52 protein-coding genes (2 of these 52 running past the window's edge) are annotated in these 55,559 nt (G+C 75.3%); 22 read left to right on the forward strand and 30 right to left on the reverse strand.

What is annotated here, in order from left to right:
- Positions 1–53: the 3' portion of an aspartate/glutamate racemase family protein gene (locus AB0Q99_RS18730; protein WP_363573236.1), read on the forward strand. It extends 727 nt beyond the left edge of the window; 53 of the gene's 780 nt are visible here — the last part of the coding sequence; its start codon lies off the left edge, out of view; its stop codon occupies positions 51–53.
- 55 nt (positions 54–108) lie between these two features.
- Here the strand turns inward: AB0Q99_RS18730 and AB0Q99_RS18735 are convergent, their stop codons facing one another.
- The 6 genes from AB0Q99_RS18735 to AB0Q99_RS18760 all read right to left on the reverse strand — a co-directional run bounded on the left by AB0Q99_RS18735 (position 109) and on the right by AB0Q99_RS18760 (position 4,744).
- Complete coding sequence (locus tag AB0Q99_RS18735; protein WP_363573091.1) at positions 109–513, reverse strand: hypothetical protein; 405 nt, start codon at positions 511–513, stop codon at positions 109–111.
- 157 nt (positions 514–670) lie between these two features.
- Entirely contained in the window at positions 671–1,096 is a 426-nt protein-coding gene (locus AB0Q99_RS18740; protein ID WP_363573093.1) for a roadblock/LC7 domain-containing protein, read from the reverse strand.
- A gap of 98 nt (positions 1,097–1,194) precedes the next feature.
- Complete coding sequence (locus AB0Q99_RS18745) at positions 1,195–2,088, reverse strand: MarR family transcriptional regulator (protein WP_363573095.1); 894 nt, start codon at positions 2,086–2,088, stop codon at positions 1,195–1,197.
- Between the two features lie 388 nt (positions 2,089–2,476).
- Positions 2,477–2,878, reverse strand: a complete 402-nt coding sequence (locus AB0Q99_RS18750) for a TIGR03618 family F420-dependent PPOX class oxidoreductase (protein ID WP_363573097.1) — start codon at positions 2,876–2,878, stop codon at positions 2,477–2,479.
- A 148-nt stretch (positions 2,879–3,026) separates the two neighbouring features.
- The gene (locus AB0Q99_RS18755) at positions 3,027–3,662 is read right to left on the reverse strand and encodes an MBL fold metallo-hydrolase (RefSeq protein WP_363573099.1); all 636 of its coding nucleotides are present in this window, start codon (positions 3,660–3,662) and stop codon (positions 3,027–3,029) included.
- Positions 3,659–4,744: an S-(hydroxymethyl)mycothiol dehydrogenase gene (locus AB0Q99_RS18760; RefSeq protein ID WP_363573101.1), complete on the reverse strand. Its 1,086-nt coding sequence runs from the start codon at positions 4,742–4,744 to the stop codon at positions 3,659–3,661. Before AB0Q99_RS18760 ends, AB0Q99_RS18755 begins: the two co-directional genes overlap by 4 nt.
- 662 nt (positions 4,745–5,406) lie before the next feature.
- Here AB0Q99_RS18760 and AB0Q99_RS18765 point away from each other — a divergent pair.
- The gene (locus AB0Q99_RS18765) at positions 5,407–6,627 is read left to right on the forward strand and encodes a cytochrome P450 (protein ID WP_363573103.1); all 1,221 of its coding nucleotides are present in this window, start codon (positions 5,407–5,409) and stop codon (positions 6,625–6,627) included.
- Positions 6,624–6,881, forward strand: a complete 258-nt coding sequence (locus AB0Q99_RS18770; RefSeq protein ID WP_363573105.1) for a ferredoxin — start codon at positions 6,624–6,626, stop codon at positions 6,879–6,881. Before AB0Q99_RS18765 ends, AB0Q99_RS18770 begins: the two co-directional genes overlap by 4 nt.
- 94 nt (positions 6,882–6,975) lie before the next feature.
- Here the strand turns inward: AB0Q99_RS18770 and AB0Q99_RS18775 are convergent, their stop codons facing one another.
- The gene (locus AB0Q99_RS18775; protein WP_363573106.1) at positions 6,976–7,887 is read right to left on the reverse strand and encodes a PhzF family phenazine biosynthesis isomerase; all 912 of its coding nucleotides are present in this window, start codon (positions 7,885–7,887) and stop codon (positions 6,976–6,978) included.
- A 125-nt stretch (positions 7,888–8,012) separates the two neighbouring features.
- Positions 8,013–9,110, reverse strand: a complete 1,098-nt coding sequence (locus AB0Q99_RS18780) for a DUF5937 family protein (RefSeq protein ID WP_363573108.1) — start codon at positions 9,108–9,110, stop codon at positions 8,013–8,015.
- A 186-nt stretch (positions 9,111–9,296) separates the two neighbouring features.
- Here AB0Q99_RS18780 and AB0Q99_RS18785 point away from each other — a divergent pair, with 186 nt between their 5' ends.
- The 4 genes from AB0Q99_RS18785 (at position 9,297) to AB0Q99_RS18800 (ending at position 13,433) form a co-directional block, all read left to right on the forward strand.
- Positions 9,297–10,583: an MFS transporter gene (locus AB0Q99_RS18785; protein ID WP_363573110.1), complete on the forward strand. Its 1,287-nt coding sequence runs from the start codon at positions 9,297–9,299 to the stop codon at positions 10,581–10,583.
- Positions 10,584–10,788: 205 nt separating this feature from the next.
- Positions 10,789–11,592, forward strand: coding sequence for an MBL fold metallo-hydrolase (locus AB0Q99_RS18790; protein WP_363573112.1), 804 nt, complete (start codon positions 10,789–10,791; stop codon positions 11,590–11,592).
- A 7-nt stretch (positions 11,593–11,599) separates the two neighbouring features.
- Positions 11,600–12,031 carry a nuclear transport factor 2 family protein gene (locus AB0Q99_RS18795; protein WP_363573114.1) on the forward strand — a complete coding sequence of 144 codons (432 nt, stop codon included), beginning with the start codon at positions 11,600–11,602 and terminating at the stop codon, positions 12,029–12,031.
- A 136-nt stretch (positions 12,032–12,167) separates the two neighbouring features.
- The gene (locus AB0Q99_RS18800) at positions 12,168–13,433 is read left to right on the forward strand and encodes an FAD-dependent oxidoreductase (protein ID WP_363573116.1); all 1,266 of its coding nucleotides are present in this window, start codon (positions 12,168–12,170) and stop codon (positions 13,431–13,433) included.
- A gap of 56 nt (positions 13,434–13,489) precedes the next feature.
- Here AB0Q99_RS18800 and AB0Q99_RS18805 read toward each other — a convergent pair whose 3' ends face one another.
- Positions 13,490–14,479: a right-handed parallel beta-helix repeat-containing protein gene (locus AB0Q99_RS18805; RefSeq protein WP_363573238.1), complete on the reverse strand. Its 990-nt coding sequence runs from the start codon at positions 14,477–14,479 to the stop codon at positions 13,490–13,492.
- Positions 14,480–14,661: 182 nt separating this feature from the next.
- On the opposite strand from AB0Q99_RS18805, the gene AB0Q99_RS18810 reads away from it, so the two are divergent.
- Positions 14,662–15,078, forward strand: a complete 417-nt coding sequence (locus AB0Q99_RS18810) for a DUF3592 domain-containing protein (RefSeq protein WP_363573118.1) — start codon at positions 14,662–14,664, stop codon at positions 15,076–15,078.
- Here AB0Q99_RS18810 and AB0Q99_RS18815 read toward each other — a convergent pair.
- Positions 15,065–16,210, reverse strand: coding sequence for a Clp protease N-terminal domain-containing protein (locus AB0Q99_RS18815; RefSeq protein ID WP_363573120.1), 1,146 nt, complete (start codon positions 16,208–16,210; stop codon positions 15,065–15,067). The two genes, AB0Q99_RS18810 and AB0Q99_RS18815, sit on opposite strands and share 14 nt — an antisense overlap.
- Positions 16,211–16,424: 214 nt before the next feature.
- Here AB0Q99_RS18815 and AB0Q99_RS18820 point away from each other — a divergent pair, with 214 nt between their 5' ends.
- The gene (locus tag AB0Q99_RS18820) at positions 16,425–17,435 is read left to right on the forward strand and encodes a trypsin-like peptidase domain-containing protein (RefSeq protein ID WP_363573122.1); all 1,011 of its coding nucleotides are present in this window, start codon (positions 16,425–16,427) and stop codon (positions 17,433–17,435) included.
- Between the two features lie 283 nt (positions 17,436–17,718).
- On the opposite strand, the gene AB0Q99_RS18825 is transcribed toward AB0Q99_RS18820, so the two are convergent.
- Positions 17,719–18,135, reverse strand: a complete 417-nt coding sequence (locus AB0Q99_RS18825; protein WP_363573124.1) for a hypothetical protein — start codon at positions 18,133–18,135, stop codon at positions 17,719–17,721.
- 6 nt (positions 18,136–18,141) lie between these two features.
- Positions 18,142–18,690, reverse strand: a complete 549-nt coding sequence (locus AB0Q99_RS18830; RefSeq protein ID WP_363573126.1) for a universal stress protein — start codon at positions 18,688–18,690, stop codon at positions 18,142–18,144.
- Positions 18,691–18,943: 253 nt separating this feature from the next.
- On the opposite strand from AB0Q99_RS18830, the gene AB0Q99_RS18835 reads away from it, so the two are divergent.
- The 4 genes from AB0Q99_RS18835 to AB0Q99_RS18850 all read left to right on the forward strand — a co-directional run bounded on the left by AB0Q99_RS18835 (position 18,944) and on the right by AB0Q99_RS18850 (position 22,342).
- Positions 18,944–19,291, forward strand: coding sequence for a GntR family transcriptional regulator (locus tag AB0Q99_RS18835; RefSeq protein WP_363573128.1), 348 nt, complete (start codon positions 18,944–18,946; stop codon positions 19,289–19,291).
- On the forward strand, positions 19,288–20,286 hold the full coding sequence (locus tag AB0Q99_RS18840; protein ID WP_363573130.1) for a DUF1648 domain-containing protein: 999 nt from the start codon (positions 19,288–19,290) through the stop codon (positions 20,284–20,286). Before AB0Q99_RS18835 ends, AB0Q99_RS18840 begins: the two co-directional genes overlap by 4 nt.
- Positions 20,287–20,592: 306 nt before the next feature.
- Positions 20,593–21,342, forward strand: a complete 750-nt coding sequence (locus AB0Q99_RS18845; RefSeq protein WP_363573132.1) for a hypothetical protein — start codon at positions 20,593–20,595, stop codon at positions 21,340–21,342.
- A gap of 160 nt (positions 21,343–21,502) precedes the next feature.
- Complete coding sequence (locus AB0Q99_RS18850; RefSeq protein WP_363573134.1) at positions 21,503–22,342, forward strand: SAM-dependent methyltransferase; 840 nt, start codon at positions 21,503–21,505, stop codon at positions 22,340–22,342.
- 138 nt (positions 22,343–22,480) lie between these two features.
- Here AB0Q99_RS18850 and AB0Q99_RS18855 read toward each other — a convergent pair whose 3' ends face one another.
- The 5 genes from AB0Q99_RS18855 to AB0Q99_RS18875 all read right to left on the reverse strand — a co-directional run bounded on the left by AB0Q99_RS18855 (position 22,481) and on the right by AB0Q99_RS18875 (position 29,330).
- Positions 22,481–23,122, reverse strand: coding sequence for a maleylpyruvate isomerase N-terminal domain-containing protein (locus AB0Q99_RS18855; RefSeq protein WP_363573135.1), 642 nt, complete (start codon positions 23,120–23,122; stop codon positions 22,481–22,483).
- Positions 23,119–24,618, reverse strand: a complete 1,500-nt coding sequence (locus AB0Q99_RS18860; protein ID WP_363573137.1) for an MFS transporter — start codon at positions 24,616–24,618, stop codon at positions 23,119–23,121. Before AB0Q99_RS18860 ends, AB0Q99_RS18855 begins: the two co-directional genes overlap by 4 nt.
- A 231-nt stretch (positions 24,619–24,849) precedes the next feature.
- Positions 24,850–25,419, reverse strand: coding sequence for a Uma2 family endonuclease (locus AB0Q99_RS18865; RefSeq protein ID WP_363573139.1), 570 nt, complete (start codon positions 25,417–25,419; stop codon positions 24,850–24,852).
- A 211-nt stretch (positions 25,420–25,630) separates the two neighbouring features.
- The gene (locus tag AB0Q99_RS18870) at positions 25,631–26,425 is read right to left on the reverse strand and encodes a hypothetical protein (RefSeq protein ID WP_363573141.1); all 795 of its coding nucleotides are present in this window, start codon (positions 26,423–26,425) and stop codon (positions 25,631–25,633) included.
- A gap of 139 nt (positions 26,426–26,564) precedes the next feature.
- Complete coding sequence (locus tag AB0Q99_RS18875; RefSeq protein WP_363573143.1) at positions 26,565–29,330, reverse strand: SdrD B-like domain-containing protein; 2,766 nt, start codon at positions 29,328–29,330, stop codon at positions 26,565–26,567.
- Between the two features lie 395 nt (positions 29,331–29,725).
- On the opposite strand from AB0Q99_RS18875, the gene AB0Q99_RS18880 reads away from it, so the two are divergent.
- Complete coding sequence (locus AB0Q99_RS18880) at positions 29,726–30,694, forward strand: NAD-dependent epimerase/dehydratase family protein (protein ID WP_363573145.1); 969 nt, start codon at positions 29,726–29,728, stop codon at positions 30,692–30,694.
- A gap of 513 nt (positions 30,695–31,207) precedes the next feature.
- On the opposite strand, the gene AB0Q99_RS18885 is transcribed toward AB0Q99_RS18880, so the two are convergent.
- Positions 31,208–32,290 (reverse strand): TerD family protein, encoded by a 1,083-nt coding sequence (locus tag AB0Q99_RS18885; RefSeq protein ID WP_363573147.1) that lies wholly within the window; start codon positions 32,288–32,290, stop codon positions 31,208–31,210.
- Positions 32,291–32,519: 229 nt separating this feature from the next.
- Here AB0Q99_RS18885 and AB0Q99_RS18890 point away from each other — a divergent pair, with 229 nt between their 5' ends.
- Entirely contained in the window at positions 32,520–33,779 is a 1,260-nt protein-coding gene (locus AB0Q99_RS18890; protein ID WP_363573149.1) for a pyroglutamyl peptidase, read from the forward strand.
- A 100-nt stretch (positions 33,780–33,879) separates the two neighbouring features.
- Here the strand turns inward: AB0Q99_RS18890 and AB0Q99_RS18895 are convergent, their stop codons facing one another.
- Entirely contained in the window at positions 33,880–34,380 is a 501-nt protein-coding gene (locus tag AB0Q99_RS18895) for an inorganic diphosphatase (RefSeq protein WP_363573151.1), read from the reverse strand.
- Between the two features lie 118 nt (positions 34,381–34,498).
- Between AB0Q99_RS18895 and AB0Q99_RS18900 the strand changes: the two genes are divergently transcribed.
- Both AB0Q99_RS18900 and AB0Q99_RS18905 read left to right on the forward strand, forming a co-directional pair.
- Complete coding sequence (locus AB0Q99_RS18900) at positions 34,499–35,443, forward strand: hypothetical protein (protein ID WP_363573153.1); 945 nt, start codon at positions 34,499–34,501, stop codon at positions 35,441–35,443.
- Between the two features lie 90 nt (positions 35,444–35,533).
- Positions 35,534–36,610 carry a restriction endonuclease gene (locus AB0Q99_RS18905; protein ID WP_363573155.1) on the forward strand — a complete coding sequence of 359 codons (1,077 nt, stop codon included), beginning with the start codon at positions 35,534–35,536 and terminating at the stop codon, positions 36,608–36,610.
- A 140-nt stretch (positions 36,611–36,750) separates the two neighbouring features.
- Here the strand turns inward: AB0Q99_RS18905 and AB0Q99_RS18910 are convergent, their stop codons facing one another.
- The 4 genes from AB0Q99_RS18910 to AB0Q99_RS18925 form a co-directional block, all read right to left on the reverse strand.
- Entirely contained in the window at positions 36,751–38,673 is a 1,923-nt protein-coding gene (locus tag AB0Q99_RS18910; protein WP_363573157.1) for a CocE/NonD family hydrolase, read from the reverse strand.
- Positions 38,674–38,693: 20 nt separating this feature from the next.
- Positions 38,694–39,119: a hypothetical protein gene (locus AB0Q99_RS18915; RefSeq protein WP_363573159.1), complete on the reverse strand. Its 426-nt coding sequence runs from the start codon at positions 39,117–39,119 to the stop codon at positions 38,694–38,696.
- Positions 39,120–39,213: 94 nt separating this feature from the next.
- Positions 39,214–39,966, reverse strand: a complete 753-nt coding sequence (locus AB0Q99_RS18920; protein WP_363573160.1) for a Mut7-C RNAse domain-containing protein — start codon at positions 39,964–39,966, stop codon at positions 39,214–39,216.
- A 152-nt stretch (positions 39,967–40,118) separates the two neighbouring features.
- Entirely contained in the window at positions 40,119–41,468 is a 1,350-nt protein-coding gene (locus AB0Q99_RS18925; RefSeq protein ID WP_363573162.1) for an MFS transporter, read from the reverse strand.
- Positions 41,469–41,888: 420 nt separating this feature from the next.
- On the opposite strand from AB0Q99_RS18925, the gene AB0Q99_RS18930 reads away from it, so the two are divergent.
- Entirely contained in the window at positions 41,889–44,357 is a 2,469-nt protein-coding gene (locus AB0Q99_RS18930; protein ID WP_363573164.1) for a molybdopterin cofactor-binding domain-containing protein, read from the forward strand.
- A gap of 88 nt (positions 44,358–44,445) precedes the next feature.
- Positions 44,446–44,913 (forward strand): (2Fe-2S)-binding protein, encoded by a 468-nt coding sequence (locus AB0Q99_RS18935; RefSeq protein ID WP_363573166.1) that lies wholly within the window; start codon positions 44,446–44,448, stop codon positions 44,911–44,913.
- A gap of 79 nt (positions 44,914–44,992) precedes the next feature.
- Here the strand turns inward: AB0Q99_RS18935 and AB0Q99_RS18940 are convergent, their stop codons facing one another.
- The 4 genes from AB0Q99_RS18940 to AB0Q99_RS18955 form a co-directional block, all read right to left on the reverse strand.
- On the reverse strand, positions 44,993–45,598 hold the full coding sequence (locus AB0Q99_RS18940; protein WP_363573168.1) for a TIGR03086 family metal-binding protein: 606 nt from the start codon (positions 45,596–45,598) through the stop codon (positions 44,993–44,995).
- A gap of 182 nt (positions 45,599–45,780) precedes the next feature.
- Positions 45,781–46,536 (reverse strand): SDR family oxidoreductase, encoded by a 756-nt coding sequence (locus tag AB0Q99_RS18945; protein WP_363573170.1) that lies wholly within the window; start codon positions 46,534–46,536, stop codon positions 45,781–45,783.
- A gap of 140 nt (positions 46,537–46,676) precedes the next feature.
- Complete coding sequence (locus tag AB0Q99_RS18950) at positions 46,677–47,348, reverse strand: class I SAM-dependent methyltransferase (RefSeq protein ID WP_363573172.1); 672 nt, start codon at positions 47,346–47,348, stop codon at positions 46,677–46,679.
- Positions 47,349–47,595: 247 nt separating this feature from the next.
- Positions 47,596–48,348, reverse strand: coding sequence for a transglycosylase family protein (locus tag AB0Q99_RS18955; protein ID WP_363573174.1), 753 nt, complete (start codon positions 48,346–48,348; stop codon positions 47,596–47,598).
- A 224-nt stretch (positions 48,349–48,572) separates the two neighbouring features.
- Between AB0Q99_RS18955 and AB0Q99_RS18960 the strand changes: the two genes are divergently transcribed.
- A complete protein-coding gene (locus tag AB0Q99_RS18960; protein ID WP_363573176.1) occupies positions 48,573–48,806 on the forward strand; it encodes a hypothetical protein in 234 nt (77 codons plus the stop codon).
- Positions 48,807–48,901: 95 nt separating this feature from the next.
- Here AB0Q99_RS18960 and AB0Q99_RS18965 read toward each other — a convergent pair whose 3' ends face one another.
- From AB0Q99_RS18965 to AB0Q99_RS18975, 3 genes are all read right to left on the reverse strand, one after another.
- Positions 48,902–49,570, reverse strand: coding sequence for a response regulator transcription factor (locus AB0Q99_RS18965; protein WP_363573240.1), 669 nt, complete (start codon positions 49,568–49,570; stop codon positions 48,902–48,904).
- Between the two features lie 123 nt (positions 49,571–49,693).
- The gene (locus AB0Q99_RS18970; RefSeq protein WP_363573178.1) at positions 49,694–51,415 is read right to left on the reverse strand and encodes a histidine kinase; all 1,722 of its coding nucleotides are present in this window, start codon (positions 51,413–51,415) and stop codon (positions 49,694–49,696) included.
- Positions 51,416–51,491: 76 nt separating this feature from the next.
- Positions 51,492–54,053: a SpoIIE family protein phosphatase gene (locus AB0Q99_RS18975; protein ID WP_363573180.1), complete on the reverse strand. Its 2,562-nt coding sequence runs from the start codon at positions 54,051–54,053 to the stop codon at positions 51,492–51,494.
- A gap of 93 nt (positions 54,054–54,146) precedes the next feature.
- On the opposite strand from AB0Q99_RS18975, the gene AB0Q99_RS18980 reads away from it, so the two are divergent.
- Together AB0Q99_RS18980 and AB0Q99_RS18985 are read left to right on the forward strand one after the other, a co-directional pair.
- Positions 54,147–54,491 carry a DUF4326 domain-containing protein gene (locus tag AB0Q99_RS18980; protein ID WP_363573182.1) on the forward strand — a complete coding sequence of 115 codons (345 nt, stop codon included), beginning with the start codon at positions 54,147–54,149 and terminating at the stop codon, positions 54,489–54,491.
- 157 nt (positions 54,492–54,648) lie between these two features.
- A protein-coding gene (locus AB0Q99_RS18985; protein ID WP_363573183.1) for a PQQ-binding-like beta-propeller repeat protein crosses the window boundary here: on the forward strand, positions 54,649–55,559 show its 5' portion. The gene runs 409 nt beyond the window's last position; the window shows 911 of its 1,320 coding nt (coding positions 1–911); the start codon lies at positions 54,649–54,651; the stop codon falls past the right edge of the window.

Raw genomic sequence — 55,559 nt, forward strand, 5'->3', positions numbered from 1 at the left:
CCCTCGACCCGCTGACGGTCGTGGCCCACCGGATCACGACCGGGGAGTTGTGAGCCGGGCCGGCCCCGGCACGCACCCCGCGTGCCGGGGCCGGCCCGGGTACGGCGGTCAGAGCCTGCCGTGGTCCTTGAGCACCCGCCGGGCCTGGGCGAACAGCATGCCCACGTTCACCGTCTTGCGGCAGACGACCACGGCCACGATCTCGTCGGTGCTGTCGATCCGCAGGAAGAGGTGGGTCAGGTTGTCGCTGTTGACCAGGATCTCCTGGAAGTAGTGCCGGTCGCTGACCACCCCGCGCCGTTCCTTGAAGATGCCCTCGATCATCACCACGTTGCGGCCCTGGAACAGGTCCAGGGTCGCGGCCGCCAGCATGTCGAGGACCTCCGGCGGGTGCGAGTCGACGGTCTCCACCGACAGCAGCATGCCGGTCGACATGTCGATGACGCCGGTGGCGACGCAGTCCGGCACCTCGGCGCGCAGCGATTTGACCAGCCCGGCGACCCGTTCGGCCATGGTCTGGGTTCCTCGGACTTCCGACCCGCTCACTGGTACTCCTTCTCCGTTGTTCATCAATTCATCACTTCATCAATTCGTCGGGGCCGAGCAGCACCGACCAGTTCAGGTCCGTTCGGTGTCGACCCCGCCGCCGGCGACTCGGTCGCCGGTACGGTCAGTCGGCCTTCGCCTGGTCGGGCCCCGCGGTCAGCAGGCAGCCGATCCGCTCCACCGAGCCCTGTGCCTCGGCGTGCAGGCGCTGCACGTCCAGGCCCGCGTCCCCGAGCACCCCGATCAGCGCCATCTCGCCGACCGGCCGGGCCACCAGGCAGCCGTCGGTGAACCGCGACACGACGTGGTGCAGCCGGCCCTTGCCGGTCAGGCCGCCGACCCGGCCGGCGATGCTGAAGGAGGCCGCGGTGAGGGCGGCCAGGGTCTCGGCCGCCGCGGTCCCGTCGGTCCCGTCGACCGCGCCGGCGTCGTCGGTCTCCGCCGTGATCAGCAGCCCGTCGACGGACGCCACCACGACGTCGGTGACGCCGACGACCCGGTCCCGGAGCACCCGCACCTCTGCGGTCAGCTGGTCATGCCTGTCAGTCACGCTTCTCCCGTCGCTTCGTTCCCGGCACCCGGCGCGAGCCGTGCCGCCCCGGTGCCTTCCGTCCACCCGGCGCCTGCCGGGCACGTGCGCGTCGTCCGCTACGGCGCGCCGGCGGACCCGCGCTCCCGCTCGGCGGGGGCGGGTGCGGGCCGCCGCCAGGGGGCGGCCACCGGGCGCAGCGGAAGGACGTCGTTGATCCCGCTCGCGCCCGGCCGGCGACGCGGCAGTCGCGCCGCGCCCTCCGCGGCCGGGGCGGCGGCGGGGCGTTCGGCCTCCTCCAGAGCGGACAGCGCCACCTGGAGCAGCCCTTCGTTCAGCAGCCGCGAGGCCTCGACCGTGACGGCGTAGAGGCCCCGCCCGAGCAGGAAGGCGATGTCCCGGGAGCTGCGCCGGCCGTTGGCCCGTTGCAGGATCTCCCGCCGCTCGCCGGCGGCTCCGCCGTCCAGCAGCCCGTTCCCGGCGCCGGTCCTGGCCAGCCGGTCGCGGAACGGGGAGATCGGCTGCCCGCTCAGGGCCCTGATCCGTCGTTCGGTCTCGTGGCCCAGCCATTCCGGCTCGATTCCCTCCGGCGCGGGAAAGCCGGAGACCGGCGGTTCGGGGTCGAGCGCGATCCGGTCGATCCGGCCCATCCCCATCGCCAGCGCTCCGTCCAGGGCCGCCATCACGCAGATCAGCTGCAGCTCCGCCGAACCGACCAGTTCCCGGGCGACGAGCTCCGTGCCGACCCGCCGCCCGGCGGGCCCGGACCGGAGCACCGAGGCCCAGTCGGACTCGCTCACCCGGCCGGAGCGCAGCAGCAGGGTCTCGATCCCCGGCGCGCCGGGCGAGGTGACCTCGACGATGGCACCGTCCCTGAGATGGAAGCGGCCGCCCGGATCGCCGCTCACCAGAAGGGTTCCGGAGAGGCGGCCGTGGGGGACGTCCATCAGCATCCCGGGGAAGTCCGGGCTCGCGCCGCCCGGCCGGAAGGTCGGCATTCCGATTTCTGACATGTCTCCGCTATCAGCCGTGTTCTCATGGTCCTGGTGGTTCTCATGGGCGACTGCCGCCGGCGCCCCCATGCCGACTCAGGAAATCGGACAGTAGTCGCAGCGGTCGGATTTTCGACCGGTCGGGCGCAAATTGCTCACTTGCCCGTATCGAGCGACCGCTTTCGCTTCGCCGATGAAATCCCGCATTCAGGCTTGCCCGATTTTGCACAGGTCGGCGTCATGGACGAACCGGGCCCACGCGTTCGAGACGGGCGCCACCCCGAGGACCGAACCCGCACGGAGACCGCCCGGCCGAGTGGACCGAGGTCGGCCGAGGTCGGCGCCGGGCAAACGGAACGGCCGCTCTCGCTTGCGAGAACGGCCGTTCCGATGACGGTGGGTGGAGCGCTCAGCCGCGGCCGAGGACGCGGTCCACGGTGATCTCGATGACCACCCGGTCCGGGTTGACCCGCGGCTGGCGGTAGCGCTCGGCGTAGCGCCGCTCGGCCTCGGCGACCTGCTCGGGCTCGTCGCGGACGACGGCCACGCCCTCCAGGGTCGCCCAGCGCGCCCGGTCCACCTGGCAGACCGCGACCCGCAGGCCCGCCGGCCCGGCCTCCGCGACGTTGCGCGCCTTGCGGCTGGTACGGCTGGTGATCACCCGCGCGGTCGCCGTCTCCGGCTGGAAGGTCACGCCGACCGGCACCACGTGCGGCGTGCCGTCCGGGCGGGTGGTGGTCAGGGTGGAGATGTGCCGCTCACGCCAGAAGGCGAGCATGGCGTCGTCGAGGTCGCGCGGGTCATGGGCCATGATCGCGATCGTACGGCCCCCGGGGAACGATCAAGCCCCCGGGGGCCGTTCGGGCACTGGCGAATCAGCACGCGCGGCGGATCAGCACGCCCGACGGCCGACACGCCCGACGGGCCGGCACGCCCGACGGGCCGGCACGCGCGACGGGTCAGTGCCCGCGGGCGATCCACTCCGGCAGGGCCGGGGCCTCGGCACCGATGGTGGTCGGGTCGCCGTGGCCGGTGCGCACCACCGTGTCGGCCGGGAGCGTCAGCAGGCGCTCGCGGATCGAGTCGATGATGTCCGGGAAGTGCGAGAACGACCGGCCGGTCGCGCCCGGACCGCCCTGGAACAGGGTGTCGCCGGTGAAGACGGTGCCCAGCTCGGGCGCGTACAGGCAGACCGCGCCCGGGGCGTGGCCCGGGGTGTGCAGGACGGTCAGCTCGGTGCCGGCCACCTCGATCCGCTGACCGTCCTGCAGCTCGCCGTCCGGGAGGCGGTCGGGGTGGGTGAGCTTCCACAGCGGGAGGTCGTCCGGGTGCAGCAGGATCGGCGCGCCGGTCCGGGCCGCGAGGGCCGGCGCCGCGTCGATGTGGTCGTTGTGCGCGTGCGTGGAGACGATCGCCCGCAGTCGGCGCCCGCCGAGCGCGGCCTCGATGGTCCCGGCGTCGTGCGCGGCGTCGATCACCACCGCCTCCTCGTCGTCGCCGACGATCCAGACGTTGTTCTCCACCTCCCAGCTGCCGCCGTCGAGTTCGAAGGTCCCGGCGGTCACCAGCCGGTCGATCCGGGCGCGGGACGTCACAGGACCACCACCGAGCGGAGGACGTCGCCCTGGTGCATGCGCTCGAACGCCTGCTCCACCGCGTCGAGTTCGATCGTCTCGGTGACGAAGGCGCTCAGGTCCAGGCGCCCCTGGAGGTAGAGGTCGATCAGCATCGGGAAGTCCCGCGAGGGCAGGCAGTCGCCGTACCAGGAGGACTTCAGGGCGCCGCCGCGGCCGAAGACGTCGAGCAGCGGCAGCTCCAACTGCATCTCCGGGGTCGGCACGCCGACCAGGACGACGGTGCCGGCCAGGTCGCGGGCGTAGAAGGCCTGCCGGTAGGTCTCGGGCCGGCCGACGGCCTCGACCACCACGTCCGCGCCGTTGCCGTCGGTCAGCTCGCGGATGGCATCGACCGGGTCGGTGGTGCGGGAGTTGACGGTGTGGGTGGCGCCGAGCGTGCGGGCGGTCGCCAGCTTGCGGTCGTCGATGTCGACGGCGATGATCTTCGACGCGCCCGCCAGCCGGGAGCCCATCACGGCCGCGCCGCCGACGCCGCCGCAGCCGATCACGGCGACCGAGTCGCCGCGCCCGACGTTGCCGGTGTTGATCGCGGCGCCGAGGCCCGCCATCACGCCGCAGCCCAGCAGACCGGCGACGGCCGGCTCGGCGGCCGGGTCGACCTTGGTGCACTGGCCGGCCGCGACCAGGGTCTTCTCGGCGAACGCGCCGATGCCCAGCGCCGGGGAGAGCTCGGTGCCGTCCAGCAGCGTCATCTTCTGCTTCGCGTTGTGGGTGGCGAAGCAGTACTGCGGGCGCCCGCGCCGACAGGCCCGGCACTGGCCGCACACCGCACGCCAGTTGAGCACCACGAAGTCACCGGGCGCGACCTCGGTGACGCCCTCGCCGACCGACTCCACGATGCCCGCGGCCTCGTGGCCGAGCAGGAACGGGAACTCGTCGTTGATGCCGCCCTCGCGGTAGTGGAGGTCGGTGTGGCAGACGCCGCAAGCCTGGATCCGGACCACCGCCTCACCCGGACCGGGGTCCGGGACCACGATCGTGGTCACCTCCACGGGCGCGCCCTTGGCGCGCGCGATCACTGCCTTGACCTGTTGGGCCATCCGATTCCACCTCCGACGGCCGGTGCCGCTCTGCACCGGTGTGACCTGCGACGACAGTCCGCAGCCGAGCTGCGGACGCACTGCCCACGAAGCGTAGCGCCCGCTCCCCCGGCCGCCGCCGGAACGGGTGGGGTGATCCGGCGCGATCCCGCGTGATCCCGCGCGATCCGGCGTGATCCGGCTCACGGCGGCCTCCGGAGGCCGGTCCGCCGACCTTCCGACACCTCACGGCCCCTCAACCTGGCACATGCCGGCGGCCTACGCCGCAGGCCATCGGCACGGCCCCGGAGCCAGGGGCGCACGGACGGCGCTGAGCGCTCGTCAGCGCGCCTCGAACCGCCCTGAAAGCACCGGTGTTGGCTGGAAGTGCCGCAGACGGGCGCCCCGCGCCCCACGTACGGTCGTAGCAGAGACGGTCCACGCGACCACGCTCAGCACACCCGCCCCACCCGACGGCGCGCCACCGCGCGCCGTCCGTGCCCGGCGCGTACCGACCGTACGCCCGCGCACATTTCGCGCCACCCCCGCAGCAGATGCCCGGCCCAGCCCCGGTCCGGGTCGAGCCGCCGGCCGGCCGCACCACCCGTCCCCCGTGTCATCCTCGGATCCACCCCCCGTCGGACCGCCCCGCGCGGCCCATCGCCCTGGAGTCTGGAGTTCGGATGTCCACCGAGAACAGTGCGATCGGTGCCGGAACCGGCACCGCCCCGCTGCCCCCGCTGCACTGCCTGCGCCACCTGGAACCCGGGCCGCCCCGACTCGCCGCGCTGCCCACCGGCACGCCGGTCTGGCTGGTCAGCCGGCACGCCGACGTACGGCAGGTGCTCACGGACCCGCGCCTGGGCCGCGCCCCGCTCTACGCGCCGGACGCGCCGCCGGTCACGGTCACGCCCAACATCCTGGACAATCCGCAGAGCATGCTGAACATCGACGGCACCGAGCACCAGCGGCTGCGCCGCACCGTGCAGCGGGCCTTCACCCCGCGCGCGATCGCCCGCTGGAAGCCGTGGGTGGCCTCGGTGGTCGAGTCGCTCATCGACGAGCTGATCGACCACGGCTCCCCCGCCGACATCGTCGCCGCCTACACCCGCCCGCTGCCGGTCGCGGTGATCAGCCGGCTGATGGGCCTGGACAACCTGGACACCAAGCGGCTCGCCCACTGGAGCGACCACGCGCTCTCCACCACCGCCCACTCCGCCGAGGCGATCACCACCGCGATGGACGAGTTCGCCGCCTTCGGCGCCGGGGTGATCGCCGAGCGCCGCGCCCGGCCCGGCGACGACCTGGTCAGCAGCCTGCTGGCGGCCGCCGCCGAGGACGGTTCGATCATCGAGGCGCAGCTGGTCGCGCTGGTCATCGGCCTGGTCGTGGCCGGCCACGAGACCACCATGACCAGCCTCGGCAACGCCCTGGTCTACCTGCTCGACGACGGGCGCGCGGCCTGGCAGCAGCTCGCCTCCGACGAGGCCAGCGCCGCCGCCGCGACCGAGCAGCTGCTGCGCGCCGTCCCGCTCGGCGACACCCACGAGCACATGCCCGGACTGATGCGCCGCACCGTCGAGGACGTGGAGATCGGCGGGGTGTCCATCCCGGCCGGGAGCGTGGTCGCCGCCGACACCGCCGCCGCCAACCAGGACCCGGAGGTCTTCACCGGGGACCTGCGCACCGAGCTGTTCTCCCCGCTGGCCGCGCCGATGCTGACCTTCGGCGCCGGGCCGCACCACTGCCTGGGCGCCTGGCTGGCCCGGATGGAGCTGGAGCTGGCCCTGCACCGGCTGGCCCGCCGGCTGCCCGCCCTGCGGATGGCCGAGGCGGCCGAGCGGATCGACTGGCGGCGCGGCCTGCTCACGCGCAGCCCGAACTCCCTGCAGGTGGCCTGGTGACCGGCCGGTCGGACACCGAGCCGGTGGTCGTCCGGGTCGACCGGGACCGCTGCATCGGCTCCGGGATGTGCGCGCTCAGCGCCCCCGAATCGCTGGCCCTCGGCGCGGACGGACTGGCCGCCCCGCTGGCCGAATTCGCCGACGGCGGAGCGGAGTTGACGGACGAGCTGGCCGACGCGGTGGACCTCTGCCCGGTCGAGGCGCTCACCCTCCACTCGGCCCGCGGCGGCTACCGGATCGACCCGGCGGAGTGACCCGCGCCGGTGGTGCCCGCCCCGACCCGCCGACGGCACCGGGGCGGGCGGGCACCACCGGGACCGGGGCGCAGCACGATCGCCGGCCCCGGCCTCAGCCGATCGCCACCGCCGTCCCCGAGACCCGCACCCGGGTGTCCTCCGCCCGCAGGTCGACCCGCAGCACGCCCGGGCGGCCGAGGTCCTCGCCCTGGTGCAGCGTCAGCGCCGCCGGAGCGGCCACCGCGCCCAGCTCCCGCAGGTAGGCGCCGAAGGCTGCCGCGGCGGCGCCGGTCGCCGGGTCCTCGACCACGCCGCCGACCGGGAAGGGGTCACGGACGTGGAAGACCTCCGGCGCCTCGCGCCACACCAGCTGGAGGGTGACGAGGTCGCGGGCCCGCATGTAGGCGGCCAGGCCGTCGAAGTCGTAGTCGAGGCGGGCCAGTCGCGCACGGGTGCCGGCGGCCAGGACGAGGTGCCGGGCACCGGCGTAGGCGATCCGCGGCGGCAGGGCCGGGTCCAGGTCGGCGGCGGACCAGCCGAGCAGGGCGAGCGCCTCCTCGACCTCGGCCGCGGTGATCTCCTCGACCTTCGGTTCGACGCTGGTGAGGGTCGCCCGCAGCAGCCCGTCCGCGCCGCGCTCGACCTCGACCGGGACGTCCCCGGCCGCCGTCGCGAAGACGTACCGCCCGGGGCCGGTGCGCTCGGCGAGCGCGACGGCGGCGGCGACCGTCGCGTGCCCGCAGAACGGGACCTCCGTGAGCGGGCTGAAGTACCGCACGCGGTAGGCCCCTTCGGCCGGGCCCGCGGTCAGGAAGGCGGTCTCGGAGTAGCCGACCTCGGCGGCGACGGCGAGCATCCGCCGGTCGGTCAGCCCGGTGGCGTCGAGCACCACGCCCGCCGGGTTGCCGCCCTCGGGGCGGGTGGCGAAGGCGGCGTAGCGCAGGATCTCGAGCGCGGGCGCGGGCGCGGTGGCGGTGGCGGTGGCGGTGGCGGTGGCAGGGGTGGCGGCAGCGTCGTCGGTCATGCCCGGACGAACGCGTTCCGCCCGGCCGCTGTTCCCGTCCGCCCGCCCCGAACGGACGCTGTTTCCGCCCCGGCCGCCCCGGCCGCCCCGGCCGCCGGGCCACCGCGGCACCGCGGCACCGCCCGTCACCGCAGCACCGCCTCCAGGAAGTCCGACCCGAGCCGGGCGCTGCCCGCCAGGTCCAGCTGGTAGAGCATGTACCGCCCGCGCCGCTCCGTCCGCAGCAGCCCGGCCTTGCGCAGCACGGCCAGGTGGCGGGAGACCTCGGGCGCGCTGAGCTGCCAGGCGGAGGCGAGTTCGCCGGTGGTGTGCGGGCCGCGGGCCATGGTGCGGGCGAGGCGCAGCCGGACGGGGTGGGCCAGCGCCTCCAGGCGCTGCTGGACGAGGGCGAGCGAGACCGGCTCGGTCAGGCCGGCCTCGGCGACCGGGTACTGGAGGACGGGCCGCCAACCGGGGGCGTGGACCACCAGGAGGTGCGGGCGGCCGAAGGCGGTGGGGATGAAGGTGACGCCGCCGCGCTCGACGGCGCTGGTGGTGTTGTCCTGCAGCTTGTCGATGACGATCCGTCGCCGTCCGTCGCCGCCCTGGTCGAGGGTGACGGACGGGGAGACGGCGGCCAGCGTCTCGCCGAGGCCGCGGCGGGCCAGCAGGTCGCTCTTGTGCCGGGCGTCGGCGGCGAGGGCGGGCAGCACGCGCTGCCAGGCGTCGGTGAAGAACGCGGCCGCGCAGTCCTCCAGCATCCGCCGCACCAGTGCCCGTACCGCGGGCGGGTCGGCGAGCAGCCGGTCGGCGAACTCGGCCTGCCGGGGGCCGCGGGCGAGCGCGAGTTCGCGGGCGTGCTCGTTGGCCGCGGGGTCGGTGAGCGGGGAGGCCGTCCGGAGCGCGAGCCGGGAGGAGCCGCAGGTGGTGACGAGGGCGCCGGCCACGTACAGCTCGTCGTCGATCCGGTCGACGGCGTCCAGTTCCTCGGCGAGGGTGGCGCCGGGCAGCCCGGGCACGAGGAAGTCGGCGCGCGAGGAGCGCCAGAGGAAGTCGGCCTCCAGCAGCCGCTCGGCCAGCTCGGGCGGGATCGACGCCGTGGTGGCGTTCGCCCAGCCGTGCAGCGCGGGGTGGTGCGCCGGCTCGGCGAGGACGTGCAGCATGGCGTTCAGCTCGGCCAGCGGGGAGGGCGTGAAGACCAGGCGCTCGTCGGGCAGGCCGGTGATGTCGATGGTCACGCTCATGCGCCCGCCTCACCGCCCTCGGTGGAGGCCTTCGCCCGCCCGCCGCTCCCGGTGGTCCGCCCGCTCCGCTCACTTCGCTCGTTCACACCGCAGATCCTGTCATCCGCGCCGCCGGGGACTCCGTCGATTGACGGGAACCGTCAATCGACGTGCCAGGCGGCCCGGCCAGGACGGACGGTACCGGCCATGAGCCTGATCCAGGAGAAGTCCGTCCATGACCACGCCGCCGTCCGCGACGGCCAACCGCCCGCCCCGCCGATCGGCGCGGGCCGCCGGGGCCCGTCCGCGCTGCTGAGCCTGCTGACCGCCGCCGGCGGGCCCCGGTACGCCGTCGCGCTCGCGGTGGACGCGGTGGGCGGCGGCATGCTGCGGCCGTTCCTGCTGCTGTACGGGGTCGGCATGCTGCACCTGGGGGCGGGGTCGGTCGGGCTGGCGCTGTCGGCCGGGATGGTCGCGGGCCTGCTGGTGGTGCCGCTGACCGGCCGCTGGATCGACCGCGGCGCCCGGACGCTCCCCGCGGCCGTCACCCTCCTGCTGCGGGCGGCGGGCGCGCTGACGCTGCTGCTCGCCGACGGCCTGCCGGGGTTCACGGCGGCGGCGGTGCTGTTCGGGGTGGGCAGCCAGTCCTGGCCGACCACGCACGCGGCGCTGGTGAGCACGCTGACCGAGGGACGGCTGCGGGACGCGGCGCTCGCCGCCGGGCGGTCGCTGCGCAACGCCGGGCTTGGCCTGGGCGCGCTGCTGGCCACGGTGGCGGTGAGCGGCGGCGCGGGCGCGATCCGGCTGCTGGCCGGGGTGACCGGCGCGGCCTGCCTGGTCGCCGCCGCGCTGGTGGCCTCGCTGCGGGTGCGGGCCCGGCAGGAGGCGCCGCGGCAGGCGGCGCAGGACGACCCGGCTGAGCGGCGGGCGCCGCTGCGCCGGATCAGCCTGCTGAGCCTCGCCAACCTGCCGTACGCGTTCTGCTTCGACGTGCTGGAGGTGGCGCTGCCCGCGCTGCTGGTGCTGCAACTGCACGCTTCCCCGGCCTGGTCCTCGGGCCTGTTCGTGGGCAACACGGTGCTGGTGATCGCCCTGCAGCTGGCGCTGGTGCTGCGGCTGGCGGACCGCTCGCGGCGGGCCGTGCTGGCGGCCTCGGGGGCGCTGCTGACGGTCTCGTACCTCGGTTTCTGGGCGGCCGGGGCGCTCGGCGGCGCGCCGGGGGCGGCGGGCATCGCGGTGGTCTCGGTGCTGTACACGCTGGGCGAGATCCTCTACACCGGCTCGGGTACGGCGCTGGTGGCGGCCGTCGCCCCGCCACACCTGCTCGGGCGGGCGCTGGCGCGCTGGGAGCTGTCGATGGGCGTGGGCCGGGCGGCCGCGCCGGCCGTGCTGACGGCGCTGCTCGCGGCCGGTCCGGGCGCGCTGTGGGTGCCGCTCGCCGCCGCCACCGCGCTGGGGGCGCTGGCGGTGCTGCGGCTGGGCCCGGCGCAGTAGCCGCGGGCGGATGGGACGATCGGCCCCGTGGCCCTGGTCCCCGCCCGGAGCGACCGCACCACCGGGTGCTGTTCGCGACCGGCCGGGGGCCGTGGCCGGGCGAGGTCCGACCACGGGCCCGGAGCCCGTCCTCCGGATGCGCGCGCCGCGCCCAGCGCCGATGCTGGCGGCGAGGCACGCCCGGCCCCGCGGAAGGAAACCCGACGTGAGCGCACTCGACTTCGAGATCGTCGACGGCCCCGACAGCTCGCTCAACAAGACCTCCGTCCTGGTCACCGGCCCGCAGGACGCGCTGCTGGTCGACGCGGGGTTCACCCGCTCCGACGGCCGCCGCCTGGTCGAGCGGATCAGGGCCGGCGGCAAACGGCTGACCACCGTGTTCGTCAGCCACGGCGACCCGGACTTCTACTTCGGCGCCCAGGAGGTCCAGGACGCCTTCCCGCAGGCCCGCTTCCTGGCCACCGCCTCCACCGTCGAGCACATCCAGGAGACCTTCGAGGACAAGCTGCGGGCCTGGTCCCACCTGGGCCCCGAGCTGCCCACCCGACTGGTCCGGCCCGAGGTGCTGACCGGGGACGAACTCGTCTTCGAGGGCCACCGGTTCGAGCTGCGCGGCGCCGACTTCCACCTGCCGGACCGGCACTACCTCTGGCAGCACCACCACCGCGCCGTGCTCGGCGGGGTGCTGCTCTTCGAGGGCCTGCACGTGTGGACGGCCGACACCCCGAGCGCCGCCGAACGGGCCGCCTGGATCGACCTGCTGGACGGCATCGAGGCGCTCCACCCGATCTGGGTGGCGGCCGGCCACCGGGTCGCCGGCGCGCCCACCGACCTGAACGCCGTCGACCACACCCGCGCCTACCTGCGCGCCTTCGAGACCGAGATCGGCCGGGCCGCGGACGCCTCCGCCGCCAAGGAGTCGCTGGAGCGCCGCTTCCCGGAGCTGGGGCTGCGGATCGCGGTGGACATCGGCACCAAGGTCGCCATGGGCGAGATGGCCTGGGGGTGAGCGAGCGATGATCGAGATCCCCCGGGACGTCGCCACCTTCGCCGAGTCCACCGCCCCCGCCGACGTGGTCCGCCGCCAGTACCTGGCCTCCGCCCGGGGCGACCTGGCCGCGCTGCGCGCCACGCTCGCCGAGGACGTCGAGTGGACCGAGATGGCCGGCTTCCCGCTGGCCGGCACCTACCGCACCCCCAAGGGCGTCACCGCCCACGTGATGGAACGGCTGGCCGCCGAGTGGGACGACTGGACGGCGCACGACGACACCTACGTGGTGGACGGCGAGGACGTCGTGGTCCTGGGCCGCTACACGGCCGTCCACAAGATCACCGGAAAACCGCTCGCGGTCCGGGTCGCCCACCACTTCACCGTGCGCGGCGGCCGGATCGTGCGCTTCGAGCAGTTCACCGACACCGCGCTGGTCAGGAACGCGACGACCGCGTAGCGCCGGGCGTCCGCCGCGCACCCCGCGTTCACCCGTACGGGCGAGCGTGGCACGGCGCGCCCGGTACGGCCTCGACACACCACCCGGACGGCGGCAGGCTGGCCCCGATCCACGGCCGGACAACGAGGAGTCGAGCATGACGGGCACGGACAACGGCACCACCGGATCGGGCGGCGGGCAGGAGCGCCCGATCGTGATCGTCGGCGCCTCCCTGGGCGGCGCGAAGGCGGCCGAGGCACTGCGCGGGGCCGGGTACCAGGGCGGCATCGTCCTGATCGGCGAGGAGCACGAGCGCCCCTACGAGCGGCCGCCGCTGTCCAAGGGCTACCTGCTCGGCAAGGACTCCCGGGAGAAGATCTACGTCCACCCCCCGCAGTGGTACGCCGAGCACGACGTCACGCTGCGCATGGGCACGGCGGTGGCCTCGATCGACCTGGCCGGGCACACCGTGACGCTCGCCGACGACGGCCGGGTGGAGTACGCCAAGCTGCTGCTGACCACCGGCTCGGTGCCGCGCCGCCTGCCGGTGCCGGGCGCGGACCAGGACGGCGTGCTCTACCTGCGCACGGCCGAGGACAGTGACCGGATCAGGGCGGCGCTGCGGCCGGGCGCCCGGATCGTGGTGATCGGCGCGGGCTGGATCGGCCTGGAGGTGGCGGCCGCGGCCCGGACCTCGGGCGCCGAGGTGACGGTGCTGGAGGCGCTCGAACTGCCGCTGCTGCGAGTGCTCGGCCGGGAGGTCGCCGAGGTCTTCGCCGAGCTGCACCGGGAGCACGGCGTGGACCTGCGCTTCGGCGTGAAGGTGGCCGAACTGACCGGCGACGGCGGCACGGTGACCGGGGTGACGCTCGCCGACGGAACGACGCTGGCGGCCGACGCGGTCGTCGTGGGCATCGGCATCGCCCCCGCCACCGGGCTGGCCGAGGCGGCCGGGCTGGAGGTCGACAACGGCATCACGACCGACCAGCACCTGCGCACCTCCGACCCGGACGTCTACGCGGCCGGCGACGTCGCCAACGCCTTCCACCCGCTGTTCGGCAAGCACATCCGCGTCGAGCACTGGGCCAACGCCCTCAACCAGCCGCAGACCGCCGCCCGCGCCCTGCTCGGGCAGCCGGACGCGGTCTACGACCGGGTGCCGTACTTCTTCTCGGACCAGTACGACCTCGGCCTGGAGTACGTCGGCTACGTCGAGCCCGACGGCTACGACCAGGTGGTCTTCCGCGGTGACCGGGCCGGCCGCGAGTTCATCGCGTTCTGGCTGTCCGGCGGCCGGGTGCTCGCGGGGATGAACGTCAACGTCTGGGACGTCACCGACCCGATCCGCGAACTGGTGCGCTCCGGGCGGGTGGTGGACACCAAGGCGCTGGCCGACCCGAACGTTCCGCTGCAGGAGCTCTGACCGTGCCGCCGCGGGAGCCGTGACCGCAGCACCGACCGCACCGGAGTCGTCGCGGGTCAGCGGACGGGGATGCCGGGGTTCACCAGGCCCCGGCCCCCGGTGACGGTGTTGCCCGCGCCGATCGTCACCCTGCACCGCGCGGCGTCGTAGTTCGTCACGTCGATCGCGTACCGGTCCGCTCCGGTGGCGCCGGTGAGGTCGGAGCGGTTGCCCCGGAAGACCGTGCCGCAGCCCCAGCCCGGCTGCACGCTGTGGGTCTGGTAGCCGTCGTCGGTGGTGCGCCGGCCGGTGTTGTTCTCGATGACGTAGCCGTTCCCCTTCACGTCGACCCAGGAGTCGTCGTGGTTGCGGCCGGTGAGGCCGTCGCCGTCGAAGGAGTTGCCGGAGACCAGGCCGCCGGTGGTGCCCTCCTTGAGGTCGACGTTCTCGGCGCCGATGTTCGGGCCGAAGGTGTTGCCGACGATCTGCACGTAGTCGCTGCGGTCGGCGAGGGTGTTGGCGGTGCCGACGTAGACGCCCTCGCCCAGGCCGTCCCGGTTCAGGCCGGTGTCGTGGATGCGCGAGCCGCGCAGCGTGCCGTGGGCACTGGAGTTGCGGAAGTGCACTCCCTCCATGGTGGTGTGATGGACCGTCACGTCGTCGATCACCACGTAGTTCGCGGCGTCCGCCATGATGCCCTTCTGGGCGCCGGTGACGGTCAGACCCCGGACGGTCCAGTAGCTCGCGCCGTCGAGATGCAGGCCGTAGCCGCCGCCGCTCGGGGTGGTCAGCACGGCCTTGGCGGAGCCGGTGAGGGTGATCCGGGCGGCGGCGGTACCGGGCACGGTGGCCGTGAAGGTGCCCGAGTAGGTGCCGTCGGCGAGCTGGATGGTCTGGCCGGGCGCGGCGGCGGCGAGCGCGGCCTGGAGCTGCTTGGCGGTGCCGACCTTGACGACGGCCCCGGCCGTCGCGGCCTGAGCGACCGGGGCGGCCGTCGCGACGGGGGCGGCGCCGAGGGCGAGGGCGGCGAGGGCCGCGCCGAGCACCAGGGGGGACGGCGGCTTCACGGGCAGCGGGTTCACGGGCAGCGGGTTCACGGACGGCAGCTTCACGGACGGTGCTCCCTGGGCGGTCGAGGGTGGCAGGAACATGCCGTCCATCACAGTGGACTGGACCATTCCGAAGCGTCAAGAGCGCCTGCGGTGGGCGATACTGGTACGCGGGGGAACGCTTCGGGCAGGGAGGCGCGGTGGGCGGGACGGCCGGTTTCGCCGTGGTGGTGTTCGGCGCGCTGGGCGGCGTGGTCGCCTACCTCGCCGGGGTGGTCGGGCTGCGCGAGCTGCACCGGCTGCGCCGGGTCGGCGTCCCCGCCTCGGCACTGGTCCGGGCCCGCGCCCAGCGGCCGGAGGACCACGCGCTGCCGCCGCGGCCGCTGCTGCAGTTCGAGACCGCGGACGGCCGGGTGGTCGAGATCTTCTCCCCCGTCCCGTCCACCGCCCGCCACCCGCTGCCGGACGGCCGCTACGTGCCGGTCCGCTACGACCCGGCCGATCCCCGGCAGGTCCTGGTGGACGGGCGGGAACGGGCCGGGCTGGAGTACGGCTTCCTCGCGCTCGGGGTGCTGGCGGTGCTGGGCGCGGTCGGCCTGGCGGTCACCCTGCTCTGACCGGCCCGGCGTCGTCGGCACCCCCGACGCTCTCGACGTCCCCGATGCCCCCGCCGTCCCCGCGCAGGGCCTCGACCAGCCGCCGGGCCCGGGTGTCCTCGTCGAGCAGCACCCGCACCAGCGGGCCGGGGGCCGCGCCGGCCAAGTAGGCCTCGACGGACCGCGGATCGGCGGGCAGCGCGATCGTCCCGGCGGTGACGGCGGCGTACGCCCGGGCGTAGTCGACCCCGAGTCGCGCCAGCAGCTCGCCGCCGGCATCGTCCACGTCCGGCCGCGGCTGGTGGCGCAGGACTTCGTGGACGGCCAGCAGGGCGAGCAGGACGTGCTCGGTGCCGGGCGTCCGACGGCCGAGGCGCTGGGCCTGCGCGTCCGCCTCAGGCCGGATCCAGTCCGACGACGGGGCCGCGGAACCGGCCGCGCCCGGCTGCCAGAGCCGCTTCCAGCGCGGCAGCCGGGGCGTGCGGCGGCCGAGCAGCGCCTCCCGGGTGGGGATCAGCAGCGGGTCCAAGGAGTCCGACGACTCCGGCGCGGCGGGCACGGCTGCCCCCTCGACCGGTCCGCCGTCCACCACGGCGGGTACGCCGTGCGGTACACCGTCCGGGGCGCCGGACGGTTCGCTGTCCAGCACGGCAGGCACACCGTCCAGGCGCTCCAGGACCGCCCGCGGTGCGACGCCCGCCGCGCGCAGCAGTTCGGCGGCGCGGCTGCGGTCGTCGGCGAGCAGCGCGCGCAGCACGTGCTCGGCCGTGAGCCTCCGCTCGCCGCCGCGCCGGGCCTCCGCCACGGCGGCGGACAACGCGCGGGCGGCGGCTCCGGTCAGGACCAGGTCCGGGGCCCCGGTCGGGCCGAGGACCTCCCGGGCGGGCACGGCGGCGTCCGCCCCGTCGTCCGCGCCCCAGCCCCCGCCGTGCTCGCGGTCGCCGTCACGGCCGCCGCCAGCACCGCCGCCGCCACCGTCGCGGTCGCGCAGCAGGCGACGCAGGCCCTCCTCGGCGGCCCCGGCGGCGGCGAGGGCCGCACCGGCCGGGCCGCTCGACCCCGCCACCGCGGTCAGCAGGTGCTCCGTCCCGAGCCGGCCGCCGTCGCCCGTGGCCTCGAGCGCGTACCGGTCCGCTTCCAGCGTGGTCTCCATCAGGCCCTCCCCGCACACCCGGCTTTGCCCACACCGTACGCCTGCTTTGCCTGTTCTTTGTAGTCGGCCGCACGTCAAGGCGGCGTAAGGAGCCGGCGGCGGCAGGAGCCGGCGGCGGCAGGAGCCGGCGGCGGCAGGAGCCGGCGGCGGAAGCATCGGCGCCGCAGCGTTGTTGGCACCGGGAGAACCCGCGCCGGTGAAAGGGGTGAGCACCGTGGCCGGCACGCTCCCCGGGCCCGAACCCGCCCCCGGCGGCGAGCCGCACGCCCCCGACGACGGAACGGCGGACGCGCTGGACGCCTACTCGCGGATCGTCACGACCGTGGCCGCCGCGGTGACGGCGCGGGTCGCCTCGCTCCAGGTGCCGCGACGCGGCCGGGGCGGCTGGTTCAGCACCGCGCTCGGCTCGGCGGTGGTCTTCACCGAGGACGGCTTCCTGCTCACCAACGCCCACGTCGTCGGCCACGCCGACGCCGGGACGCTGGCGTTCGCCGACGGCAGCACCAGCCCCTTCCACACCATCGGCGCCGATCCGCTCTCCGACCTGGCTGTCCTGCGCGCCGACGGCACGACCCCCACGCCGGTGCGGCTCGGCGAGGCCACCGCCCTGAAGGTCGGCCAACTGGTCGTCGCCGTCGGCAATCCGCTCGGACTGGCCGGGACGGTCACGGCGGGCGTGGTCAGCGCGCTCGGCCGCTCGCTCCCGGCCCGCTCCGGCAGCGCCGTGCGCGTCATCGACAACGTCATCCAGACCGACGCCGCTCTCAACCCCGGGAACTCCGGCGGCGCGCTGGTCACCGCGAACGGCGAGGTCGTCGGCATCACCACGGCGGTGGCCGGGAACGGGCTCGGCCTGGCCGTCCCGATCGACGCCACCAGCCGGCAGATCATCGCCACCCTGCTCGCCGACGGCCGGATCCGCCGCGCCTACCTGGGCCTCGCCGGGGTGCCCGCCCCGCTGCCGCCCGAGCTGCGCCACCGCACCGGGCAGCGCACCGGCCTGCGGATCGTCGAGGTGCTCCCCGACGCACCCGCCGACCGCGCCGGCCTGCACGACGGCGACCTGCTGCTCACCGCCGCCGGAGAGCCGATGAGCAGCGCCCGCGCCTTGCAGCACCTGATGCTGGCCGACGCGATCGGCCGCCCGCTGGCCCTCACGGTGCTGCGCGGCCAGGCCCTGGTCGACGTCATCGCCGTCCCGGCCGAACTGCCGTCGGACGACTGACCCCTCGCATGCCCGAGCGCCGAAAGCCCGACCGCCGGAAGCGTCACCGCCGGACGACCCCGACCGACCCACCTCCGCTCGACCGGTTCACCCGACGGGGCGCGCGGAGCGGTTCGCGGCGGGTCCGTCCGCTCGGACGGACCCCGCTGTCCGAACCCGCGACCGCTCCGCGCGCCCGTCACCTTCCTGCCACCGGTTCGCCGCGGGCTCCGGAGTACCGGCCGGAGCCCCGGGTCCTCGGTGCGGTCCACCGCCGGGTGCGGCGGGCGACCGTCCGGGGGCCTCAACGCGGGTGGTCGAGGCGCAACAGGGAGACTCGTACGGTGCGTCGCGGCAGCGCTGCGGGCAGGGCGACCAGCAGGGCGGCGGCGGTGAACACCGCGTAGTGCCCGCCCTCCGACCAGGGCCCGGACCAGCCGAGCGCGGCACGGTGGTGCTCGGCGAAGGCGTTGCAGCACAGCCACCCGGCCAGGCCGACCAGCGGCGCGGCGCGCGGCCGGGAGAAGGCGCCGAGCAGGCCGCACAGCGCCACGTAGGCGAGGAAGGCCGGGCGGCCGGAGTGCAGTTCGCCGAGCCCGCCGAGTCCGAGCGCCAGCGCGCCGCCCGCGAGCAGGGCGAGGGTGCCCGAGGTGCCGGCCGACGGCCGGGTCGGTACGGGGCGGTAGCGGGTGGCCCCCGGGCGGGCCGAGTACATCCGCATCGCGGACTACCCCTTCGCCGGGAGGAGTTCGGGCAGCGGCCAGGCCGCACGACCCGGGTGGGCCTCCAACTGGCGCAGCTCGACGAGCAGTTCGGGCACCGGCACGGTCAGCACCGGGCAGCCGGCGGTCCGCGCGCAGTACCCGGACACCGAGCGCCGCAGCCGTCGGCGCAGCAGGCCACCGCTCCGGCCGAGGACCAGCAGGTCGTCGGGCCGGTCGGCGACGTGGACCAGCGCGGGCCCGGTCTCGCCGCGGATCACCACCGGGCGCAGCGGCACCCCGGGGTCGGCGCCGCCGAAGGCCGCGTCGAGGGCCGCGTGCAGGCGCTGTTCGGCGGCTTCCCGGACGGCCGCGAGCAGCGGCGGGCAGGGCGAGCGCCGGTAGCCGAGTTCACCGCCCGGCGGCTCCCAGGCCAGGACCGGCAGCAGCTCCGCACCCCGCTCGCGCGCCTCGGCCACGCCCTGGTGCAAGGCCGCCAGACTCCCCAGCGACCCGCTGACCCCGACCACCACCCTGGGTGCCGCGCCGCCCTGGTGCCGCCCGCTGCCCTGCATGGTCCGTCCTCGTGTCGTGGTTGCCCGCGCCGCACGTCCTGTGCCACGCGTCCCGCGCCGGACGCCGTGGTGCCGTGCGTCCCGCGCCCTCCACCCAACCGCCGGTCCGGGCGCCCGCCGGCACTCCTTGACGCCTCCCTGACGGCGCGGGGGGCGATCCGAACGCGCTCCATACGGCGTGGACGGGAGCGGCCCGCCGGACCGGGCTCGCACCCCGACCCGCGTTTTGAATGGTGCTATCGTCAGTAGCACCATGTTGCTGAAGCTGGACATCGGGGACACCCGACCACTGCACGAGCAGGTCGCCGGAGCGATCAGACGGGCCGTCGCCGAGGGCGAGTGCGCCCCCGGGGACAAGCTGCCGCCCGCCCGGGAGCTGTCCCTCGCGCTCGGGGTGAACACCAACACCGTGCTGCGCGGGCTGCGGACGCTGCGCGACGAGGGGGTGCTGGAGTTCCGCCGGGGCCGCGGCATCACGATCGCGGCGGGCGCCGACACCCGGTCCGAACTGGTCGATCGGGTAAGGAAGTTGATCGAGGACGCGGCCCGGTCCGGCTACAGCAGGAACGATCTCGTGGACATGATCAGGGGGATGTCGTGACGGACGAAGGATCACGGCCGGCGAGGCCGGCCCACCGGGGCGCGCTGTGGGGGGCGGCGGCCTGGTCGCTCGGCGTGCTGGCGCTGCTGGTCGCGCTGCCGCTGGTGGCGCGCCACCGGCTGCCGGACCCGATGGCCACCCACTGGGACGGCCGGGAACCCGACGGTTCGATGCCGGTGACGGCGTCCGCGCTGCTCCTGGCGGGCATCTGGCTGGTCCTGGCGCTGACTTCCGTGCTGCTGCAGCGGTACTACGCCGTGCGCTCGCCCGGCGGCGGAGCGGCGACGCTGGTGGCCGGCGGGGTGCTGCTGACGGGGGCGCAGGCCGCCGTCGTGCACGCCAACCTGGACCGCGCCCGCTGGCAGGACGCCGCGCCGATGGACGTCGACGTGCTCCTGGTCCTGGTGGCCGCGGCCGCCGCCGGCGGGCTGGCCTGGCTGGCGGGCCGCCGGTTCGGGGGCCGGGTCGAGGAGGATCCGGCCGCGGACGCGCCGGTGCTGGACGCGCCGGAGGGCGAGCGGTTCGTCTGGCTCTCACGGGTCGCGAACCCGTGGCTGCAGGTGCTGGCCGTCGTGCTCGGGCTGGTCGCGGCGGCGGGTGTGCTGGCGGCCGTGAGCGGACTGGCCGAGCTGGACTGGTCGTTCGTCCTGCCGTTCGCGGTCCCGGCCGGCGCCGTCCTCGCCTGCTCCTCGGTGCAGGCGCGGGTGACCACCCGGGGCCTGACCGTCGGCTTCGGCCCGTTCGGCCGGCCCGCCCGGCACTGGTCCCCCGCCGAGCTCGTCTCGGCCCGGGCCGAGCTGCGCACCGTCGCGCAGGCGGGCGGCTGGGGCTACCGGATCAACGGGCTCGGCACCACGGTGATGCTGCGCGGCGGCGTCTGCCTGGTGGTGCGCACCCGCCGGGGCACCGACTTCGCGGTCAGCATCGACGACGCCGAGCGGGGCGCCGCCCTGCTCAACGCCCTGATCGCGCGCAGCGGGCAGCCGACCGGGTAGTCCCGCCCGGCCGTCACCACCATGGTCCCGACGCACGGCACCCAACGGGCGCCCCCCGAGGGGCAGTTCCCGTCCGGCGGTCACCGCCGGGCGGACGGCCCCATCGACGCTGGTCACCGGGGGAACCCCGGCGGCCGGCCCGGGCGGTAAACCACCCGATTCGGTGGTGCTTCGAACGCCGTTACGGGTACACAAGCTGACGGCCGTTCAGGTGCGGCGGCGCCCGTCGATACCGCCCCGCCCTGTCCCCCCACGGCCCGAGAAGTCCGCGGGCGCTCGCGCCCGTACGCATGCAAGGAGGCGTCCGTGACTCACGACTCACGCGCGCAGAACTCCCCGGACGCCCGGCGGGGCGTCCAGGACGAACGGACCGTCACGTTCCTGCGGCTCGGCGTCGGCCTGATCGGCATCCTGCTGCCGCCGGCCCTGCCGTTCGGCAACTGGCTGACCACCGAGCTGACGGGGCGCAGTACGGACGGCTTCTGGCCGGGCTCGATGAGCGCCTCGTACTACACCGACACGCGGAACGTCTTCGTCGGCGCCCTGTGCGCGCTCGGGGTGTTCCTGGTCTGCTACCGCTTCGACCGCCGGGACGACCGGTGGAGTTCGGCGGCCGGAGTCTTCGCGGTCGGGGTGGCGCTGTGCCCGGCGGCCCCGACGGGCGCGTCGGAGGTCCAGCGCACCATCGGGGTGCTCCACCTGGTCTTCGCCGGCCTGCTGTTCGTCATGCTGGCGCTGTTCTGCCTCTACTCGTTCCGCAACCCCCGGTCCACCCAACCGGCCAGGGTCGGCGCGGCCTACCTGGCGGCGGGGGTGCTGATCCTGGTCGCCCTGCTGCTCTCCGTCGCCGCCGGGGCGACGGGCGTCGGTGACGACTGGCCGGTGCGGCCGTTGTACCTGTGCGAGTGGCTGGCGACGTGGTCGTTCGGTGCGGCCTGGATCGGGGCCGCGTACGAGCTGGCCGCGCACCACCGGGGCGACTCCGACCGGGCCGCCGTGCCCCGGCAGCCGGTCGGCGCGGTGGTGGAGGCGAGGCACCCGGAGGCGCAGACCTGAGCCCCGCACCCGACACCCGAGCCCGAGGCCCCAATCCGAGGACCGTGCCCGAGACCTGATACCGAGAACCCGTCATCTTGTCGTACCGGGCGACCGTTACCATGCGCACCAAGGACCGCCACCACGGCGGCCGGTGACGGTTCCCCAACGGGAGGACGAGATGGCGAACGAGGTCCGGGCCGAGCACGGTCCGCAGGAGGATTACCCGTCGGTGGACCTGCGGATGGACGTCCCGCACTCCGCCCGGGTCTACGACTACCTCATCGGCGGCAAGACCAACTTCGAGGCGGACCGGGTCGCCGCGCACGCCTCGGTGCAGGCCTGGCCGTCGCTGCCGATCTCGATGCGCACCACCCGCGACTTCATGCAGCGCTCGGTGCGTCACCTCACCGAGCAGTACGGGGTGCGGCAGTTCCTGGACATCGGCACCGGCATCCCGACCTCGCCGAACGTGCACGAGATCGCCCAGGCGATCGCCCCCGGGGCCCGGGTCGCGTACGTGGACAACGACCCGATCGTGCTGACCCACGCGCGGGCGCTGATGGACAGCACGCCCGAGGGCCGGACCTGTTACGTGGACGCCGACTTCCGCGACCCGGAGTCGATCATCGAGAACGCCCGGCTGCGCGAGGTGCTCGACCTCTCGCAGCCGGTGGCGCTGTCGCTGATCGCGATCGTCCACTTCGTGCTCGACCAGGACGACCCGCAGGGCATCGTGCGCCGCTTCATGGACGCCCTGGCGCCGGGCAGCTTCCTCGCGCTGACCGTCTTCACCGGCGACACCGACCCGGTGGGCGTGGGCGGCGTCGGCCGGGAGTACAACGCGCGCGGCATCCCGCTGCAGATCCGCGACAAGGCCGAGACCGAGGCCTTCTTCGACGGCTACGACCTGCTCGACCCGGGCGTCACGCTGGTCCACCACTGGCGCCCGGACGCCGACGCCGCGCCCGTCCGCGACCAGGACATCGCGATGTACGCGGGCGTGGCGATCAAGCGCTGAGCGGTACCGAGGGGGCGGGACCGGACACCCGCGACTCCCTGACCGGCACCGCCCTGGTGCCGGTCTCGGCCCCCGTCCCCGCCCCGCCCCTACCGAACGCCACCGCCGGACGCCACCGCCGGACGGCCGACGAACTGTTCAGAACGCCGCGATGCTCCCCGGCGCCCGCTCGGCCCGGCTGAGCGCCCGCAGCACGCCCACCCAGCCGTGGCGCCGCACGGCCAGCCGGGCCAGCAGCCCGGCCACCGCGTCGGCGGTCTCCGGCGGGAGTCCGGGGGTCGGAACGCCGACGCTGACCGCCAGGTCGTCGGCGTGGACGGCCAGTTCCATCGTCCGGGTCGCCAGCAGGTCGTCGAGGGCCAGCGACCACGGCCCCCAGATCGGCAACCGGACCGGCCGGTCGCCGTCCGCCGTCGCCAGGGCGGTGGTCAGGTCCGCGACCGCGCCGGCGACCCGGCGGTGCAGCGCCGTCGGCCCGGCGGCCGCGACCGCCTCGCTGCCCTGCCGGATCCGCACGTTGACGTCCGCGTCGGGCGCCGCGCCGATCCACGCCACCCGGGCGTAGTGGTCCAGCAGACCGACCGTCTCCTCGGTCGGCGCGGCGGTGGCCAGCGCTTCCGGCACGCAGAGCACCTGATAGGCCAGGTGCCCGGCCAGCCCGCCGACGCTCCACTGCGCCAGCGCGCTCGGCCGACGCCACGCCCCGGCCACCTCGGGCCGGCGCAGCAGCCGCTCGGCCGCGCCGGCCGCCGCCAGGAAGTCCGCCCGGGCATCCGTCACGACCGGTTCCCCCTGCTGTCCCGCCCGCGCGGAAGCCGGCCCGACACCGTGTCCTCCACCGCCACCAGCAGTGCCACCAGCACCAGCCCCGCCGCGACCCACACGCCCAGCTGGAAGGCCGTCGCCCAGTCCGGGTGGCGGCCCTGGGCGTGGGCGAAGAACACCGAGCCGACGACGGCGATGCCCACCGCCGAGCCGACCCGCTGCGCGGTCTGCAGCACACCGCCCGCGCTGCCCGCCCGGGCGACCGGCACCTGCTGGAGGGTCAGCGTCTGGTTCGGGGCGATCACCAACCCGCTGCCGACCCCGGCGACCAGCAGCGGCAGCACCGTCGTCCACCCCACCCGGGGGCCCGACCACAGCTGCACCGCGAGCGCCGAGGCCAGCAGGCCGGCCAGCACCAGCAGCAGCCCGACCACCACCAGCCGTCGGCCGAGCCGGCTCACCAGCCGCCCGCCCACCATCGCGGCCACGCCCGAGCCGACCGCGAACGGGGTGATCGCCAGGCCCGCCGCCAACGCCGAGTAGTGCAGTCCGGCCTGCAGGTACAGCGTGAAGATGAAGAAGATCGCGGTGAACCCGGCGAAGTACACCAGCGACAACAGCACCCCCGCCGCGTACGGGCGCACCGCGAACAGCGCCATGCTCACCAGCGGCTCGCGCCGCCGCCCGTAGTGCACCTCCCAGCCGACGAAGGCCGCGAACAGCGCCGCCGCCACCGGCAGCAGCAGCCAGCGGGCCGGGCTGTGCCACTGCTGCGACTGGACGAACGGCAGCAGCAGCGCGACCGTGCCCGCGCCGAGCAGCAGCACGCCGACCGGGTCGAAGTCGCGGTGCCCGGCCCGCTCGGCGGCGGGCCGGGGCGGCGGGAGCAGCCGGCGGGCGATCGGGAAGGCGACGACCCCGATCGGCAGGTTGACCAGGAACACCCAGCGCCAGCCGTCCTGCGGGCCGAAGAGGTGGATCAGCAGCCCGCCGAGCAGCGGGCCGACGGCGGTGGACAGGCCGATGGTGGCCCCGAGCGCACCGAACGCCCGGCCGCGCTCGGCGCCCTGGAAGAGGGTCTGGATGAAGCCGGACACCTGCGGGACGAGCACGCCGCCCGCCGCGCCCTGGAACAGCCGGGCCAGCACCAGCCACTCCTGGTTCTGCGCCGCCCCGGCCAGCGCGCTGGCCACGGTGAACAGGGCGAGCCCGGTCAGGAAGACGGCCCGCCGGCTGCGCGCGTCGCCGAGCCGCCCGGACGGGACGAGCACCAGGCCGAAGGCCAGCGCGTAGCCGCTGAGCACCCACTGCAGTCCGCTCTCCGACATGTGCAGCCCGACCCGCACGGTCGGCAGGGCGACGTTCACGATGCTGACGTCCAGCAGGGTCATGAACCCGGCGACCAGGCAGACCGCGAGCGCCCGCCAGCGCCGCGCCTCGGCCGGCCCGGCCACGGCGGGGGCGCCGGGCTGGTCCGGGTGCGCGGTGGTGCGCGGGGGTTCGGGGTTCATGGGGTGCCTCTTCCCGGTGTCCGGGGGCGGCCTGCTGCCCGGGAGTGTCGACGGGCCCGGTCCGGCCCATCGTCGCCCGGCCCACCCCGCCCCGCCACCCGGGCCGGGCCCCCCGGGCGCACCGCCCCGGCCCCCGCCTCGCACCCCCGCCGTATCACTCGAACGGCGGAACCGGATCGCGGGCACCCTCCACCCCCGCAGATCGGGCCGTCCACGGCGGGCGGTTCGCAGCTACAGCCGACCGGTGTCGAGGTCGAGGTCGAAGGGCTCCGGGAGGTGGACGGGCGTGCCGAAGGGGTGCGGGCCGCTCTCCCGGGCGTAACCGAGGCGGGTCGGCTCGCTGAACAGCGTGCAGCTGCGCTCCTGCCGGTCGATGAGGAGGTACAGCGGCGCACCGTACTGGCCGTAGCGGCGGCGCTTGACGACCCGGTCCGTCTCCGCGTTCGACGGGGAACCGACCTCGACGATCAGAAGGGTCTGGTCCGGCAGCAGCGCACCCTCGGTCTTCTCGGCGAGTCCCACGGGCACCACGGCCAGGTCCGGGATGTACCAGTTCTGGCTGCCGGGCAGGTCGAGGCTGCCGGATCCCGAGACGAGGTCGAGCTGTTCCAGTCGGGGGGTGATCTGACGGCGGACGACCTCGGCAGCGGACTCGTGCGCCCACGACGGCGACATGGGGGTGATGACTCCCTCGATGATCTCGGCGCGGTCGCCCGCGATGTGCCGGATCGCGTACTTCAAGGCCCGCTCGGGGTCGCTGACGGTGGTGTAGTCGCCAGGGACGTGGGGTGCCGTACTCACAACGGGTCTCCCTTCCAGGTCGGATCCTCCCCCAGACCACCCGGCTGCGCGGCCGCGCCCGGCCGAGCTGACGGATCCTGGCCGTTCTGGATGTGGGTCACGACCGGATCGGCCCGCTCCCCGACCATCGCGGGACCAGGCCTGGCCCGGCCTGTCCTGGTCGGCTCCCCGCAGGCCCTCGGGCGCCGGGCGCCGCCACAGCCGGGTGTCGTCAGCCGGCGAGCCACGGGGCCTCGGGGAGCCTGGCGACGCTGCCGTCGCGGCCGGAGAAGTCGGCCGTGGTCGGGGTGCCCAGGCCGGTCATCCGCATCGTCACCCGCCGGAGCGCGCCCTCGCCGTCGACCCAGTACGTCAGCGGCGAGCGTCCGGCGTCGGGCGCGGCGCCCTGGGCACGTGGTCCGGCGAAGCGGTCGTAGCCGCGGCCGTCGATCCGGTCCCGGCCCAGCCAGCGGGCGCCGGACTGGGCGAGCAGCAGCGGGTTGTCCGGGCGGTCCGCGCCGAGCTGGACCACCAGGCGCAGCCCGGCGTCCAGCGGGTCGGCGGTGTAGGAGCGCGGCGACCAGCCCTGTCGCGGCACGTGCTCGGCCTGCTGCCACGCCGGGCCGTCGACGCCGGCCGGTTCGGGGGCCAGGCCGAGGCCGCCGGTGTCCCAGACGACCAGACCGTGGTCGCGCGGCCCGCTCGCCCCGGTGGTCCGGTAGCGGCCGACCCCCCGGTGGGTCCGGTAGTCCACGACGCCCTCGACCCGGATGCCGACGCCCCCGCCCTCGTCGGCCGTGAGCGTCACCGCCACCGGGCTGGCCTGGTAGAGGTTCAGCCGCGACAGGGCCAGCCGGGAGGCCTCGTCCGTGGTCACCGGGCGTTCGGTGGCCTCGTCGGAGACCGTCCGGTAGACGACCAGGCCACCCGCCGCGGTGCCGCACACCGCGACCGCGATCGCGATCAGGGTCGGGAGCCCGCGGCGCCGACGGGGCCTGCGGGTGTCGGTCTTCGCCTTCCGGGTCATGCGGGCGCCTTCTCTCGGGGGTCGGTCGTCGGTGAACGGTGCGAACGCCCGGACGGGTCCGGCACCGGCACCGGCACGCTCTCGTGCCAGTGCCGGTGCCAGTGCCGGTGCCCGTGCCGGTGTGCCCGCTCAGGGCCTGCTAGTCCTGCCGGACGGCCCTGCGCCTACGGGCCAGCAGCACCAGCGCCGCGCCGAGGGCGAGCAACACCGCCGCGCCCGCCACGGCGAACGGGATCGCCGTGCCCGCACCGGTGTTGGGCAGGTGCCCGGGCGCGGGAGCCGGCGGGGCCGGGGGCTCCGGGGGCGCCGGGACCGGGGTCGACGTCGGCGGCGGCGTCGGGGCTCCGGTCGGTGTGGGCGTGGCCGTCGGCGTCGGGGTCGGGATCAGCCGGTTGACCGCCGTCACCGAGACCCCGTCGTCGAGGTTGCCCGCGCTGAGCACGAGCGGCCCGAACACCGTGACCTCCGGGGCCGAGTACCCCTCCGGCGGGCTCAGTTCCTGCCAGTAGTACGTGCCCGGCACGCCCCTGCCCTGGCAGAGCCCGTCGGCCCCGGTCGTGCACGGTTCGCCCACCTTGGTGTCGGGCTTGTCGCCGGTCGGCTGCAGCCCGTCCGTGCCGTTCGTCTCGTGCCACAGCTGGAACGTGGCGCCCGCCAGCGGTTTGCCGTCCTGGTCGTGCTTGACCAGGCGCAGCGCGCCCTCCTGTTGGCGGAAGCCGAAGTCGTAGGTGTGGTCGTTCTCCCCGGGCCCGCCGGTGGTGAGCGCCCGTTCGGGGTACTTGCCGCCCGCGGGGACGATGCCCTTGGAGTCGATGAAGTGGTTGTCACCGACGTCGTGTTCGGTGGCCACCCACTGGTACAGCGGGCCGTCCTTGGCGTAGTCGGCCGGCTCGTCCAGCTTGATCGTGTACTTCGTCCTCGGCTTGAGGCCGCCCTCGACGTTGCTGTCGTCGAAGTAGTACTCGCCGCGCGCCGTCGTCTTCGCCGTGCCGACCAGCTTCCCCGCCTCGTCGTACAGGTGGACGGTGACGCCCGGCACCGGGCGCTGGCCCGGCAGTTGGAGTCCGCTGCGCTCGGGGTCGTACCAGACCCGGTTGCCGATCTGCAGCGGCGCCTGGTCGCAGAGCACTTCGAGGTCGCCCATCGCGGCGCCCTTGCCGAACGGCGGGACCGACCCGGCCGGGTTGAGCCGCAGGCCTCCGTCGGCCTTGCCGTCGCGCTTGTCGAAGGCCGGGCCGTAGCCGAAGGCCATGCCGTTGGTGTCGTAGCCCGAGGTCGCGATGGAGTCCTCGGCCTTGGAGAACGCCATTCCGGCGTTCAGGGCGTTGTTGTGGCCGATGCGGTTGTTGTCGAAGAACCGGGTGCCCCGGGTGGTGGCCCCGCAGCCGTTGTCGGTGTCCAGCAGGTAGACGCCGTTCACCGGGCAGGCCTTGTTCAGGTCACCGCCGGGCAGGACGTTGGCCGTCGTGCCGGCCGTCGGTCCGGCCGCCGACTGGTCGCCGAAGCGGTCCCGGAAGGCGATCAGCATCGAGCCGTCGGTCTCGAACGCGATCTCGGCCAGGGCCGGCTCGGGGTTGGCCAGGTAGCCGGTGCAGGTCTGTCCGTTCTGGGTGGCCGGGAAGGTGTCCTGCCACGGGAACCAGGCGGCGCCGGGGCACGGCCCGCCGACCGTGCTGCCGCGCGGGTAGTCGAGCGGCTGGTCCAGCACGGCCTTCTTGAACGCGCCGGTGGCCGGGTCGAAGGGCAGCACCACGGCCCGCAGGTCCGAGGCCCTGCCGGTCGACTCGCCGGAGCAGACGCCGCCGAGGTAGCCGGTGCCGTCCTGCAGGCCGAGGCCGTACGGCCGCCAGTCCCCGGCCGCCGGGCAACCCGGGTCCGGGATCGGGTACGCGGCCTTCGGCTCCGCCGCCGTCGGCGCGGTGGCGTCGTAGCGGTAGAGCTTGCGGTCGTGGAGGTTGACGACGAACAGGTCCTTGCCGTCGTCGGTGATCTTGACGGCGCCGAGGCTCTCCTTCCCCACCGCGGGCAGGAAGGCGTCGTCGTTGCCCGGGCCGTGCGGCGTCGTGCCGGCGTCCGGGACGGTCGCGAAGAGCGTGGTGGTCTTCTTCGCCGGGTCGGTCACGTAGATCGCGCCCGGGCCGCCGGGGCCGTACGCCGTGGTGCGCTTGGCCGAGGCCGCGGCGAAGAGCCGCTTGTCGGCCCGGTTCCACGCGACGCCGTAGAGGTTGCCGGTCTGGTCGGCCGTGGCCAGGTCGGTCACGGTCGCGTCGGTGCCGGCCACGCCCCGGGCGCTGTACGGGAAGGAGACCAGCGTGTGCGCCGATCCGCCTTCCCTGGGCGCGGGTTGACAGGTCGAGACCAGCGGCGCGTTCTTCTGGCAGTAGTCACCCGGGCTCCACAGCCCCGTGGTGAGTTCCACCTTCTTGCCGCCGGTGAGGTCGACGAACTCCTCGTTGCTGCTGAGCTGGTTCGGCGCGCCCGTCAGTCCCTGGCGCGAGGCGAAGGCCGGAAACAGCACTCCGGGCTTCGGATTCACCACCTGCACGCGGTACTTGCCGCCGGCCGCCTTGCTCGCGGCCGGGGCCAGCGTCACCGTGCCGTCGGCCGCCGTGGTGCCCTCGATGCCGGCCCCGGCGTCGTCCGTGAGCGTCACCTTCACGCCCGCGATCCCGGGTTCCAGCACGGGCGTCCACACCCCGCTGGTGTCCACGGCCCGGATCACCCGGACCGTCACCGTGCCGTCCCCCGTCTGCGGAAACGCCGACGGGGCCGCGGCCAACGAGCAGGCGCCGATCACGACGGCGAATGCCGCCGCGCCGCCCGCGGTCCGGCGGCCGAGCCCGCCCGGTCGCCACCGGTCCGGGCCGCGTGCGGCTCCGGCTGTTCGTTCACTGGTCGTCGTCATCCCTGCTCTCATCGTCACGTTGGGCATTCCGGTGGGGCCTGCCGCCCGACCTCGCGAGGGAGTTCGCGTGTGGCGAAAAGCCGCCATTGTTAACGGGAGCTTAAAGCGGCCTCCCGGAAGTTCGCAGGAAAACAAGGAACTTTGACGAAGCATCAGGCGTTTCGACGGCCGTCGCAGCACGGCACCTCCGACCTCGGCCCACCGCTCCGACCTGCGACGGAACGCCACCCATCGCCCGGCGCGGCCGCCGGACACCGCATGAACCTGTCGACAATCGAACACAGGTCCCGCCCGGTCTGCGCACACCGCACCCCATCTCACCCACCCCCGCGACGACTTCCGCACCGGCACCGCCACCCCGGCGCGGCCGAAACCCGCTCTGGCACGATGGTCCGATGCGCATACTGATCATGGGCGGTACCAGATTCGTCGGCCTCCACCTCGCCGAGGCGGCCCTCGCCGCCGGGCACGACGTCACGGTGCTGCACCGGGGCAGGTCCGGCGCCCACCTGCTCCCCGACGCCACCCACCTGATCGCCGACCGCGACGCCGACCTGTCCGTCCTGCGCGGCCTCGACTGGGACGCCACCGTCGACGTCAGCGCCTACTACCCGCGCCAGATCCGGGACTTGGCCGCCGCGATCGACCCGGGCGCCGCCGGGCGCTACCTCCTGGTCTCGTCCATGGCGGTGTACGACACCCCGGCCGCCCCGGGCTTCACCGAGGACTCCCCGCTGCGCCCCGCCGACGGCCCGGAGCCCGACACCGTCACCGTCGAGACCTACGGCGTCCTCAAGGTGCAGTGCGAGCGCGCGGCCCGGCAGGCCTTCGGCCCCGGGACGCTACTGGTCCGCCCGACGTACGTGATCGGCCCCCAGGACTACACCCACCGCTTCGACTACTGGGTGCAGCGCCTCGCAAGGGGTGGCGAGGTCCTGGCCCCGGGCCGGCCCGACGCGCCGATCCAGGTGGTCGACGCCCGCGACCTCGCCGTCTGGATGCTGGCCCTGCTGGAACGGAACGCCTCCGGAGCCCACCACGCCGCCACACCACCGCCGTTCACCTTCGGCGACCTCCTCGACGCCGTCGCCTCGGCGGTCGCCCCGGCCGGCACCACGGTCACCTGGGTCGCCGAGGACTTCCTGCGCGCGGCCGGCGTCCCGGACCAGGCGCTCCCGCTGTGGCCCGGCAGCCCGCAGCTCCGGGCCACCAACACCGCCGACCCGGCCGCCGCCCTCGCCAGTGGCCTCCGGCTCCGCCCGGTGGCCGACACCGCCCGGGACGTCCTCGCGTTCGAGCCGCTGCCGGAGACCCTGACGCCCGAACAGGAGGCCGACCTCCTCGCCGCCTGGCACCGGCGGTAGGCGGCCCGTGGCCCGTGGCCCGTGGCCCGTGGCCCGTGGCCCGTGGCCCGTGGCCCGTGGCCCGTGGCCCGTGGCCCGTGGCCCGTGGCCCGTGGCCCGTGGATCCGCACCCTCCGGGAGCGGTACGACCGGGTCCGAATCGCGCTAGGGTGTCCGTCCGTGGGCGCGGCGCCCTGTTCGGTGCGCGGCGCTGCGGGCCGCGCCGGTGCGCAGGACCACCCCGCCCGGCGTGCCATCCCGGTCGCCTCGACCGCGCCCACCGGAGCCGCCCCCTCCCCCGGAACTGCTGTGCGCCACCGCCGTACAGCAGCCGCTGCGGCCCCGGCCCGGACATCTCCCGGGCCGGGGCCGCAGTGCGTCGGGGCGCAGGCGGAGCGCACCCGGGGCGCCGGCGGCGCCGGGGCTGCCGGGGCTGCCGGGCAGGCGAACGGCCTTACCGCGCAGTCGCGTTGTACGGCCGTCGGATCCGGCCGGGGCCTCGCCCCCCGTAGCGCAGGTGCGCCACCCGACCGCTCAGAAGAGGCCGTCGTCCTCGTAGTAGTTGTTGACCACGACCTCCGGTCCGTCGTCGAACGCCTCGTTCAGCAGCGCGCCGCCGACCAGGCCCGCCGCGCCCGCGCCGATCAGCGCGCCGGCGCCGAAGCGCCGGCCGCCGCCCTGGCCCTGCTGGACCTGCTGGCCGGGTGCCTGCGGGTACCCCTGCTGCGGGACGGGCTGCGGGTACCCCTGCTGCGGGGTGTAGAACGGCGGGACGGTGGTCTGCACCCGCTGGGCGCAGGCGACACAGGTCTCGATCTGGCGCGGCACGCCCCACTGCGGCGACCACAGCACCGCCGTCGTACCGGCGCCGTGCGAGGGGTCGAAGAAACACGTCACGGGGGAACTCCCTGGTGCTGTCGGGGTCTGCGGTACGGGGGGCGCTGCTGCGGGAACCACCGGCGCGGGCGGTGCGGGCGGTCCCGCCGACCCGGCCGGCTTCGCCGCAGCCGAGACCGGAGCCGCAGCCGAGACCGGAGCCGGCGGGGCCGCCGGAGCGGGCTGCAGGACGTCCACGCCGAAGTCCGCGGCGATGCCCGCGAGCCCCGCGGCGTACCCCTGCCCGACCGCCCGGAACTTCCAGTCCGCGCCGTGCCGGTAGAGCTCGCCGAACACCATCGCCGTCTCGCTGCCCGCCTCGGGCGCCACGTCGTAGCGGGCCACCTCGGTGCCGCCGTCCGGATCGATGACCCTGACGTACGCGCCGCGGACCTGCCCGAAGCTCTGGCGCCGCTGCGCCGCGTCGTAGATCGCCACCGCGAAGACGATCCTCTCCACGTCGGCGGAGACCTCGGCGAGCCGGACCTCGATCTGCTCGCGGTCGGCCCCGCCGCCGGAGCCGCCCTGGTGGCGGACCGAGCCGTCCGGGCTCCGCAGGTTGTTGAAGAAGACGAAGTTCCGGTCCGCGCCGACCTTCCCGTCCGCCCCGCACAGCAACGCGCTGGCGTCCAGGTCGTACCCGGCTCCGACCGTCCAGCCGAGGCCGATCCGGGCCACCCTCAGCCCGGGGGCCTGCCTGCTCAGGGAGACGTTGCCGCCCTTCGTCAGGGCCACACTCATGGGACTTCCTCCACGACCGTACGAGTACCGCTGTTCGACTACGACAACGCTGTAGAACTCGTACCGGTTCCCGGCCCGCCGGCACGAGCACGCCGGTACGGCGAGGCGCCGCCGCACAGGTCGGCGATCAGGGTCTCGAGGGTGAGGTCGGGCGCTGTCACCCGCCCAGCCCGCGGGCCGTGCGGCGGCACCCTGGCGGGGCGTCAGGTCCGAACCTATTGTCAGGGACATGACACTTCTTCGCCGTACCGCCGGGCTGGCCGCCGCCCTCACCGGAACGCTCGCCGCCCTGCTGGCCCCGGCCGCCGCCCACGCCGATCCGGGCGGCTGCCGCACCACCACCACGGCCTCGCCCGACGCCGAGCAGGCCCGCCTCCAGGACACCCGCACGGCCGCCTTCACCGAGCGCTCCGGCCTGCGCGACCTGCTCCGCGGCTTCCCGGCGGCCTTGTGCGCCACCCACGACGCCCGCCGGGCGGAGCGGGTGGTGGACGCCTGGGGCCGGGCGCTCTGGCAGGCCGGCGTGGACCGCGCCCAGGGCCGGCGGCCGAGCGGCGAACTGCCCGCCCGCGACGACCGCCCGCTGTACTGGACCCGGCTCGCCATGACCGTCCGACTGGCGAACTGGCAGCCCGGTTTCGCCGTCGACCACGCCGGGTTGCGGGCCCGCTTCGAGGACGCCTCGCGCGGCCTGGGCGACCGTTTCAGTGCCGCGCCCGGCCTGCGCCGGATCTTCGTCAGCGGTTTCGACCCGTACGGCCTGGACAGCGAGCCGCGCCGCGCCAACCCCTCCGGCGCGGCCGTCCTGCAGCTGAACGGACGGCGGATCACCCTCGCCGACGGCAGCACCGCCGAGGTACGGGCCGTCGTCCTGCCGGTCCGCTACGGCGACTTCGACCGGGGGATGGTGGAACGCGCCTTCGGTCCGCACCTGGTGGCCGGCCCGCAGTCCGCCGACCTGATCACCAGCATCAGCCAGGGCTACCCCGGCACGTTCACCCTGGAGGCCTGGGCCGGGCGGGCCCGCTCCGCCGACCCGGCCACCGACAACGTCGGCGCCCTCTCCGGCGGGACCACCCGGCACCCGGTCGACGCCCCCGGCCTGGCCGCCGGGCCCCAGTTCATCCGCACCAGCCTGCCCACCGACGCCATGACGACCGTCCAGCAGCCCTACCCGGTCCTGCTCAACACCCCCGTCACCGAGATCCCGGCCGGCGCCACCGATCCGGTCGTGCGCCCCGACGGCCCCACCGCCGGCTCCCGCGCGGTCGCCGGAGGCGGCGGCGGGTACCTCTCCAACGAGGTCGCCTACCGCTCCAACCGGCTGCGCCTCGACCTCGCCCCCGGCCTGCCCGGCGGTCACCTGCACACCCCGGTCCTCACCGGCCTCCCCGCCGACCGGAACCGCCTCACCGCACCGGAGTTCGAGCAGAACGAGGCCGCGATCGCCGACCAGGTCCGCGCCGTCCTGAGCAGTGCCCGCCTCTGAACCACACCCCGCGGCGCGGGCGGTGGGCGGCCTGCAGGCACACGGCGGGCGGCGGCGGGCTGTCACCCCGGGCACGATCGCACGCCCCCGCTCCGCCCCTTCACACCGGACCGGCGAAGCGCGTCCCCAGGGCCCGGACCCGCGACGCGGCGATCTCCGCGTGGGCCGCCTCGCGGTCCGCCCAGTGCGAGCCCTCGACGGACTTGCCGCGCTCCAGGTCCTTGTACACCCGGAAGAAGTGGGTGATCTCCAGCAGGTCGAACTCGGGCAGGTCGCCGATGTCCTGCAGGGCCTCGTAGCGCGGGTCCCGGGCCGGGACGCAGAGCACCTTCTGGTCCGGGCCGCGCTCGTCGCGCATCACCCACATGCCCACCGTCCGGCAGGTCAGCACGCAGCCGGGGACGGCCGGTTCGCCACCGAGCACCAGGGCGTCCAGCGGCTCGCCGTCACCACCGAGGGTGCCCTCGACGTAGCCGTAGTCCGCGGGGTACCGGGTGGCCGTGAACAGGGTGCGGTCCAGGCGGATCCGGCCCGCCGCGAAGTCCATCACGTACTTGTTCCGCGACCCCTGCGGGATCTCGATCATCACCTGGAACTCCACCGCGGCCTCCTCCTCGGCTCCTGGGGAGAGCTCACGGACTCCCGGAGAGATTGTCGGCCGTTCGGGCGCTATCCGAAACCGCCTCCGCCGTTCAGCCGAGTCCACTACCATCCGCGCCATGGGGAGCTGGCAGGTCACCGTCACGGACCACCAACGCAGGAGCGGCGGACGGCCGCAGGGACGCCCGGAGGGGCCGCTGGCCCGCCGGGACGGGCTGGAGGTGCACGGCCGCGACGGCGAACTCCGCTGCGTCGACGCCACCGGCCGGGTCCGCTGGCGCCGGCCCTGCCCGGGGCGGCCGAACGCGGCCCACCTCTCCGCCGACCGCGCGCTGGTCACCACCGACTCCTTCGACTACACCGCCTGGGGCCACCTCGGCCCGGCCCTGCTGCTCGACCTCGCCGACGGCAGCACAGTCGCCGAACTGCGCGGCGAGCGCGCGGCGGCCCTGGACGGCGGCCGCTTCGCGCTCGGACTGGAGGGCTACGACACCTTCCGCACCTGGGCGTACGACCGGGACGGCACCCCGGTCGACTCCTGGCCCAGCTACGGGCACTACGTCGTCGGCGACGGCCTGCGGGTGGTCGAGACGGACCGCCGCCGCCCGACCCGGAGCCGGGTGGTGCGGCTGCTGCCCGGCGGGCGGATCGAACGCGGCCCGCTGCTCGCCGACCCGCAGGCCCCCGAGCCGCTGGTGCTGCCGGACGGCACCCTCCTGGTCCTCGACGCCGGGACGCTGCGGGCCGTCGGGCACGACCTGGACGACGCCGTCCTCGCCGAACTGCACCCGCTGGCCGCCGACCGGCAGCACCGCTTCACCGGCTCGCTGCGCCGCACCGCCGACCGCCCGGACGTGACCCTGCCGGCCGGGTCCCGGCCGGACGCGACCCGGCCCGACGCAACTCCGCCAGACGCGACCCTGCCGGACGTGACGCTGCTGGACGCGACCCTGGTCGAACGCCACCCGACCCGGATGGGCGCGTACACCACCCACGCCTGGCGCCTCGAACTGCACCCGCCGCGCCGGATCCGGGCCCACCCCGTCGGCCCAGGTCTCGATTGAGCGGCGGAACTGACGGGGCGGCAGTACTTCGCCCACGATTCCCCTACGGTGACGCCTGCAACAATCGTCACCTGCAAGAGGGGGCACTCCATGTCCCGGAGCCGGAAACTCCACCGCCTCGGCAACCCCGACGCCGACGAACGCCGCGCCCAGCGCGTGCTGTTCCGCCACCTCCGCGACGACACCACCGCCGAGCGCGGCCGGATGGCCAAACGGGTGCGCGAGCTCCAGCTCCTGCTGTCGATGGACCCGGTCGAGTTCGAGCGGCTCGTCGCCCGGCTGATGGAGGCGATGGGCCTGAAGGTCGAGCTCACCGCGCGGTCCCGGGACGGCGGGGTGGACGTCCGCGGCATCGACACCGATCCGTTCCGCGGCGGCAACGTGATCGTGCAGGTGAAGCGGTACCGCGACACGGTGCCGCCCTCGGCCGTGCGCGACCTCTACGGAACGCTGCGGCACGACGAGGCCGCGACGAAGGCCGTCCTCGTCACGACCAGCCGGTTCGGCCCCAGCTCGCACCAGTTCGTCACCGGCAAGGCCGTCACCCTGATCAACGGCTCCGAGCTGGTCGGACTGCTCAAGCACCACGGCTTCCACGAGGTGTTCACCGCCGCCCAGGAGGAGTCCGCCGCCGAGGCGGCCGGTCTGGCCGAACTGCCCGCGATCGAGGTCGCCGCCGAGCCCGCCCGGCTGCTCCTGCACTGGACCGGGGAGGAGGAGTACGACATCGCCGCCCTGGTCTGCCGGGGGAACGTCGCGGTCTCCGACGACCACCTGGTGTTCTACAACAACGGCTCCACGCCCGACGGTTCGGTCCGGCTGGTGAGCGGCTACCAGGACGCCGACGCCTGCCTGCTGGTCGACTTCGACGCGCTGCCCGCCGACGTCGACCGGCTCGTCGTCATCGCCGCGGCCGACACCGAGAACCACCCGGACGCCACCATGGCCGGATTCGCCGGACCGGCGCTGATCCTGGAGACCGGTGTCGACCAGGACGCCGCCGTGATGCACCTGGCGGACGGCGCCGAGACCAACACCGCGATGCGGCTCGGCCGGTTCGACCGCGACGCCTCCGGCGACTGGGAGTTCACCCCGGCCCTCGCCGGCTACCCGGGCGGGCTGCGGCAGGCGGTGGTCGCGTACGGCCTGGAGGTCGAGGAGGCGTAGCGCCGGGGCCGCCCGGCCACGGGGGCTCCGCGGCCGGGCACCGCACGCCGAGGCACCCGCCCCGGGGGCCCGAGGCCCCGGACCTCAGGCCCCGGACCTCACACCGTGGGCCTCACACCGCGGGTCTCGCGCCGTCGGCCTCACCGCACGACCGGCAGTTCCAGTACCGACGCCCGGTCCCCGCCCCACCCGATCCGGTAGCTCGCCCGGCCGTCGGCCGGGAGCAGCTGGAAGGAGTCCGGGTTGGCGGCCGCCACGGTGAGCCGGATCCGCTCACCGGCCCGGAACAGCACCGAGACCGGCTGGAGGTCGATGGTGACGCGCTGCGCCTCGCCCTGCGGGAAGTCCTCGGCGTCCTCCGCCGCGTAGCTGCGCGGCGTGCGCAGCCGGCGCCAGTCGGGATTGTCGTCCCGATCGGCCACGGCCCGGTTGGCCAGGGAGAGTTGACCCTCCGTCAGATACGTCACCCGGCCGTCCGGGGCGACGTCCTCCAGGTACACGTGCAGGGCGCCCCGGGCCGAGCCGGCCAGGCCGGTCACGTCGAGGGTGACCTTCCCGTTCCCGGTGACCCGGGTGTCGGCGGTGAGCGGCGCGCTGGTGTAGCCGAGCAGTTTGGCGTCGACGGCGGCCCGGTCGGGGTAACTGACCTCGTCGCCGCTGAGGTTGGTGTTCCAGCGGTCCAGCGGGCCGGTGCCGGCGGTCGGGTCGAGGCGCAGCAGGTCGGTACCGGTGCGGCGGTCGGCCGGCCGGCGGCCGAGCGTGTTGCCGGCCCCGAGGTAGAACGCCTGGGTGCGGGTGCCGGGCACCGGCCAGCGGGTGGTGGTGCGCCAGACGCCCTCGTTGAAGGTGTAGTAGTGCACCTGGCGGGTGCCGTCGGGGCGGGCGTCGCCCCGGACGTAGCGGTCGAAGAAGTCGAAGGTGCGCTGGTCGAGTTGGGCGTGTTCCGGCCGGGTGAGCGGGCGGGCCGGCTGGAAGGGGTCGGCGAGCCAGCCGGCGCCGTGGTTCCAGGGGCCGATCCAGTCGTCCTGGGTGTTGCCGAGGCCGGTGAACTGGGAGAGCACGCCGTTCGCGGTGCCCGCGTCGAGCCAGCCGGCCCGGGTCAGGATCGGTACCCCGCCCGCCTCGACGGCGTCGGTGTGCTCGCCGACGCTGCCGACCGTCCAGCTCTTCGGGCCGTCCCGGTAGTCGCGGAACACGCCGGAGGCCGCCATCTCGACCAGGTTGGCGTTGCCGGCGTGCTCGGCGCGGGCGGCGGCGAGCAGGGCGGGGCCGTCCGGGCCGTCGACCGGGCGGGGCTGGAGGCCGGTGAGACCGATGTGCGCGCAGAGCTCCCGGGTCCGCTGGTCGGTGTCGCAGGTGGTGCCGCCGGCCTGGTCGAGGATGCGCAGCAGCAGCGCGTACGGGGCGAGCCGGGGCTCGATGAGCGCGCCGCCCGGGCGCACCAGGTCCTCGTAGGGGTCGAAGTCGTAGGAGATCGGGGCGGCGGCGGTGATGTGGTGGTTGCCGAGGGCGGTGGCGAGCATCGCGGTGTCGCCGCTGTAGGAGATGCCGGTGGTGCCGACCCGGCCGTTGGACCAGGGCTGGGCGGCGATCCAGTCGCTGAGCGGCCCGCTGTCGGCGACGACGGCGGCGCCGAGTTCGGAGGTGAGGGTGCCGAAGGAGGCGCCGGTGCCGCGCAGGTCGGCGACCACATAGGCGTAGCCGCGGGCGGTCCACAGCTCGGCCTCGCCGCTCACACCGGCGGTTTCGCCGACGCGGACCCTGGCTCGCCAGTAGCGCTGGGTGACCAGCACGGTGGGCAGGTCGGCACCGGCCCGGGTGCCCTCGGGCAGGTAGACGTCGACGGCGAGGCGGACCCCGTCCGGCATGGTCACGTAGCGCGACTGCAGCTGCGGTTGGCCGGACCCGGCGACGGTGCGGACGGGCTCCGCGACGGGCGCCGGGGACGCGGCGGGCGCGGCGGCCGCCGGGGCGACCGTGAGCCCGAGCACCGCCGCGGTCGCGGCCGCGGCCGCGACCAGCGCCGCCAGCGGGCGGCGCGACAGCGCGCGGTGAGGCGTCACGCGGCGCGACAGCGTGCGCCTCATCGGGCGGTCGCCTTCCAGGGACCTTCCTCCGGGCGGGCCTCGCCGTCCGTCCCGGGCCAGGGCGGCATGGTCACGGCGGTGATCCGCAGCGGCCCGTCGGAGTCCTCGTCCGCCCGGAACTGGAAGGCGGTGCCGAGCGGCACCGACGCGGCGGTGCCGGGAGCGAGCCGTACGGCCTCCTCCCGCCCGTCCTGGCGGCGCCAGAGCTCGCCGCTGCCCGCGGTGACCAGCCACAGCTCCTCGACGGTGGCGTGCGAGACCGCATGGGTCACCCGTCCGGGAGCGAGCGCGAACACCGCGAGGCTCCCCCGCCCTTCCAGGACCAGCAGCGGGTGCACTTCGGCGCCGTCCGGGGCGGTGACCACGGGGGTGTCCCCGAGGTCCGCGGTGCCGAAGGGCGGGTGGTCTGCTTGATGGTTCATCCGACGACCTGGCCTCTCTCGTGTGACCGAGTAGCGTGGTCTCGTCCCCCACCGCCGATGGGACCACGGTCACCCGCCCGCCCGCCAGAGCGCGCTACCCGGAGACGACCCCGAGTTGCCCCCGACCCGGCCCGAAGTCCCGGACGGCCTCGGTGACGATCGCCTCCAACCGGGCGTGGTGGGCGCCGCGCCAGTAGGCCTGGCCGCACTCGGTGCACTGGGCGAAGGCGTCGTAGGAACGTTCGGTGCCGTCCCGCAACTGCTCGCGCACCGAGGTCTTGGTGGCCGTGCGCAGGGTGCCGTTGCAGGTGGTGCAGCGGCTCCAGGGAACGAGCGGCGGGGCGAACCGGGAGAGCACGTCGCGCAGTTGCTCGGCGGGGCGGTGGCTGTAGACGTAGGCACCGGCCCAGAGCTCGCGGCGGCGCAGCAGGCCGCGGTCGCGCGACAGCATGATGCGCTGCTCGGCCGCGGAACGGGCGGCCAGCGCGGCGTCGCCGATGTCGGGGTTCTCGTACGCGGCGTCCACGCCGAGCAGGCGCAGTCGGCGGGCGAGGGTGCCGAGGTGGACGTCGAGCAGGAAGCGCGGCGGGGCCGCCGAGGGCTGTGGCCTGGTCACGGCCCGGACCTCGATGTGCTCGCCGTCGGCCGGGACGTGCGCGTCGGGGACGGCCCGGCCGTCCACCAGCAGGGCGCCGACCTCGGTGAGCGGGACGCCCAGGGACTCGACCACGTGGCCGAGGGTGGAGACGCCGTCGGTGCGCAGCGCGGTGCGGCCCGCCCGCCGGGGCGAGGAGACGAAGAGGTGCAGCTCAGGGGCGAAGTCGAGCCAGATCTGGGGTCGGTCCACGCGGCCAGCATGCCAGCGCGCGGCGGGTGGGGGCCAGCAGTTTCCGGCTCCCGCTTCCGGCGGCTGCGGCCCGGAGGCCCCCAGCCGCCCGGTCGTGCCCGCCACCTCGGCTGTCCCGGCAGCCCCTGCGCGCCCGGCGTCCCCGCGCACCGCTACGCCTCCTCCGCCGCGGCGCCCGTCACGACCGGTGACGCCGGTGACGCCGCGTGGTCCCGTTCCGCACCGTCCCACTCCGCACGGACCCGCTCCGCACGGACCCGCTCCGCACGGCCCTGATCCGCCCGGTCCCGCTCCGCCCAGCGAGCGACCGGCCCCATCGCGTAGCCCGCCGCGAGGAACACCGCGCCCAGGACCAGCCAGCCCGCGAGGCCCCCGTCCAGCAGCAGTGCGGTGAGCAGCAGCGGCCCGAGGGTGCGGGCGACGGCGACGCCGGTGCCGAAGAAGCCCTGGTACTGGCCGATCCGCTCCGGCGGGGCGAGGTCGAAGCCGATCTGCCAGGAGCCCGCCGACTGCCGCATCTCGCCGGCCACCTGCAGCACCGACGCCGCGACCAGCAGCGCGCCGACCGCCCACACCGGTACGTCCAGCGCGGACAGTCCGAAGACCGCGCAGCAGCCGAGCAGCAGCACCCCGGCCGAGCGCACCGCCCGTGCGGCCGAGTCGAGCCCGGTGACGTCGCGCGCCGCCCGGACCTGGACGAGCAGCACCGCCAGGGTGTTGAGCACGAACAGCGCCGAGCCGAGCCAGCCGATCCCGGGCGCGCGCCGGGCGATCCAGAGCGGGATGATCAGGCTGAGCAGCGGCATGCGCAGCAGCAGCACGGCATTGACCAGGGTGACGGCGGCGTACCGCCGGTCGCGCAGCACGGCCAGCCGCGGTCCGGTGCCGGACTCCTTCGGCCCGGGCGGGACTTCGGGCAGCAGCCGGAGGACGAGCGCGCCGATCAGCAGGCCGAGCGCGGTGACGACGAAGGCGCCCAGGTACGCGGCCCGGCTGCCGACACTCAGCGCGATGCCACCGACGGCCGCGCCGACGGCCAAGCCCCCGTTGAGGGTCGACTGCAGATGGGCGAGCAGGCCGGTCCGCTCCCCGGGCGGCACCAGACCGGCGACCAGCGCCTGCCGGGCCGCCGTCAGCCCGGACTGGGCGGTCGCGTAGAGGCAGACCGCGAGCAGGAACGGCGGGTAGGAGCGGATCACCAGGAAGGCGGCGGCGAGGGCCGCGGCCGCGAGCCCGAGCGCCACCGCCGTACGGCGCGGGCCCCGCCGGTCGGCGAGGTGGCCGAGCGGGACGCCCGCCACCGAGCCGAGCGCCCAGCCGACGGCGAGGCCGAGTCCGAGGGCGGTGGGTGACATGCCGACGACCCGGGTGAAGTACAGCGCGGAGCAGGTGTAGTACGCGCCGTCGCCCACCGCGCTCGCCAACTGGGCTGCGGCCAGGGTCCGCTGGGGGCCGGCGGGCGGCAGCAGGCTGCCCCGCCGGGCGGCTGGGTCGGCCGGCACGTCTCTCCTCCTCTGGTGACGGATCGTCACCGTTCCGCCGACGGAGGGCCGTCCACCCACGGACGGGCGACAGCACCGGAGCGGCGAGCGGCGCGCGGGCCGTGGGTTCACCACCGTCGGCAACGGTTTCACCCCTCACCCTAGGCAGGAACCGGACCAGTCGACAGGTCCAGTGATCAAGGAATTCCTTGGGCCACTTCCGCCCGCCGCCGTACCGCCGGCCGAGCGCTGAACCCTCGTGCGACACCGGCCCGTTGGCGTCTCCGGGTGCTGCGACGGCGCTCCACCCGGGCCTTCCCCGCGCGGCCGAAGCGCCGTCCGTACCCGCTCCGAATCCGCTCCGGCCGGACGCTGCAAAACCACGATCAGCCGGTCCAGGGGCCAACTTTGACCGTGTTGACCCGTCAGTAGCGCCCTTTTATGCTCGACGGCGTTCGCGATCCGGCACCGGGGCCGGGGCCGCCGTGCCCGCCCGATCCGGCGCCGTCTCCGGCTCGAAGGGCACCTCCCATCAGCACCTCCATCGCGCCCTCGGACCCCACCGGAAACCCGGGCCCCGCCGAACACCCCACCCCAGCCGGACACCCACGCGCCGCCGACCCCTCCCGCACCGCCGACCGCCGCGCGGCAGGGGCGGCCGAGGCCGGACCGACCCGCCGGCGCCGCTTCCTCACCTACCTACTGGCCGCGCCCACCCTCACCGTCGCCGCCCGCCTCGGCCTCGACGCCGCCGACCCCGCCACCGCGCGGGCCGCCGGGCCGGGCACCGGACAGGCCGCCGGACCGGCCACCCACGCCGCCGCGGCCGCCCGCACCGCCGCACCCCCGCAGCTGCTCGGCCTGCCCGGCGTCCCGGACGTCGCCGGCCTCGGCGACGCGATGATCCTCGCCGGGTTGCCGACCTCGCACCTGCTGGTCCTCGAAGTCACCCCCGCCGGGCGCGCCGTGCTGCACCTGCCCCGGCTGGAGGTCGGCCAGGGCCTCACCACCGCGATCGCGATGCTGGTCGCGGAGGAGCTCGACGCCCGGCTCACCGATGTGGACGTGCCGCTCTCCGACGGCCGCCCCGAACTGCTCTTCAACCAGCTGACCGGCGGCTCCAACTCCATCCGCTCGCTGTACGACCCGGTGCGCGGCGCGGCCGCCGCCGCCCGTGCCCGACTGGTGACCGCCGCCGCCGGGCGCTGGAACGTTCCGGCGGCCACCCTGCGCACCGCCGACTCCGCCGTCCTCGCCCCCGACGGCCGCCGGCTCGGCTACGGCGAACTGGCCGTCGCGGCGGCCACGATCGCCGCGCCCGCCGTCCCCACCCTCCCCAAGGCGGCCGACCAACTGCGCCTGGTCGGCCGGCCGACCGGCCGGATCGACGCCCGCGACATCGTCACCGGCCGCGCCACGTACGCCGGGGACCTGCGGGTCCCGGGGGCCGTGCCGACCGTGGTCGCCCGCCCCACCACCGTCAACGGCACCCTCGAGTCCCTGGACGCCTCCGCCGCCCGCGCGATGCCCGGGGTGCTCGGCGTGGTGCAGGTCCCGAGCGGCGTCGCCGTCCTCGCCGAGACCTTCGACCAGGCGCTCAAGGCCCGCGACGCACTGCGCACCACCTGGCACCCGGGCCCGCTCGCGGGCCTGTCCGACCACGACGTCAGGGAGCGGCTGCGCGCCGCCCACCCGCCGTTCCTCCCGCCACCGCCGCTCGCCCAGCACCTCGACGCCGAGTTCGACTTCGCCTTCGTCAACCACGCCCCGATGGAGGTGCTCACCGCCGTCGCCGACGTCCGGGCGAACCGGGCCGAGCTGTGGTTCGCCGCACAGAGCCCGATCGTCGCCCAGCAGACCATCGCCGCCGACCTCGGCCTGCCGCAGAGCGCCGTCACCGTCCACGTGGTGCGCGGCGGCGGCTCGTTCGGCCGGCGGCTGTTCTTCGACGCCGCCCTGGAGGCCGCCCGGATCTCCAAGGCCGCGGGCCGCCCGGTCAAGCTGATGTGGACCCGCAACGACGACATGCGCCACGGCCGGATGCGCCCGGCCGGCCACCACCGGATCCGGGCCGTCCACGGCCTCGACCGCGTGCTCAGCTGGGAGCACCGCGTCGCCGGCGTGCGGACCGACTTCGGCCACGGCCTCGGCGAGGCGCTCACCGCCGCCGGCTACCACCTCCCGCTGGCCGGGCTCGGCACCTCCCAGGTGTTCTTCCTGCTCACCGAGAAGAACCCGTACGACGTCGGCATCCCCACCCAACTGCTCGCCGAGGTCCCGCTGGACCTGCCCACCGGCAGCTGGCGCTCGGTGTACTCGGGCACCGTCCGGGTCTGCGACGAGATCGTGATGGACGAACTGGCCCGCCGGATGGGCCAGGACGAGGTCGCCTTCCGGCGCGCCCGGCTGCGCGGCGCCGCCGGCCGGGCCGTCCTGGACACCGTCGCCGCGAAGGGGAACTGGGGCCGCCCGATGCGCCCCGGCCAGGCCCAGGGCATCGGCTACCACGAGGAGAACGGCGGCGCCGCCGCCTACCTGGTCGAGCTGGACGCCACCGACCGGGCCGACCCCCGGGTCACCAAGGCGGTGATCGCCGCCGACGTCGGCCGGGTCATCAACCCCCGTGGTCTGGAGGCGCAGTTGACCGGCGCGCTGGTCGACGGCATCTCGGTGGTCCTGCAGGCCGGCAATCACCTCGACAACGGCGCGTTCCGGGAGGGCAGTTTCGGCGACTTCCACTACGCCCGGCAGCGGCACACCCCACCGGTGGTCGAGATCCACCTGATGCCGCCGAGCGGACCGCCGGGCGGCGCGGGCGAGTTGGGCGTCCCGGCCGCCTGCGCCGCGGTCGCCAACGCGTACGCCCGCGCGACCGGCACCGGCCCGCGCTCCTTCCCGATCTCCTTCTGACCTTCCGGCGCCGCCGCCCGCCCGTCACCACCACCCGAACATCGCGACCACCCGTCCGTCCGCCCAGAGCCGAGGATCCCGACTCCCCATGCCCACCCACACCTTCGTCCTCAACGGGCGGCCCGTCACCGTCGAGGCCCCGGACGACATGCCGCTGCTCTGGGTGCTGCGCGACAAGCTCGGCGTCACCGGCCCCAAGTACGGCTGCGGGGTGGGCGTCTGCCGCGCCTGCACCAGCCACCTGGACGGCCAGGAGTTCCAGCCCTGCACCCGGTCCGTCAAGGACTGCGCCGGCCACAGCGTCACCACCATCGAGGGCCTCGCCGACGGCGAGACCCTGCACCCCGTCCAGGAGGCCTGGCTCTCCTGCGACGTCGCCCAGTGCGGCTTCTGCCAGCCGGGCCAGATCATGGCGGCGGTCGCCCTGCTGCGCCGCACCCCGAACCCGACGGACGCGGACATCGACGGGATCCAGAACGTCTGCCGCTGCGGGACCTACCCGCGCATCCGCGAGGCGATCAAGCAGGCGGCCGCCCGGCAGGCCGCCAGGCCCTGACGGCGCACTGGCCTGCGTACCTGCACGCGCCCGACTGCCTCCGAAGTCCCCTCTCCGCAGCCCTACTTCGGAAGTCGGCCTACCCCACGACGGGCGCCGCCGGGTCGCGCCCGAAGAACGCGGCGAGCCGGTCGTACGGCGGGGCGTCCTCGGGCACGGCGACGGCCGGGCCGAAGGCGTGGTGGTCCTCCTCGGTGCCGCGGTACTCGGGTTTGAGCGCACCCTCCGCCCAGGCGAGGGCGGCGAGCGCGACCTCGTGGTCCAGACCCTCGGTGGACTGGCCGCCGGAGCGGGCCAAGTCCCATCCGTGGACGGCGAATTCGGCGATCTGCTGGTCCACCGGGAAGCGGGCCGGCAGGGTCCCGATGCCGGGCACCTCCAAGGTGCCGCCGAGGTTCCCGGCGGCGCGCCAGGCGTCGACCAGTTCCTCGGCCCCGGCCTCGAAGGCGTGCAGCCAGTCCTCCTCGACCCGCTCGAAGGGCTGCGACCAGTCCGGCTGTCCGCCCTTCGCCCGGACGGTGAACTGCCGCAGGTCGTGCAGCAGATGGCTGACCAGGTCGCCGACGTCCCAGGAGCGGCAGGGGGTCGGGTGACCGGCCAGCTCGACGCCGGTGCCGTCGATCAGCCCGGCGGTCTGCGCGAGGGCCCGGGCGAGCAGTCCGATCGGGTCGTCCGCTGCGGTCATGGCACACCTCTCGGTCGGGGGCACGGGTCGTGCCGGGCGATCGTAAGCGCGAGCGCCGGCGACCGCCCGGCACGACACCGCCCCCGCGTGCGCCGGGCGCCTGCCGTCGCACCCGACCGACCCACCGGGCCCGCCGACCGACCGACCCACCGGGCCCGCCGACCGACCGACTCACCGGGCCGTCAGGCCGCGAAGCCGCCGTCCACCGCCAGCTCCGCACCCGTCACGTACCGGCCGTCCTCGCCCACCAGGTAGGCGACGGCGGCCGCGATCTCCGCCCCGGTGCCGAAGCGGCCGAGCGCCGTGAGCCCGCGCTGGAGTTCCGCCGACGGGCCCGCGGCCGGGTTCATGTCGGTGTCGATCGGGCCCGGGTGCACCAGGTTGGCGGTGATCCCGCGCGGGCCGAGCTCGCGGGCCAGTGCCTTGGTGAGCCCGATCAGCGCGGCCTTGCTGGTCGCGTACAGCGTGGCACCGGGGAAGGGGACCCGCTTGGCGATGCAGCTGCCGATGGTGACGATCCGCCCGCCCTCGGCCAGGTGCGCGGAGGCCGCCCGGGCGAACAGGAAGGGCGCCCGGACGTTCACCTCCAGCACCCGGTCGACGTCGTCCGGCGTCAGCTCGTCGATCGGCCCGAGCACGCCGATGCCGGCGTTGTTCACCAGGACGTCCAGCCGCCCGAACCGCTCGGCGACCGCCGCCACGACGGCCTGCACCTCCTGCGGGTCCGCGCTGTCCGCCCGGACGGCCCAGCCGGTCCGCCCCATCGCGGTGATCTTCGCGGCGACCTCCTCGGCCCGCTCGGCGCCGCCCTGGTAGGTCAGCACCACGTCGACGCCGTCCTCGGCCAGCCGCAACGCGACCGCCGCCCCGATCCCCCGGCTGCCGCCGGTCACCAGGGCGACCTTGCGCTCGGACACTGCCGCACCGTTCATCGTCATATCTCCAGAACTCCTCGTTCCGATCTCGGACATGACTCGATCCTGGTCCGGGGCGCCGGAAACCTCCGGCGGCATTCGGACGTTGCGTTCAACGTTCAACCATGCCTCGAAGCGCCCCCGCGCTCCGGCACGTGCGCCGCCTACCGGTAGTACGAACCGACCGCCGGCTGCCCCGTGTAGTTCGGCCCGGCGGCCGGGTCGGCCCCCGCGTAGACGAAGGGCAGTTCGACCGGCCGCCCGCCGTCCAGGACCAGCAGGTGCCGCCGCGCCTGGTACCCGAACCCGGCCGCCCGCAGTGCCGCCACGACCGGACGGGCCGCGCTGGACCCGTCCGGCCGGCGCACCGACTCCGGGTCGAAGTGGGCGGCGAACCGGCCGTCCGGGGCCAGCCAGGAGGCGGCGCGGGCGATCGCGCCGAGCTGGTCGCCGAGGTAGTGCAGGCCATGCACACAGGTGATCAGGTCGTAGGACCGGCCTGGCGCCCAGTCCGCGACCGCCGCCGTGACCAGCCGCAGCTGGGGCAGGGCCGCCGCGTCCGGCGGCGGGGCCATCGGGCCGACCAGGTCGACCCCGGTCAGCTCGACCCCCTCCGGCAGCCGCCGCGCGGCCTCCGCCAGCGCCCGGCCCTCACCGCTGCACAGGTCCAGCCAGCCGGGTGCCGCGCCGGTGCGCTCCAGCAGCCAGGCGAGCGGCGAGAACCCGAGCTCACGGGCGTAGCTGTTCACCCCGCTGAGCCCGCGCTCGCGGTTCATGGTGCTGTTGGCCACCACGGAGGAGGCGGTGAGCGCGTTGTCGTCGATCAGTCGGACCATCAGCCGACCCTACCGGCGCGGCAGCAGCTCGCCGGATCAGCCCGGAGCAACCCGGAACAGCCCGGAAGCGACCCGACGCAGCCCGGACCGCACTGCACCCGGAACGCACCCCGCCCGAAGCGCACCCACCCGGAACGCACTGCGCCGAGCGGCCGCCCCCGTACAGGGGGCAGCCGCTCGGCCGGGTTGCGAGGCCGCGGCGGAGGCTGGGTCGGGCACTCCGCCGCATCGGTGTTCGCGGGATCCGTCAGATGGTCAGCGTCTGACCCGGGAAGATCAGGTCCGGGTTGTCGCCGACGACGCGCACGTTCTTGCTGTAGAGGGCGTCGGTGTCGACGCCGTACCTGGCCGCGATGTCGCTCAGGGTGTCACCGCTCCGGACGGTGTAGCTGCCGCCCGCGGTGTTCTTCGGGCTCGACGGCGCGGACTGCGCCGGCTTCGCCGACGGCCGGCCCGCGGCCGGGTCGGCGGCCTTGGGCGCCTGCTGCTTGGCCGCCGGCGCGGCCTGGGCCGGCTTGACGGCGGGCTGGGCCACCTTCGTCGGCGGCTTGGGGGGCTTGGCGGCCGGCTTGGCGGCCGACGAGGTGTCGACGGCGGCCGGGGCGCCGCCCTTGCTCAGCCCCGCCTTCCTGGAGCAGACCGGCCAGGCGCCCGGACCCTGCGAGGCGAGGACCTTCTCGGCGACGGCGATCTGCTGCGCCCTGGTCGCCTGGTTGGCCTGGGGGGCGTACGCGGTACCGCCGTACGCCTTCCAGGTGCTGGGAGAGAACTGCAGGCCGCCGTGGAACCCGTTTCCGGTGTTGATGCTCCAGTTGCCGCCGCTCTCGCACTGGGCGACGGCGTCCCAGGCGGATTCCGGTGCGGCGGAGGCCGAGGTGGCCGTGACGAGGCCGACCACCGGCAGGGCCGCGGCAGCGGCGCCCGCGACGACCGCCATCCGCACACGGTTGCGCTTGGTGGTGGTCTCGGTGGCAGCGGTGGTCTCGTGACGGGGATTCATGCGGATCCTCTCGACAAGCCCCGGGCGGGCAGGCGGAACCAGGCCCGGGACATGGGCCGGTCGTGTTCGCTCACCTCACTCGACGGCGGCCGGGCACGCGTCGGACGTGCCCTGCCGCCCCGGTCACCTCCGCTCGCCGACGGCCTGTTCGAGCCGGCCTGGTCGGCAGGCACCGCCCTCGCGCCGTGGGTCAGTCGGCGGGCAGTGCGTCGGGGTGAACCCGGGTGGCGCTCGTTGCGCCGCCAATGAAGCTAGGGGCAACCCCGGGGCTCAGCAAGCAATTCTTCTACGCCGCAGGTCAGTTGACTGTTACCGGCGGTATCGATCAAGAAACGACGCCCGGTTCGACCGGTTTTGACCGCATTTCCAAGATCAAATGGTCACTTTCCGTGCCCTCGCTCACACCTGTCCATTCGCAAGTGCCGGCACACCATCGACGCGCCGCGACGGATCACTGACGGACCGTCACCAACGCAGCCGGAGTTCCCGGTTCCGTGCGGCCGTCGAGTGGGATCGCCCACATCGACCACACTCCGTGATTGAACGAACGCGCTCAGCTCCGGCCGTCGAGCTCCGCGTCCCGCGCCAACAGCGCCGCCTGGACCCGGTTCTCGCAGCCCAGCTTGGCCAGGATCCGGCTCACGTAGGTCTTCACCGTCGCCTCGCTCATGTGGATCCGGGCCCCCGCGTCGGCGTTGGACAGTCCCTCGCCGAGCAGTGCCAGCACCTCCAGCTCGCGCCCGGTCAGCACCTCCAGCCGGCGCCGGGCCGCGGCGCTGCGGGCGGCCAGCGAGCCGCTGCGCCCGGACGCGAGCGAGTCGACGATGTGCCGGGTGGCCGCCGGGGAGAGGAAGGCGTTCCCGCCGGCCGCCGCCCGGACCGCCTGGATCAGCTCGTTCGGCGCGGTGTCCTTGAGCAGGAAGCCGGCGCCGCCCTCGGTCACGGCGCGCAGGACGTTCTCGCGCTCCCCGAAGGTGGTGAGGATCAGCGCCCGCGCGCCGGGGGCGACCTTCGGCAGCTCCCCGAGCGCCGTCAGCCCGTCCATCACCGGCATCTGGATGTCCAGCAGCACCACGTCCACCCGGTGCGCCCGCGCCAGCTCCAGCGCCTCCCGGCCGTCGGCGGCCTCGGCGACCACCTCGATGTCGGCGGCGGAGCCGAGGATCATCCTGATCCCGGCCCGGATCAGCGGCTCGTCGTCGGCGACGAGGACTCGGATCACGCTGGTCATCCCCTCGAACAGTGCTGCGGCTGCGGCACCATCCTCACATCACCGCCGACCGGACCGGACACCCGGCCCCCGGCTCCCGGGGCTGCCCGCGCGGGCAGCCCCGGTCAGTCCGGGTCAGCCGTGGTCGACGTACTCCTGCTTGTCCACCAGCGCCCCGTCCTTGAAGCAGAACCGCGCCACGTGCTGCTCGTCCCAGCTCTCACCGGGCGTGCCGTCCAGGATGTACCACCGGCACTGCGCCCCGTCCGGCGGGGTCGGCCCGGTGCCCTTGTACTCATCGGTGAAGAAGCCGTTGCCGGAGGGCAGTTCGCGCATCACCGCGGCCTGCGCGGTACCGACCTCGATCCGGTCGTACTGCGGCTTCTTCACCGTCGCGTCGCGGCTGCCGTCCACGAAGGCCACGACGCCCCAGACCAGCAGCCCCAGCACGGTCAGCCCGACCGCCACCACGCCGACCGCGCACCCCAGCGCCGGACTGCGGCGCTCGCCGTCCACCCCGTCGGCCGTCGGCAGGCCCTCGAACACCCAGTCGTCCACGCCGGCCGCGGCGGCGGCGCCCTCCTTTCCGCCCTCCGCCCCCTCGTACGGCAGCACGGCGGCCAGCCGGAAGCCCTGCTCGGGCGTCAGCCCGGCATGCACCATGCCACCGACCAACCGGACGCGCTCCCGCAGCCCGGTCAGCCCCTGACCGCCACTCACGGCCTGGCCCGCGCCGGTGCGCGCGCCCACGAGCTCCGGCGCACGCTCGTTGGTGACCTCCACCACCAGCGCGTCCGGCTCGTACCGGAGCGCGACGCCGATGGGCGCGCCGGGGGCGTGCTTGTGGGCGTTGGTGAGCGCCTCCTGCACGATCCGGTACGCCGCGTGGTCGACCGAGGCCGGCAGCGGGCGCCGCTCGCCCTCCCTGGTGAGCACGACCGCCGCCCCGGCCGCCCGGGAGGAGTCCACCAGCCCGTCGATCCCGTCCACCCCGCCCCGGGCCGGCGCCGCACCCGCCGCACCCGCACCCGCACCCACCGCGCCCGACGCGCCGGCGGCACCCGCCGCCCCCGCCATCGGCGGCACCGCCGTCGACTCGTCGTGCAGCACCCCGACCACCTCGCGCAGCTCGCGCATCGCCGCGACCGCGGCCTGCCGCAGCACTCCGACCGCCTCCCGCTGCCGGTCGGTGAGCGTGCGGTCCACCTCCAGCGCGCCCGAGTGCACCGAGATCAGCGCCAGCTGGTGGCCCAGGCTGTCGTGCATGTCCTGGGCGATCCGGTGCCGCTCGCGCAGCCGCGCCTGGTGCACCACCATGACGCGCTCGCGCACCAGCTGGTCGTTGCGCTCGCGCAGCGCGTCCAGCAGCGCGCGCCGCTGCGCGCGGTAGCGGCCGTAGAGCCCGGGCAGCACGGCGAGCAGCAGGAACCCGCCCAGCGACAGCCCCAGGACGAGCTTGGGCGAGACCGAGCCGGCGTCCTTCAGCACACCGGTCGCGGTGAACAGCACCCAGCCCAGGACGAAGGTGCCGACCAGCGTCCAGACCCGGCGGATCCGCGCCCCGGCGGCCCAGCCCGCGCAGACCAGCAGCAGCACCGAACCGGCCGACCAGCCGGAGGCGGCCGAGGCGGCCAGCAGCACGGTGACCGGCAGCCCCCGCCGCAGCACCCACAGCACCGCGACGCCCAGCCCGAACGGCACCGCCAGGCCGGTGCTGTCGGCGGCGACCTCCAGCAGCGCGGCGAGACCGCCCATCAGCAGGGCGAGCGCGGCCTCGCCCACCACCCGGCGCGGCCGCCAGGGCCCCGGCAGCGCCGTCCGTACCGCCTTCTTCCAGGCCCGCGTGATCGCATCCACCCGTCGAGGCTAACCGGCCGGCCGGAACCTCCGCCGTCCACCTTCGTCGTCGTCGGCACCGACGAAAGTCTCCCGGTCACACCGGCGGCGACGGCGGCCCGGCGGTGTCCGGACCGAAGGCCGTCAGCAGCAGCGCCACGTCGTCCACCCGGCGGGCGGAGCCGACTTCGCGCAGCAGCCGCTCGGCCTCCTCCTCCAGCCCCTCCCCCGGCTCGGCCCGGGCCATCGCGGCCCGCAACCGGTCCACGCCCTGGTCGATCGCCACCGCCGGATCCTCGACCAGCCCGTCCGTGTACAGGGCCAGTACCGAGCCCGGCCGCAGCCGCAGCTCGCTGACCGGGTACTCGGCCAGCTCGTCCACTCCCAGCAGCGGCCCGCCCGCCGCGTACAGCGCCTCGGCCCGCCCGTCCGGGTGCCGCAGCACCGGCGGCATGTGCCCGGCGCGGGCGATCCGGGCGGTGCCGTCGGCCGGGGTGAGCCGGACCAGGCAGCAGCTGGCGAGCAGCCCGGGGTCGAGGTCGAGCAGCAGCCGGTTGGTGCGGGCGAGCACCTGGTCGGGCGGGTCGTCGCCGGTCGCGAAGGCGCGGACCGCGCTGCGCAGCTGGCCCATCGTGGCGGCGGCGCCGACGCTGTGGCCCTCGACGTCGCCGATCACCAGGGTGACGTCCCCGTCGGTGACGATCACGTCGTACCAGTCGCCGCCGATCTCCATCCCCTGGGTGCCGGGCAGGTAGCGGGCGGTGATCCGGATCCCGGGCACGGCGGGGAGCCGGTGCGGCAGCAGCGCCTGCTGCAGCCCGCGGGCCAGCGTGAACTCGGCGTCGTACAGCCGGGCGCGCTCCAGCGCCTGGGCGATGAAGCCGCCGAGGGCGGTGAGCAGGCCGCGCTCCTCGACGGTGAACGGGCGCGGACGGTCGAAGCCGAGGATGCAGCTGCCGACCGGCCGGCCGGAGGCGATCAGCGGCAGGAACGCCCAGGCACCCATCTCGTCCAGGGCGAGGCCGGGGTAGGCGGCGGCGAGTTCGCGCACCGACTCGAAGAAGATCGGGGTGCCGGTGCTGAGGGCCTCCGCGCCCGGGACGCGGGCGTCGATCTGGGTGCCCTCGAAGCTGTCCAGGAAGCCGTCCGGGTAGCCGACCTGCGAGACCAGCTGCAGGTGCTGGTCGCGCACCGTGTAGATGGCCAGCTCCTCGCCGCCGAAGGCCGGCAGGATCTCCTCGGCCACCGCCCGGCAGACGTCGCGCACGGTGACCGCCTCGGTCAGCGCGCTGGCCAGCTGGAGCAGGTGGTGGGTGCTGCCGACGCCGGTGCGGACGGCCGGCGGCGGCATCGCCGGCGGCTCGGCGGCGCCCGGCGGCGGCTCGGCGGCGACCACCCGGCCGGTGACGCCGTGCGCGTCGGGGTAGAGCGAGAAGGCGAGCCAGTCGTCCGGCGGGCAGGCCGCCAGGAAGGTGGTGGGCCGCTTGGAGAGCAGCGCCGCGCGGTAGCGGTTCTCGTAGAAGGGGTCGGCGAGCCAGGGCAGCACGTCCCAGGGGTGGTGGCCGATCAGGTCCTCGCGGCGGGCCCGCAGCAGCGCCTCGGTGGCGCGGTTGGCGTACCGGATCCGGCCGTCCAGGTCGAGCGAGAACACGCCCTCGCGCAGTCGCTCGACGGCGGCCGCGGCGGCGGTCAGGCTCCGGACGTCCAGCACGGCGCCCACCAGGTGGGTCCGGCCGTCGGAGATCGCCTCCGGCACCCGCGCCCACAGTTCCACCGGGTACGGCAGGCCGTCCGGCCCGAGCACCCGGACCCGGGCGGCCAGCACCTCGCCGTTCCGCAGCGCCGTCCGGGCGGCGGCCCGGAACTGCGGCAGGTCGCCCGGGGCGATCCGGCCGTTCAGGGCGGCCACCGTGCCGTCGAACGCGCCCGGCCCGAACCCGAAGATCTCCCGGAACCGCGCGTCGGCGGAGAGCGCCCCGGTGGCCAGGTTCCAGTCGAACAGCCCGACCCGGGTGGTCGGCACCGACGGCGGCGTCAGCTCGACCACCGCCGGGTCCCCGCCCGGCTCCACCGGCTGCCCGGCCGCCTCCAACGCGGCCAGCCCGTCGCCCAGTTCGGCCGCGGCGGCGGAGATCGGCGGGCCCGCCGACTCCGGCACCCCGTCGTCCGAGACGGGCCACAGCGCGCTCAGCACCCCGAACCGCCGTTGGCCGTGCTCCACCGGCACGCAGGCGGACGCGAAGTCGTACGGCAGGCCGACCGCGAGCTGCGGGAAGCGCCGCATGGTGTCCTCGCCGCCGGAGAGCACGACCCGGTGCCCGGTCCGGAAGCAGACCGCGACCGGCAGCGGCCCGGTCGCCGCGATCCGCCGGAACGGGCTCATCACCGACAGCGGCACCCCCGCGATCGTCCGCAGCACCAGCGACCTGCGGTCCCGCGACACCAGGTACACCATCGCGCCGTACGCCCCGGTGGACCCGAGCACCCCGCGCACGGCGTCCGCGAGCAGTTCGTCCCGGAGGTGGTCCGACGGCCGGACCTTCTCCGGCGCGGACGGTGGGACGGCCCGGCGCACCACCGCGTCGGCCCCTGGCTCCCGCGGCCGGTCCTGCCCCGACCGCGCCCCAGGGGCCCCACCGGCCGCACGCGGATGGCGCATGCTCTTTTGCTACGCCGGGCCCGGAACGGTGTCAAGGCGAGCCGGCCCCGCCCCGAGCTGCCGCGCCGCCCCGATGGCCCCAGCATGGACGGCATGCCGAACACCTCCCGCCGCACCACCGTGGTCAACCTCAAGGGCCACCGCGACGACCCCGACTACCGGGACGCCGTCTACGTCGGCCGGGCCGTGCACCGCGGCGGCTGGCACCTCGACGAGTCCCCCCTGCACTGCCCGTACCGCCCGGGCCCCGACCTCACCCGCGAGCAGATGGTCGCCAGGTACCGCGACTACCTGCTCGCCCGCCCCGAGCTCCTCGCCCTCGTCCCGCCCCTGCGCGGCCACCGCCTCGCCTGCTGGTGCGCCCCGCTCCCCTGCCACGCCGACGTCCTCGCCGACCTCGCGGACCACCCGCCGGACCGGCCCCCGGCACAGCCCTGACGACCGGCGCCCCGGCGCCGCTCGCCTCCTTTCCCCCCTCTCCTCCCTCCACCGCGTCGCCACCCGCCGATCCGCGGGTTCCGGGCGGTTCGAGGGCTGTTCGATATCCTCCGGGCGGGTGGCGGCGTGGGGCCGCCGGTGGGGAAGCGAGAGCGGTATGCAGTCGCCGTCGTCCGGGAACGCCGCGCACGGGACGTCCTGGCAGTGGGACGGGGAGGAAGACAGCGACGGCGCGGCGGCCGAGGACGTGATCGGCGGGGGCGGGGACGGGCGGCGGCCGAGCCGGCGCCGGCTGCTGATCGGGGCCGGGGTGCTCGCGGCGGGCGGGGCCGGGTGGGCGTTCGGCCGTTCGGGTGCCGGCGAGGCGCTCCCCCCGCCGAAGCCGACCCGGCCGCAGCCCACCGCCCTCTCCGGGCCGACTCCCGTCTGGACCTACCGCGGCCCCGAGGTGATGACCCCGGCCCGGCTCACCGGCCCGCCGGGCCGTCCGGTCTACCTGTCCAGAAACGGCCTGCAGGTGCTCGACCCCGCCCGGGGCACCGCCGCCCGGCTGCTGGTCTTCGACCCGCCGGACAGCCGGGACTGGCCCAGCGACCTCGACCTGCTCGGCAAGGTCGTGATCGGGCCCGACCTCCTCTTCACCACCACCTACGAGGGCCACCTCGACGCCCGCCACTTCACCGACCCCGCCGCCGACTGGAGCCTGCCGCTGCCCGACGAGCTGCGGGGCCAGACCCGCCTCACCGGCTACGACCGCGGCATCCTCTACGGCTACTCCTGGGGCCGCCCCGGCCCCGACGACGCCCGGCCGGACAACCGCCTCTTCGCCCTGCGGGTCGCCGACCGCTCCTTCCTCTGGTCCGTCCCCACCGACCACGAGGAGCAGCCGGTCACCCCCGCCACCAGGATCGGCGGCCAGGTCGTGGCCTGCGTCCGCTTCCTCGGCTTCCGCGCCGAACTGGTGGCCCGGGACGCCGCCACCGGCCGCGAGCTGTGGACCGCCCCCGGCGACGAGGACCTGCGCTGGTGCGCCACCGGCTCGCAGGACGTCTACGTCCCCGACGGCAA

It is taken from the genome of Kitasatospora sp. NPDC086791 (genome assembly GCF_040685975.1).
Taxonomy (GTDB): Bacteria; Actinomycetota; Actinomycetes; order Streptomycetales; family Streptomycetaceae; genus Kitasatospora.

What these genes read in the sequence shown, in the direction of transcription:
- AB0Q99_RS18815 (WP_363573120.1), bottom strand. Translation starts at nt 16,210, where the DNA reads ATGGAGACCACGCTGGAAGCGGACCGGTACGCGCTCGAGGCCACGGGC.
- AB0Q99_RS18870 (WP_363573141.1), bottom strand. Translation starts at nt 26,425, where the DNA reads ATGACCCGGAAGGCGAAGACCGACACCCGCAGGCCCCGTCGGCGCCGC.
- AB0Q99_RS18915 (WP_363573159.1), bottom strand. Translation starts at nt 39,119, where the DNA reads ATGAACCATCAAGCAGACCACCCGCCCTTCGGCACCGCGGACCTCGGG.
- AB0Q99_RS18850 (WP_363573134.1), top strand. Translation starts at nt 21,503, where the DNA reads ATGGCGAACGAGGTCCGGGCCGAGCACGGTCCGCAGGAGGATTACCCG.
- AB0Q99_RS18735 (WP_363573091.1), bottom strand. Translation starts at nt 513, where the DNA reads ATGGCCGAACGGGTCGCCGGGCTGGTCAAATCGCTGCGCGCCGAGGTG.
- AB0Q99_RS18830 (WP_363573126.1), bottom strand. Translation starts at nt 18,690, where the DNA reads ATGCAGGGCAGCGGGCGGCACCAGGGCGGCGCGGCACCCAGGGTGGTG.
- AB0Q99_RS18825 (WP_363573124.1), bottom strand. Translation starts at nt 18,135, where the DNA reads ATGCGGATGTACTCGGCCCGCCCGGGGGCCACCCGCTACCGCCCCGTA.
- AB0Q99_RS18760 (WP_363573101.1), bottom strand. Translation starts at nt 4,744, where the DNA reads ATGGCCCAACAGGTCAAGGCAGTGATCGCGCGCGCCAAGGGCGCGCCC.
- AB0Q99_RS18940 (WP_363573168.1), bottom strand. Translation starts at nt 45,598, where the DNA reads ATGACCGCAGCGGACGACCCGATCGGACTGCTCGCCCGGGCCCTCGCG.
- AB0Q99_RS18745 (WP_363573095.1), bottom strand. Translation starts at nt 2,088, where the DNA reads ATGTCAGAAATCGGAATGCCGACCTTCCGGCCGGGCGGCGCGAGCCCG.
- AB0Q99_RS18785 (WP_363573110.1), top strand. Translation starts at nt 9,297, where the DNA reads ATGAGCCTGATCCAGGAGAAGTCCGTCCATGACCACGCCGCCGTCCGC.
- AB0Q99_RS18775 (WP_363573106.1), bottom strand. Translation starts at nt 7,887, where the DNA reads ATGACCGACGACGCTGCCGCCACCCCTGCCACCGCCACCGCCACCGCC.
- AB0Q99_RS18885 (WP_363573147.1), bottom strand. Translation starts at nt 32,290, where the DNA reads ATGAGTGTGGCCCTGACGAAGGGCGGCAACGTCTCCCTGAGCAGGCAG.
- AB0Q99_RS18795 (WP_363573114.1), top strand. Translation starts at nt 11,600, where the DNA reads ATGATCGAGATCCCCCGGGACGTCGCCACCTTCGCCGAGTCCACCGCC.
- AB0Q99_RS18980 (WP_363573182.1), top strand. Translation starts at nt 54,147, where the DNA reads ATGCCGAACACCTCCCGCCGCACCACCGTGGTCAACCTCAAGGGCCAC.
- AB0Q99_RS18880 (WP_363573145.1), top strand. Translation starts at nt 29,726, where the DNA reads ATGCGCATACTGATCATGGGCGGTACCAGATTCGTCGGCCTCCACCTC.
- AB0Q99_RS18935 (WP_363573166.1), top strand. Translation starts at nt 44,446, where the DNA reads ATGCCCACCCACACCTTCGTCCTCAACGGGCGGCCCGTCACCGTCGAG.
- AB0Q99_RS18765 (WP_363573103.1), top strand. Translation starts at nt 5,407, where the DNA reads ATGTCCACCGAGAACAGTGCGATCGGTGCCGGAACCGGCACCGCCCCG.
- AB0Q99_RS18900 (WP_363573153.1), top strand. Translation starts at nt 34,499, where the DNA reads ATGGGGAGCTGGCAGGTCACCGTCACGGACCACCAACGCAGGAGCGGC.
- AB0Q99_RS18975 (WP_363573180.1), bottom strand. Translation starts at nt 54,053, where the DNA reads ATGCGCCATCCGCGTGCGGCCGGTGGGGCCCCTGGGGCGCGGTCGGGG.
- AB0Q99_RS18945 (WP_363573170.1), bottom strand. Translation starts at nt 46,536, where the DNA reads ATGACGATGAACGGTGCGGCAGTGTCCGAGCGCAAGGTCGCCCTGGTG.
- AB0Q99_RS18750 (WP_363573097.1), bottom strand. Translation starts at nt 2,878, where the DNA reads ATGGCCCATGACCCGCGCGACCTCGACGACGCCATGCTCGCCTTCTGG.
- AB0Q99_RS18800 (WP_363573116.1), top strand. Translation starts at nt 12,168, where the DNA reads ATGACGGGCACGGACAACGGCACCACCGGATCGGGCGGCGGGCAGGAG.
- AB0Q99_RS18930 (WP_363573164.1), top strand. Translation starts at nt 41,889, where the DNA reads ATGCTCGACGGCGTTCGCGATCCGGCACCGGGGCCGGGGCCGCCGTGC.
- AB0Q99_RS18860 (WP_363573137.1), bottom strand. Translation starts at nt 24,618, where the DNA reads ATGAACCCCGAACCCCCGCGCACCACCGCGCACCCGGACCAGCCCGGC.
- AB0Q99_RS18835 (WP_363573128.1), top strand. Translation starts at nt 18,944, where the DNA reads ATGTTGCTGAAGCTGGACATCGGGGACACCCGACCACTGCACGAGCAG.
- AB0Q99_RS18780 (WP_363573108.1), bottom strand. Translation starts at nt 9,110, where the DNA reads ATGAGCGTGACCATCGACATCACCGGCCTGCCCGACGAGCGCCTGGTC.
- AB0Q99_RS18890 (WP_363573149.1), top strand. Translation starts at nt 32,520, where the DNA reads ATGACACTTCTTCGCCGTACCGCCGGGCTGGCCGCCGCCCTCACCGGA.
- AB0Q99_RS18905 (WP_363573155.1), top strand. Translation starts at nt 35,534, where the DNA reads ATGTCCCGGAGCCGGAAACTCCACCGCCTCGGCAACCCCGACGCCGAC.
- AB0Q99_RS18950 (WP_363573172.1), bottom strand. Translation starts at nt 47,348, where the DNA reads ATGGTCCGACTGATCGACGACAACGCGCTCACCGCCTCCTCCGTGGTG.
- AB0Q99_RS18875 (WP_363573143.1), bottom strand. Translation starts at nt 29,330, where the DNA reads ATGACGACGACCAGTGAACGAACAGCCGGAGCCGCACGCGGCCCGGAC.
- AB0Q99_RS18955 (WP_363573174.1), bottom strand. Translation starts at nt 48,348, where the DNA reads ATGAATCCCCGTCACGAGACCACCGCTGCCACCGAGACCACCACCAAG.